Origin of the sequence: Streptomyces sp. NBC_00483 (assembly GCF_036013745.1) — a bacterium.
Taxonomy (GTDB): domain Bacteria; phylum Actinomycetota; class Actinomycetes; order Streptomycetales; family Streptomycetaceae; genus Streptomyces.
In genome coordinates, this window is sequence record NZ_CP107880.1 from 7,460,838 (window position 1) to 7,516,850 (window position 56,013).

General features: G+C 71.3%; 55 protein-coding genes and 2 pseudogenes (2 of these 57 running past the window's edge). 43 read left to right on the forward strand and 14 right to left on the reverse strand.

The window, feature by feature from the left end; all coding sequences use genetic code 11:
- Positions 1–6, forward strand: partial view of a DUF5955 family protein gene (locus tag OHA73_RS33385; RefSeq protein WP_327656891.1) — the 3' portion only. It extends 312 nt beyond the left edge of the window; 6 of the gene's 318 nt are visible here — the last part of the coding sequence; its start codon lies off the left edge, out of view; its stop codon occupies positions 4–6.
- Positions 7–23: 17 nt separating this feature from the next.
- Here the strand turns inward: OHA73_RS33385 and yczR are convergent, their stop codons facing one another.
- On the reverse strand, positions 24–1,502 hold the full coding sequence (gene yczR / locus OHA73_RS33390) for a MocR-like transcription factor YczR (RefSeq protein WP_327656892.1): 1,479 nt from the start codon (positions 1,500–1,502) through the stop codon (positions 24–26).
- 113 nt (positions 1,503–1,615) lie between these two features.
- On the opposite strand from yczR, the gene OHA73_RS33395 reads away from it, so the two are divergent.
- A complete protein-coding gene (locus OHA73_RS33395) occupies positions 1,616–2,119 on the forward strand; it encodes a universal stress protein (protein ID WP_327656893.1) in 504 nt (167 codons plus the stop codon).
- A gap of 25 nt (positions 2,120–2,144) precedes the next feature.
- Here the strand turns inward: OHA73_RS33395 and OHA73_RS33400 are convergent, their stop codons facing one another.
- On the reverse strand, positions 2,145–2,768 hold the full coding sequence (locus OHA73_RS33400; protein WP_266715307.1) for a response regulator: 624 nt from the start codon (positions 2,766–2,768) through the stop codon (positions 2,145–2,147).
- 78 nt (positions 2,769–2,846) lie between these two features.
- On the reverse strand, positions 2,847–4,040 hold the full coding sequence (locus tag OHA73_RS33405; protein ID WP_327656894.1) for a sensor histidine kinase: 1,194 nt from the start codon (positions 4,038–4,040) through the stop codon (positions 2,847–2,849).
- Between the two features lie 136 nt (positions 4,041–4,176).
- Here OHA73_RS33405 and OHA73_RS33410 point away from each other — a divergent pair, with 136 nt between their 5' ends.
- Positions 4,177–5,250, forward strand: coding sequence for an ABC transporter permease (locus tag OHA73_RS33410; protein ID WP_327656895.1), 1,074 nt, complete (start codon positions 4,177–4,179; stop codon positions 5,248–5,250).
- Positions 5,247–5,948, forward strand: a complete 702-nt coding sequence (locus tag OHA73_RS33415) for an ABC transporter ATP-binding protein (protein WP_327656896.1) — start codon at positions 5,247–5,249, stop codon at positions 5,946–5,948. Before OHA73_RS33410 ends, OHA73_RS33415 begins: the two co-directional genes overlap by 4 nt.
- A 31-nt stretch (positions 5,949–5,979) precedes the next feature.
- Here OHA73_RS33415 and OHA73_RS33420 read toward each other — a convergent pair whose 3' ends face one another.
- Complete coding sequence (locus OHA73_RS33420; protein WP_327656897.1) at positions 5,980–6,780, reverse strand: IclR family transcriptional regulator; 801 nt, start codon at positions 6,778–6,780, stop codon at positions 5,980–5,982.
- A gap of 215 nt (positions 6,781–6,995) precedes the next feature.
- Between OHA73_RS33420 and allB the strand changes: the two genes are divergently transcribed.
- Positions 6,996–8,348 (forward strand): allantoinase AllB, encoded by a 1,353-nt coding sequence (gene allB / locus OHA73_RS33425; RefSeq protein ID WP_327656898.1) that lies wholly within the window; start codon positions 6,996–6,998, stop codon positions 8,346–8,348.
- Positions 8,349–8,352: 4 nt separating this feature from the next.
- Positions 8,353–9,486 (forward strand): allantoicase, encoded by a 1,134-nt coding sequence (gene alc, locus OHA73_RS33430; protein ID WP_327656899.1) that lies wholly within the window; start codon positions 8,353–8,355, stop codon positions 9,484–9,486.
- Between the two features lie 68 nt (positions 9,487–9,554).
- Here alc and OHA73_RS33435 read toward each other — a convergent pair whose 3' ends face one another.
- A complete protein-coding gene (locus OHA73_RS33435; RefSeq protein ID WP_327656900.1) occupies positions 9,555–10,286 on the reverse strand; it encodes a 3-oxoacyl-ACP reductase family protein in 732 nt (243 codons plus the stop codon).
- Positions 10,287–10,419: 133 nt separating this feature from the next.
- Here OHA73_RS33435 and OHA73_RS33440 point away from each other — a divergent pair.
- Both OHA73_RS33440 and OHA73_RS33445 read left to right on the forward strand, forming a co-directional pair.
- Positions 10,420–10,887, forward strand: a pseudogene (locus OHA73_RS33440) (AIM24 family protein); the annotation flags it as partial.
- Positions 10,888–10,962: 75 nt separating this feature from the next.
- Positions 10,963–11,388, forward strand: a complete 426-nt coding sequence (locus tag OHA73_RS33445) for a ribonuclease (RefSeq protein WP_266715315.1) — start codon at positions 10,963–10,965, stop codon at positions 11,386–11,388.
- A gap of 88 nt (positions 11,389–11,476) precedes the next feature.
- On the opposite strand, the gene OHA73_RS33450 is transcribed toward OHA73_RS33445, so the two are convergent.
- Positions 11,477–11,695 carry a hypothetical protein gene (locus OHA73_RS33450; protein WP_267068690.1) on the reverse strand — a complete coding sequence of 73 codons (219 nt, stop codon included), beginning with the start codon at positions 11,693–11,695 and terminating at the stop codon, positions 11,477–11,479.
- 179 nt (positions 11,696–11,874) lie between these two features.
- Between OHA73_RS33450 and OHA73_RS33455 the strand changes: the two genes are divergently transcribed.
- From OHA73_RS33455 to OHA73_RS33490, 8 genes are all read left to right on the forward strand, one after another.
- The gene (locus OHA73_RS33455; protein WP_327656901.1) at positions 11,875–13,146 is read left to right on the forward strand and encodes a sensor histidine kinase; all 1,272 of its coding nucleotides are present in this window, start codon (positions 11,875–11,877) and stop codon (positions 13,144–13,146) included.
- Positions 13,147–13,337: 191 nt separating this feature from the next.
- A complete protein-coding gene (locus tag OHA73_RS33460; RefSeq protein WP_327658575.1) occupies positions 13,338–15,791 on the forward strand; it encodes a sensor histidine kinase in 2,454 nt (817 codons plus the stop codon).
- Positions 15,792–15,943: 152 nt separating this feature from the next.
- Entirely contained in the window at positions 15,944–16,396 is a 453-nt protein-coding gene (locus tag OHA73_RS33465) for a roadblock/LC7 domain-containing protein (protein WP_327656902.1), read from the forward strand.
- Positions 16,393–16,824: a DUF742 domain-containing protein gene (locus OHA73_RS33470; RefSeq protein WP_327656903.1), complete on the forward strand. Its 432-nt coding sequence runs from the start codon at positions 16,393–16,395 to the stop codon at positions 16,822–16,824. The genes OHA73_RS33465 and OHA73_RS33470 overlap by 4 nt, the downstream gene beginning before the upstream one ends.
- 94 nt (positions 16,825–16,918) lie before the next feature.
- Positions 16,919–17,476: a GTP-binding protein gene (locus OHA73_RS33475; RefSeq protein WP_327658576.1), complete on the forward strand. Its 558-nt coding sequence runs from the start codon at positions 16,919–16,921 to the stop codon at positions 17,474–17,476.
- A gap of 59 nt (positions 17,477–17,535) precedes the next feature.
- The gene (locus OHA73_RS33480) at positions 17,536–18,204 is read left to right on the forward strand and encodes a response regulator (RefSeq protein ID WP_266715318.1); all 669 of its coding nucleotides are present in this window, start codon (positions 17,536–17,538) and stop codon (positions 18,202–18,204) included.
- Positions 18,205–18,314: 110 nt separating this feature from the next.
- A complete protein-coding gene (locus tag OHA73_RS33485) occupies positions 18,315–19,550 on the forward strand; it encodes an ROK family transcriptional regulator (protein ID WP_266715319.1) in 1,236 nt (411 codons plus the stop codon).
- A 95-nt stretch (positions 19,551–19,645) separates the two neighbouring features.
- Positions 19,646–20,836, forward strand: a complete 1,191-nt coding sequence (locus tag OHA73_RS33490) for a cytochrome P450 family protein (protein WP_266715320.1) — start codon at positions 19,646–19,648, stop codon at positions 20,834–20,836.
- Positions 20,837–20,903: 67 nt separating this feature from the next.
- On the opposite strand, the gene OHA73_RS33495 is transcribed toward OHA73_RS33490, so the two are convergent.
- Positions 20,904–21,905 carry a Gfo/Idh/MocA family protein gene (locus OHA73_RS33495; RefSeq protein WP_266715321.1) on the reverse strand — a complete coding sequence of 334 codons (1,002 nt, stop codon included), beginning with the start codon at positions 21,903–21,905 and terminating at the stop codon, positions 20,904–20,906.
- 150 nt (positions 21,906–22,055) lie between these two features.
- Between OHA73_RS33495 and OHA73_RS33500 the strand changes: the two genes are divergently transcribed.
- The 9 genes from OHA73_RS33500 (at position 22,056) to OHA73_RS33540 (ending at position 31,151) form a co-directional block, all read left to right on the forward strand.
- The gene (locus OHA73_RS33500; protein WP_327656904.1) at positions 22,056–22,820 is read left to right on the forward strand and encodes a GntR family transcriptional regulator; all 765 of its coding nucleotides are present in this window, start codon (positions 22,056–22,058) and stop codon (positions 22,818–22,820) included.
- 128 nt (positions 22,821–22,948) lie between these two features.
- A complete protein-coding gene (locus tag OHA73_RS33505; protein ID WP_327656905.1) occupies positions 22,949–23,956 on the forward strand; it encodes a sugar ABC transporter substrate-binding protein in 1,008 nt (335 codons plus the stop codon).
- 137 nt (positions 23,957–24,093) lie between these two features.
- A complete protein-coding gene (locus OHA73_RS33510) occupies positions 24,094–25,098 on the forward strand; it encodes a sugar ABC transporter substrate-binding protein (RefSeq protein WP_266715324.1) in 1,005 nt (334 codons plus the stop codon).
- The gene (locus tag OHA73_RS33515) at positions 25,095–26,144 is read left to right on the forward strand and encodes an ABC transporter permease (RefSeq protein ID WP_266715325.1); all 1,050 of its coding nucleotides are present in this window, start codon (positions 25,095–25,097) and stop codon (positions 26,142–26,144) included. The genes OHA73_RS33510 and OHA73_RS33515 overlap by 4 nt, the downstream gene beginning before the upstream one ends.
- Positions 26,141–27,001 carry an ATP-binding cassette domain-containing protein gene (locus OHA73_RS33520; RefSeq protein ID WP_327656906.1) on the forward strand — a complete coding sequence of 287 codons (861 nt, stop codon included), beginning with the start codon at positions 26,141–26,143 and terminating at the stop codon, positions 26,999–27,001. Before OHA73_RS33515 ends, OHA73_RS33520 begins: the two co-directional genes overlap by 4 nt.
- Before the next feature lie 221 nt (positions 27,002–27,222).
- Complete coding sequence (locus OHA73_RS33525) at positions 27,223–28,386, forward strand: ROK family glucokinase (protein WP_327656907.1); 1,164 nt, start codon at positions 27,223–27,225, stop codon at positions 28,384–28,386.
- Between the two features lie 62 nt (positions 28,387–28,448).
- Positions 28,449–29,030 (forward strand): sugar kinase, encoded by a 582-nt coding sequence (locus OHA73_RS33530; protein WP_266715328.1) that lies wholly within the window; start codon positions 28,449–28,451, stop codon positions 29,028–29,030.
- A 145-nt stretch (positions 29,031–29,175) separates the two neighbouring features.
- On the forward strand, positions 29,176–30,471 hold the full coding sequence (gene pcaDC, locus OHA73_RS33535; protein WP_266715329.1) for a bifunctional 3-oxoadipate enol-lactonase/4-carboxymuconolactone decarboxylase PcaDC: 1,296 nt from the start codon (positions 29,176–29,178) through the stop codon (positions 30,469–30,471).
- A 44-nt stretch (positions 30,472–30,515) separates the two neighbouring features.
- Positions 30,516–31,151, forward strand: coding sequence for an MBL fold metallo-hydrolase (locus OHA73_RS33540; protein WP_327656908.1), 636 nt, complete (start codon positions 30,516–30,518; stop codon positions 31,149–31,151).
- Between the two features lie 66 nt (positions 31,152–31,217).
- Here OHA73_RS33540 and OHA73_RS33545 read toward each other — a convergent pair whose 3' ends face one another.
- A complete protein-coding gene (locus tag OHA73_RS33545; protein ID WP_327656909.1) occupies positions 31,218–31,793 on the reverse strand; it encodes a hydrolase in 576 nt (191 codons plus the stop codon).
- A gap of 132 nt (positions 31,794–31,925) precedes the next feature.
- Between OHA73_RS33545 and OHA73_RS33550 the strand changes: the two genes are divergently transcribed.
- Complete coding sequence (locus tag OHA73_RS33550; protein ID WP_266715332.1) at positions 31,926–32,705, forward strand: exodeoxyribonuclease III; 780 nt, start codon at positions 31,926–31,928, stop codon at positions 32,703–32,705.
- An 86-nt stretch (positions 32,706–32,791) separates the two neighbouring features.
- Positions 32,792–33,460, forward strand: coding sequence for a class I SAM-dependent methyltransferase (locus OHA73_RS33555; protein WP_327656910.1), 669 nt, complete (start codon positions 32,792–32,794; stop codon positions 33,458–33,460).
- 17 nt (positions 33,461–33,477) lie between these two features.
- Here the strand turns inward: OHA73_RS33555 and OHA73_RS33560 are convergent, their stop codons facing one another.
- Positions 33,478–35,301 (reverse strand): SGNH/GDSL hydrolase family protein, encoded by a 1,824-nt coding sequence (locus OHA73_RS33560; RefSeq protein WP_327656911.1) that lies wholly within the window; start codon positions 35,299–35,301, stop codon positions 33,478–33,480.
- A gap of 144 nt (positions 35,302–35,445) precedes the next feature.
- Here OHA73_RS33560 and OHA73_RS33565 point away from each other — a divergent pair, with 144 nt between their 5' ends.
- The 5 genes from OHA73_RS33565 to OHA73_RS33585 all read left to right on the forward strand — a co-directional run bounded on the left by OHA73_RS33565 (position 35,446) and on the right by OHA73_RS33585 (position 39,235).
- Positions 35,446–35,895 carry a DUF6278 family protein gene (locus OHA73_RS33565; protein ID WP_266715335.1) on the forward strand — a complete coding sequence of 150 codons (450 nt, stop codon included), beginning with the start codon at positions 35,446–35,448 and terminating at the stop codon, positions 35,893–35,895.
- A 142-nt stretch (positions 35,896–36,037) separates the two neighbouring features.
- Complete coding sequence (locus tag OHA73_RS33570; protein WP_266715336.1) at positions 36,038–36,781, forward strand: amino acid ABC transporter ATP-binding protein; 744 nt, start codon at positions 36,038–36,040, stop codon at positions 36,779–36,781.
- A gap of 20 nt (positions 36,782–36,801) precedes the next feature.
- Entirely contained in the window at positions 36,802–37,713 is a 912-nt protein-coding gene (locus tag OHA73_RS33575; protein ID WP_266715337.1) for a glutamate ABC transporter substrate-binding protein, read from the forward strand.
- A gap of 11 nt (positions 37,714–37,724) precedes the next feature.
- Entirely contained in the window at positions 37,725–38,369 is a 645-nt protein-coding gene (locus OHA73_RS33580; RefSeq protein ID WP_266715338.1) for an amino acid ABC transporter permease, read from the forward strand.
- Complete coding sequence (locus tag OHA73_RS33585; RefSeq protein WP_266715339.1) at positions 38,366–39,235, forward strand: amino acid ABC transporter permease; 870 nt, start codon at positions 38,366–38,368, stop codon at positions 39,233–39,235. Before OHA73_RS33580 ends, OHA73_RS33585 begins: the two co-directional genes overlap by 4 nt.
- A gap of 203 nt (positions 39,236–39,438) precedes the next feature.
- On the opposite strand, the gene OHA73_RS33590 is transcribed toward OHA73_RS33585, so the two are convergent.
- A complete protein-coding gene (locus tag OHA73_RS33590) occupies positions 39,439–40,206 on the reverse strand; it encodes a hypothetical protein (RefSeq protein ID WP_266715340.1) in 768 nt (255 codons plus the stop codon).
- Positions 40,207–40,309: 103 nt separating this feature from the next.
- Between OHA73_RS33590 and ggt the strand changes: the two genes are divergently transcribed.
- Positions 40,310–42,127, forward strand: coding sequence for a gamma-glutamyltransferase (gene ggt, locus OHA73_RS33595; protein WP_327656912.1), 1,818 nt, complete (start codon positions 40,310–40,312; stop codon positions 42,125–42,127).
- A gap of 223 nt (positions 42,128–42,350) precedes the next feature.
- Here the strand turns inward: ggt and map are convergent, their stop codons facing one another.
- Entirely contained in the window at positions 42,351–43,118 is a 768-nt protein-coding gene (map, locus tag OHA73_RS33600) for a type I methionyl aminopeptidase (RefSeq protein WP_266715342.1), read from the reverse strand.
- Between the two features lie 62 nt (positions 43,119–43,180).
- Between map and OHA73_RS33605 the strand changes: the two genes are divergently transcribed.
- The 7 genes from OHA73_RS33605 to OHA73_RS33635 all read left to right on the forward strand — a co-directional run bounded on the left by OHA73_RS33605 (position 43,181) and on the right by OHA73_RS33635 (position 51,132).
- Positions 43,181–43,432: a helix-turn-helix domain-containing protein gene (locus OHA73_RS33605; protein WP_327656913.1), complete on the forward strand. Its 252-nt coding sequence runs from the start codon at positions 43,181–43,183 to the stop codon at positions 43,430–43,432.
- Positions 43,433–43,570: 138 nt separating this feature from the next.
- A complete protein-coding gene (locus OHA73_RS33610) occupies positions 43,571–44,872 on the forward strand; it encodes a hypothetical protein (protein WP_327658577.1) in 1,302 nt (433 codons plus the stop codon).
- Positions 44,873–45,080: 208 nt separating this feature from the next.
- Positions 45,081–46,361 carry an aspartate aminotransferase family protein gene (locus tag OHA73_RS33615; RefSeq protein ID WP_327656914.1) on the forward strand — a complete coding sequence of 427 codons (1,281 nt, stop codon included), beginning with the start codon at positions 45,081–45,083 and terminating at the stop codon, positions 46,359–46,361.
- A gap of 91 nt (positions 46,362–46,452) precedes the next feature.
- Positions 46,453–47,997 carry a PucR family transcriptional regulator gene (locus tag OHA73_RS33620; protein WP_327656915.1) on the forward strand — a complete coding sequence of 515 codons (1,545 nt, stop codon included), beginning with the start codon at positions 46,453–46,455 and terminating at the stop codon, positions 47,995–47,997.
- A 110-nt stretch (positions 47,998–48,107) separates the two neighbouring features.
- Positions 48,108–48,950, forward strand: a complete 843-nt coding sequence (locus OHA73_RS33625; protein ID WP_266715346.1) for a nitrilase-related carbon-nitrogen hydrolase — start codon at positions 48,108–48,110, stop codon at positions 48,948–48,950.
- 25 nt (positions 48,951–48,975) lie between these two features.
- A complete protein-coding gene (gene hydA / locus OHA73_RS33630; protein WP_327656916.1) occupies positions 48,976–50,382 on the forward strand; it encodes a dihydropyrimidinase in 1,407 nt (468 codons plus the stop codon).
- A 66-nt stretch (positions 50,383–50,448) separates the two neighbouring features.
- Complete coding sequence (locus OHA73_RS33635) at positions 50,449–51,132, forward strand: alpha/beta fold hydrolase (protein ID WP_327656917.1); 684 nt, start codon at positions 50,449–50,451, stop codon at positions 51,130–51,132.
- Between the two features lie 60 nt (positions 51,133–51,192).
- Here OHA73_RS33635 and OHA73_RS33640 read toward each other — a convergent pair.
- Positions 51,193–51,897 (reverse strand): annotated as a pseudogene (locus OHA73_RS33640) (aldo/keto reductase); the annotation flags it as partial.
- 11 nt (positions 51,898–51,908) lie between these two features.
- On the opposite strand from OHA73_RS33640, the gene OHA73_RS33645 reads away from it, so the two are divergent.
- The gene (locus tag OHA73_RS33645; RefSeq protein ID WP_327656918.1) at positions 51,909–52,862 is read left to right on the forward strand and encodes an MFS transporter; all 954 of its coding nucleotides are present in this window, start codon (positions 51,909–51,911) and stop codon (positions 52,860–52,862) included.
- Between the two features lie 111 nt (positions 52,863–52,973).
- On the opposite strand, the gene OHA73_RS33650 is transcribed toward OHA73_RS33645, so the two are convergent.
- Together OHA73_RS33650 and OHA73_RS33655 are read right to left on the reverse strand one after the other, a co-directional pair.
- Positions 52,974–53,606, reverse strand: coding sequence for a response regulator transcription factor (locus OHA73_RS33650; protein ID WP_327658578.1), 633 nt, complete (start codon positions 53,604–53,606; stop codon positions 52,974–52,976).
- Positions 53,606–54,823 carry a sensor histidine kinase gene (locus tag OHA73_RS33655; protein ID WP_267068672.1) on the reverse strand — a complete coding sequence of 406 codons (1,218 nt, stop codon included), beginning with the start codon at positions 54,821–54,823 and terminating at the stop codon, positions 53,606–53,608. Before OHA73_RS33655 ends, OHA73_RS33650 begins: the two co-directional genes overlap by 1 nt.
- A 125-nt stretch (positions 54,824–54,948) precedes the next feature.
- Here OHA73_RS33655 and OHA73_RS33660 point away from each other — a divergent pair, with 125 nt between their 5' ends.
- Both OHA73_RS33660 and OHA73_RS33665 read left to right on the forward strand, forming a co-directional pair.
- A complete protein-coding gene (locus OHA73_RS33660) occupies positions 54,949–55,719 on the forward strand; it encodes an ABC transporter ATP-binding protein (RefSeq protein WP_327656919.1) in 771 nt (256 codons plus the stop codon).
- A gap of 5 nt (positions 55,720–55,724) precedes the next feature.
- Positions 55,725–56,013: the beginning of an ABC transporter permease gene (locus OHA73_RS33665; protein WP_327656920.1), read on the forward strand. The gene runs 2,132 nt beyond the window's last position; only the first 289 of its 2,421 coding nucleotides appear in the window; its start codon is at positions 55,725–55,727; its stop codon lies off the right edge, out of view.

Consider the following 56,013-nt stretch of genomic DNA (forward strand, 5'->3'; position numbering starts at 1 on the left):
GGCTGACGTCCGCGCCGGAGCGGCTACGCCACCCAGTGCGGCCGCCCCGGCTCGTCGCCCGCCCCGCCGAGCCCGCCGTCGAGCGCCGCCGCGATCCGCCGCACCGCCTCCTCGGCGACCTCGACCGGCTGGACGTACGGGACGCGCAGCCGGTGCTCGAACGTGCCGGGGTCCGCGCCGAACCGTGACCCGCCCTCGATCCGCACCCCGTGGCGCAGCGCGGCCCGCCCGAGCGCGGAGGCGATCGGCCGCCCCAGGTCCACCCAGAAGGAGAGCCCGCCGGGCGGCACCTGCCAGCGCCAGTCCGGGAATTCGCGGCCGAGCGCCTCGGCGAGCCGGTCGCGGCGCTCGCGCAGCACCGGGATCCGGCCGCGCAGAATACTGTCCTCCCGGTCGAGCAGCCGCCCCGCCACCAACTGGTCGAGGACCGAGCCCGACATGTCTGCGGTGACCCGCAGCGCCGTCAGCTCGGTGATCAGGCGGGTGCCCGCGCGCACCCAGCCGACCCGCAGCCCGCTCCAGTGCCCCTTGCTCAACGAGCCGACGGTGACGATCTGTTCGCCCCCGCCGGACGGGGCGAGGGAGGCGAACGGCGGCTCGCTCCGCCCGTCGAGCGCGATGTCCGCGATCGTCTCGTCGATGACCAGCCAGGTGCCGGTCGCCCGCGCCGCGGCGATGATCTGCCTCCGCTGCTCGCTCGGCATGAGCCGGCCCGTCGGGTTCTGGAAGTCGGGGATCAGATAGGCGAGCCGGGGCGCCGACTGCCGCAGCGTCGCGCCGATCAGCTCCACGTCCCAGCCGTCCTCGGTGACCGGCACCGGCGCGGTGCGCAGCCCCAACTGCCGGATCACCGAAAGGGCGTTGGCGTACGAGGGGTTCTCCACCACGATCCGGTCGCCGGGCCTGCCGAGCAGCGTGAGCGTGAGCGACACGGCCTGCTGGGCGCCCGTCGTGACCAGGATCTGCTCGGGCAGCGTGGGCAGACCGCGCCGCGTGTACCGTTCGGCGATCTGCGCGCGCAGCTCCGTCAGACCGTACGGGTGGTAGCCGTTGGTCACCGCGTGCCGGGCGACGTCCGGGGCCGCGGCGGCGTACGCGGCCGACAGCTCGTCCTCCAGGAACCCGGGCGCGGCGACCGCCAGATCGATCACGTCGTCCCCCGCCGCGGGGGTGGCCACGACGGTCGGCCGCGCGCCGTCCGGCAGCTCGGTCCACGTCCCGGCGCCGCGCCTGCTGCGCGCGTACCCGCTCTCGCGGAGCAGGTCGTACGCGGCCGTGACGGTGGCCCTGCTGACCCCGAGCGAAGCCGCGAACTCGCGCTCCGCGGGCAGCCGCGTGTGCAGCGCGATCCGCCCGTCGAGCAGCAGCGTCCGCACGCCCTGCGCGAGCGCGCGGTAGCCGGGGCGCTCCCCGGCCACACCGGTCACGAGCGCGCCGAGCCGCCTGCCGCCGAGCCCGCGCCCACCGCCGTCCACGCTGCGGACCACCGCCTTGTCACCCATGCCACAACTCCGTGATTGGCCCTGCTGTCCAGGCCAATCAGCGTACAGAGTGGGGCTAGATCGGTGCGGAGTGGCCTGGAGGCGGCCGCGGTGCGCGTACGAGGAGGAGTGTCATGGACGGCGAGCGTGTCGGTGGTCGCGTGGTGGTCGGGATCAGCGGTTCCCCGGCGAGCCTGGCCGCGTTGCGCTCCGCGGTCGCCGAGGCCCGGCGGTCCGACCGGCCCCTCGTGGCGGTGCTCGCGTGGGAGCCGCCGGAGGGCGAGGCCATGTACCGGCGGTGGCCGGACGCCGCGTGGGCCCGGCACTGGTACGAGGAGGCCCGTGCCCGGCTGGCGGCGGCCTTCGAGGAGGCGCTCGGCGGACTGCCGCCCGACCTCGACGTGACGCTCCGCGCGGTGCGCTCCCGCCCGGGCCCTGCCCTGGTCGAACTCGCGGCGCGCCCCGACGACCTGCTGGTCGTCGGCGTCCGTCCACGGAGCCTGCGCCGCGCCGCCCACCGCCACGTACGACGGCACGCGGTGTGCCCGGTGCTCACGGTGCCGGTGCGGCCGCTCCAGCGCGCGGAACTGCGGGCGCTGCGACGGGTGCGGGCGGCGGACTTCGAGGCGATCCGCTAGCGGGTTTCGGTTTCGGTGTGCGGTGTCAGCGCCGCCGCAGCAGCCCGTCCCGCGTCGCGCGTGCCACCGCCGACGTACGCGAGTCGACGCCCAACTTCGCGTAGATGTGCACCAGGTGGGACTTGACCGTGGCCTGGCTCAGGAACAGCTCGCGGGCGATCTCGGCGTTGGAGAGGCCGTCCCGCACGTGCCGCAACACCTCCAGCTCGCGCCGGCTCAGCGCCTCCGCAGGAGCCCGCATCCGGTCCATGAGCCGGTCCGCGACGGCGGGCGCGAGTGCGGAGCGCCCGGAGGCCGCCGTGCGCACTGCCGCCGCGAGCTCTTCCGGCGGGGCGTCCTTCAGCAGGTAGCCGGAAGCCCCCGCCTCCACCGCGGCGAGGATGTCCGCCTCGGTGTCGTACGTGGTGAGGACGAGGACGCGCGGCCCGCCGTCCAGGGCCGCGATCCGTGCGGTGGCCTCGGCGCCGTGCATCGTCCCCGCGCCGAACTGCAGGTCCATGAGGACGACGTCCACGTCACCTGCCAGCTCCACGGCCCGCTCGGCCGTCGCGGCCTCGGCGACGATCGCGAAGTCCGGCTCCGCGTCGAGCACGGCCCGCAGCCCGGCGCGTACGACGGGGTGGTCGTCGGCGAGCAGCAGCCGGATCACGCGGCACCTCCGGTCGGCAGCGGCAGCAGCATCGGAATGGTCACGCCACACCCCCGGCGGGCATCGGCATCGGAATGGTCACGCCACACCCCCGGCGGGCAGCGGCAGCGGCAGCGGCAGCGTCACCGCGACCGCCGTGCCGCGGCCCGGCTCCGACTCGACGGTGAACGTGCCGCCGAGCTCGCTCACCCGCGAGCGCATCGCGACGAGCCCGAACCCGCCCTCGCCGCCGCCCGGCGCCCGCTCGGGGTCGAAGCCCGCGCCGTCGTCCACCACGTCCAGGGCCACCGAGGTCTCCATGAAGCTGAGGGTGATCTCCGCGCGGTTCGCCCGCGCGTGCCGCACCGTGTTGGCGAGCGCCGACTGGGCGATGCGCAACAGCGCCACCTCGTACGGCGTGGGGAGTTCGAGCGGGGTGCCGCTCACCGAGAAGCGGGCGGTGAGGCCAGGCGCCGTGGCGCACAGCCGGTCCAGCGCCCCGGCCAGGGAGCCGACGTCGAGGTCGGGCGGGGCCAGGGCGCGCACAAAGCGGCGGGCCTCCGCGAGATTGTCCTGTGCCGTGGCCCTGGCCTGCTCGACGTGCCCGGCGGCGGGGGAGTCGGCGGGCAGTTCGCGCCCGGCCGCGACCAGCAGCAACTGGATCGAGGACAAGCCCTGCGCGAGCGTGTCGTGGATCTCCCGGGCCAGCCGCTCGCGTTCGGCGAGGGTGCCGCCCGCGCGCTCCGCCGCCGCGAGTTCGGCGCGGGTCGCGACCAGCTCCTCGATCAGCTGCTGCCTGCGCTCGCTCTCCCGGTACAGCGCCTGGTAGCCGAGCACGGTCGCCACGGCGACGGCCGCGCCGAGCAGCGGCCCTATGAACGCCCCCGGATTCACCGCCCCGTCATGACCGACGTACGAGCAGATGGCCGCGCCCGCAGCGATGCCCACCGCGGGAACGCCCCAGCGCGCGGGCAGCAGATGCAACAGCAGGAAGTACAGCGGGAACGCCAGCCACAGGGCGTCGGGCGAGAGCACGAGCAGCAGCGCCCACACGGCGCCAAGGACGGCCAGCCACCACGCGGCGCCCGCACGCGTTGACCGTACGACGGGCAACGCGGCGCCCACCCCGTAGACGAGGCCCATCGCCCCGGCCACCGTCACCACCGCCGCGACCGGCTCGTCGGAGCGACCAGTCAGGGCCCGTACGACGACGAGCGCGAGCAGGCCCGCCGTCAGCAGATGCAGACAGAGGCGCAGCGCGCGCAGGGCGGGGGTGAGCGAACGTGGATCCATACTGCTCACCAGCGTACGAAGCCGGGACACCGAACCGGTCAACCGAAAGTTTGAAAGGCGCGTCCCCCTTTCGATTCGGGTGAAGCGTGCTGTGGCGCGATGCCCGGGCGGGCCCCGGAGCCGCAGTCTTGACCGCATGTTCGTCGCATGGAGAGATCTACGGTTCGCCAGGGGAAGGTTCGCCCTGATGGGAACCGTGATCGTACTGATCACGCTGCTTGTGGGACTGCTGTCGGGACTGACGGCGGGGCTCGCGCGGGACAACACGTCGGCGCTCACCGGGCTGCCCGCCGACCACCTCGCCTTCGCCCGGCCGGCCGACGGCCAGTCGGTGTCGTTCACGGCGTCCACGGTCCGCCCCGAGCAGTGGCGCGACCTCGCGGCGCGGCCGGGCGTCGAGAGCGCGGAGCCGATCGGCATCGGCACGGTGAACGCAGAGGCGGGCCGCCAGACCGCGGCCGTCTCCGCGTTCGGTGTGCGCCAGGGCTCGGGCCTCGCACCCGACGCGACGGAGCCCGGCACGGCGGTCCTGTCCACCAAGGCGGCGAAGGAACTGGGGGCGGCCACGGGCGACAAGCTCACCCTCGGCGGCACGCGTCTCACGGTCGCGGCGGTCTCCGGCGACGCCTCGTACAGCCACACACCGGTCGTCTGGACGCACCTCGACGACTGGCAGCACATCGCGCCCACGGGCGGGGACGGCGAACGCGCGACGGTGATCGCCCTGCGCACCGGGTCGGGAGCCGACCTACAGGCGGCCGACAAGATCGCCGGCACGGACACGACCACCATCGACGGCGCGCTGTCCGCCATAGGGTCCTACCAGGCCGAGAACGGCTCGCTTCAGCTGATGCGCGGCTTCCTCTTCGTCATCTCGGCGCTCGTCGTCGGCGCGTTCTTCACGGTGTGGACGATCCAGCGCAGCGCCGACATCGCGGTCCTGAAGGCCCTCGGCTCCTCGACCCGCTACCTCCTGCGGGACGCGCTGGGCCAGGCGGTCCTGATGCTGGTTGCGGGTACTGCGATCGGCACCGGCCTCGCCACCCTCATCGGCGCCTTCGTCCCCGACACCGTGCCCTTCGTCCTCGATCCGCTGACCGCGCTCGGCCCGGCCGCCGTCATGACGGTCCTCGGCCTCGCGGGCGCCGCCCTCTCCATCCGGCGGATCACCGCCGTCGACCCCCTCACCGCACTCGGGAGCGCCCGATGACCCTGCTGCTCGACGACATCACCCTGACCTACGCCGACGGGGACGGCCGCCTCACGGCCCTCGACCGGGTCGGCCTCCGGGTCCCGGCCGGCGGCCTCACGGCGGTGGTGGGCCCCTCCGGCTCCGGCAAGTCCAGCCTCCTGGCGGTGGCGGCGACGCTCGTCACCCCCGACAGCGGCCGCGTGACCGTCGACGGGACCGAGGCCACGGGCCTGACCCGCTCCGACGCCGCGGAGCTGCGCCGCCGCGCGATCGGCATCGTCTTCCAGCAGCCGAACCTGCTGCCGTCGCTGACCGCGCTTGAACAACTCCAGGTGATGGCCCACCTGGAGGGCCGCAAACCGCGCGAAGTACGGGACAGGGCAAGCGAGTTGCTCGAAGCGGTCGGCCTCTCCGCCCAGTCCCACCGCCGCCCCCACCAACTCTCGGGCGGCCAACGCCAACGCGTGAACATCGCGAGGGCCCTGATCAACGAGCCACGGGTACTGCTCGTGGACGAGCCGACGAGCGCGTTGGACCACGAACGCGGCGCGGCAATCCTGGACCTGCTGCGCACCCTGACGCGAGAACGGGAAACGGCAACCGTGCTCGTGACACACGACCGCGACCACCTGACGGTGGCGGACGAGGTCCACGAGATGCGCGACGGCGCACTCGTCACTTCAGGGGCCGGTAAATCAAGCCCCGCCGGCGTTTGAGGCGCGGGGTCCGGGGCAGAGCCCCGAGTCGTCAACCACTGTGGCCAGAGCTGGCCAAGGCCACCGACAACTCCTGCGCCACCTGCTGAAGGACCGGCACGATCTTCTCCGTCGCCGCCTCCGTCACCCGCCCCGCAGGCCCCGAAATCGAGATCGCCGCAGCGGTGGGCGAGTCCGGCACGGACACCGCGAGGCACCGCACCCCGATCTCCTGCTCGTTGTCATCGACGGCATACCCGGCCTGCCGCACGTCCTCGAGCGCGTCGAGGAAACCCTCAGGCGTGGTGAGCGTCTTCTCCGTGGCCGCCGGCATCCCGGTCCGCCCAAGAAGCGCCCGCACCTCATCCGCGGGCGTGTACGCGAGCAGCGCCTTTCCCACGCCAGTGGAGTGCGGCAGCACCCGCCGCCCGACCTCGGTGAACATCCGCATGGAGTGCTTGGACGGCACCTGGGCGACGTACACGACCTCGTCGCCGTCGAGGAGCGCCATGTTCGCGGTCTCGCCGGTCTCCTCGACGAGGCGCGCCAGGTACGGGCGCGCCCACGTGCCGAGCAGCCGGGACGCGGACTCGCCGAGCCGGATGAGCCGCGGGCCGAGCGCGTAACGCCGGTTGGGCTGCTGGCGTACGTAGCCGCAGGCGACCAGCGTGCGCATCAGCCGGTGGATCGTCGGCAGCGGCAGTCCGCTGCTGGCGGAGAGCTCGCTCAGGCCGACCTCACCACCGGCGTCGGCCATCCGCTCGAGCAGATCGAAGGCGCGCTCGAGGGACTGGACGCCGCCGGTGGGTGCGGACTTGGCGGCATCAGTGGTGCTGGCGTCGGGCGTCGGCACAGCGCGTTCCTTTCGGGGGGTGGGCAGATTTGCAGCCTACCGGCGGGTCCCCGGCCAGTGATCCCTTGACCTGGAAGTTCGTGGGTAGCTACGTTCTGCGTGTCGGAATATTAATTCCACTTTGTGGAAACGTCCAGGGTCCGGGTGGGTCTTGACGGTTCCCGAAGTCTGAGTGAGAGTCCTTCAACAGAACGTTGAAGCTTGAGGAGGCCCAGGTGTCGGACGCCGAAGTCCAGATCGAACTCGTGCTGCGCTCGACGCGCGTCGTCACTCCCGAAGGTACGCGCCCCGCCTCGGTCGCCGTCGCCCAGGGGAAGATCGTCGCGGTGCTCGCGCACGACGCCGAGGTCCCGGCCGGGGCCCGCCTCGAGGACTTCGGCGACGACGCGCTGCTGCCCGGCATCGTCGACACGCACGTGCACGTCAACGACCCGGGGCGTACGGAGTGGGAGGGCTTCTGGACCGCCACCCGCGCGGCCGCGGCCGGTGGCATCACGACCCTCGTCGACATGCCGCTCAACTCCCTGCCGCCGACCACGACCGTTGACAACCTTCGTACGAAGAAGGACGTCGCCGCCTCCAAGGCGCACATCGACGTCGGCTTCTGGGGCGGCGCGCTGCCGGACAACGTCAAGGACCTGCGCCCGCTGCACGACGCCGGTGTCTTCGGCTTCAAGTGCTTTCTTTCGCCCTCCGGTGTCGACGAGTTCCCGCACCTGGACGCCGACCGGCTCACCGCCTCCATGGCCGAGATCGCCGGCTTCGGCGGCCTGCTCATCGTGCACGCCGAGGACCCGCACGAGCTGGACGTGGCGCCCCACAACTCCGGCCCCAAGTACGGCGACTACCTCGCCACCCGCCCCCGGGTCTCCGAGGACGTCGCCATCAAGGGCCTCATCGACACCGCGAAGCGGATCGGCGCCAGGATCCACATCCTGCACCTCTCCTCCTCCGACGCGCTGCCGCTGATCGCCGCCGCGAAGGCCGAGGGCGTCGAGCTGACCGTCGAGACCTGCCCGCACTACCTCACGCTCACCGCGGAGGAAGTCCCGGACGGGGCAAGCGAGTTCAAGTGCTGCCCGCCGATCCGCGAGGCCGCCAACCAGGACCTGCTGTGGCAGGCGCTCGCCGACGGCACCATCGACTGCATCGTCACCGACCACTCGCCGTCCACGGCCGACCTGAAGACCGACGACTTCGCGACCGCCTGGGGCGGCATCTCCGGCCTCCAGCTGAGCCTCTCGGCGATCTGGACCGCCGCCCGTAGCCGTGGCTACTCCCTTGAGGACGTGGTCCGTTGGATGTCCGAGCGCACGTCGAAGCTCGTGGGCCTCGACGACCGCAAGGGCGCCATCGCCGTCGACCGCGACGCCGACTTCGCCGTCCTCGCGCCCGAGGACACCTTCAGCGTCGACCCGGCCGCCCTCCAGCACCGCAACCGCGTCACCGCGTACGCGGGCAAGACGCTGCACGGCGTCGTCAGGTCGACCTGGCTGCGCGGCGAACGCATCGTCGCCGACGGCGAGTTCACCGCCCCGCAGGGGCAGCTGCTCGAAAGGAACAAGTAACACCATGTCCGCGACTTCCGGGTCCTCCGCGATACCCCACTTCACCGGCGACGCCAGCCCCTACGGCGGCGGCGACCCGTACGCCGACTACCGCACCGCGGACTTCCCGTTCACGCAGGACGCGAACCTCGCCGCGCGCCAGCTCGGCGCCGGCGTGATCGCCGCGAACGACGAGTTCTTCGCGCAGCGCGAGAACCTGCTCGTGCCCGAGCGCGCCGAGTTCGACCCGGAGCACTTCGGCCACAAGGGCAAGATCATGGACGGCTGGGAGACCCGCCGTCGCCGCGGCGCGTCGGCCGACCACCCGTGGCCGACGCAGGAGGACCACGACTGGGCCCTCGTCCGGCTCGGCGCGCCCGGCGTGATCACCGGCATCGTCGTCGACACTGCCCACTTCCGCGGCAACTACCCGCAGGCCGTCTCGGTCGAGGGCACGTTCGTCGAGGGCGCGCCCACGCCCGAGGAGCTGCTCGCCGACGACGTGAAGTGGACAACGCTCGTACCCCGTACGGCCGTTGGCGGCCACGCGGCGAACGGCTTCGTCGTCGACTCCCCGCAGCGCTTCACGCACCTGCGCGTCAACCAGCACCCCGACGGCGGCATCGCCCGCCTGCGGGTCCACGGAGAGGTCCTCCCGGACCCGAAGTGGCTCGCCACGCTCGGCACCTTCGACGTCGTCGCCCTGGAGAACGGCGGCCGCGCCGAGGACGCCTCGAACCTCTTCTACTCGCCGGCCTCGAACACCATCCAGCCGGGCCGCTCCCGCAAGATGGACGACGGCTGGGAGACCCGGCGTCGCCGCGACACCGGCAACGACTGGATCCGCTACCAGCTCGTCGCCCAGTCGCAGATCCGCGCCATCGAGATCGACACGGCGTACCTGAAGGGCAACAGCGCCGGCTGGGCGTCCGTCTCCGTCAAGGACGGCGAGGGTGGCGACTGGGTCGAGGTCCTGCCCCGCACCCGCCTCCAGCCCGACACGAACCACCGGTTCGTGCTCGACACCCCGGCGGTCGGCACGCACGCCCGCGTCGACATCTACCCGGACGGTGGCATCTCGCGGCTGCGCCTGTTCGGCTCCCTGACGGACCAGGGAGAGTCCCAACTGGCGGCCCGCCACGCGGAGTTGGGCGCGTAACCGCTACTCTGCTCGACTTGCGGGGCACACCGGCCTGACAGCACCGGTGTGCCCCGCATTTTTTCGCCTCAGGCGGCGTGCCCGCCATCCACCGCGAACTCGGCGCCCGTCACGTACGAGGCCCCGTCGCCCGCCAGATACGCGACCGTCGACGCCACCTCGTCCGCGGTGCCGTAGCGACCGAGCGCCGTCGCCGCGGCCTGGCCCTGCGCGTACGGCCCGTCGGCCGGGTTCATGTCGGTGTCCGTCGGGCCCGGGTGCACGATGTTCGCCGTGATGCCGCGCCCGCCCAACTCACGGGCGAGCGCCTTCGTCAGCCCGATCAGGGCCGCCTTGCTCGTGGCGTAGAGCGTGCCGCCCGGCCCCGGTACGTGCTGCGCCATGCAGGAGCCGACGGTGACGATCCGGCCGCCCTCCGGCAGCCGGGCCGCCGCGGCCTGCGAGGTGAGGAAGACGCCGCGCACGTTCACGTCGAGCGCCCGGTCGACGTCCGCGAGGGAGAAGCCGTCCAGCGGGCCGAGCGCGCCCACGCCGACGTTGTTCACCAGCACGTCGATCCGGCCGAGCCCCGTCACCGTGTGCTCGACCGCCTCCGCCGCCTCACCCGCGTCCGCCGAGTCGGCCCGCACCGCGAGCCCCCGCCGCCCCAACGCCTCGATCCGCCGCACCACTTCGTCGGCGGCCTCCTTGCCCTGTACGTAGGTGAGCGCCACGTCGAAGCCGTCGCGGGCGAGCCGCAGCGCCGTCGCCGCGCCGATTCCGCGCGAGCCGCCGGTCACCAGAGCCACCTTGCTGTTCATGTCGCCTCCTATAGGGAGCGGATGTTGTGTCTTCAAGTACAGCGACCTACGGAGGCGAGTACTGGCGGCAAATGGACGTCGATGTCGGGACACACTGGTACCAACGGAACCTTTTCCTCCGGTTCCCTCGGTGGGCCCTGGTGGCGGTGCGGCGGGCATGCTGCGCCAGGCCATGGGTACCGCCATGCAGGTCGGCCGGCGCGCCCTCGCGGGTGAATCGCTCGCGTTCCAGTACTTCACGTCGCAGGGCGGCGAGGGCACGGTCGGCTTCGCCGGAGTGCTGCCGGGGGAGATGCGCGCGCTCGAACTCGACGGTACGCGCGCGTGGTTCGCCGAGAAGGACGCCTTCGTGGCCGCCGAGTCGAGCGTCGACTTCGGCATCGCCTGGCAGGGCGGCAGGACAGGCCGCGGCGGCGAGGGTCTGAGCCTCGCGACCCTTGAGGGCAACGGCCGGGTGATCCTCCAGTCCATGACCATCGAGGGCCTGGCCAACGCCCTGAAGAAGGCCCAGGGCGGCGACAAGGAGGGCGTGACGGGAGGCCTGTTCTCGACACGCCAGGGTTGGCGACCCAAGGTCAGGGACCTGGCCCCCGGCATGTGACGCATGTGAACTGACGGAAAACAGACGTGAGTTGGTGTTGACATGCCCACCTCTACGCGCGTCACACTGTGGGGCATGAAGACTCCCCCACGCTTCATCAGTGCCATCGCCGTTGCCGCCGCCCTCCTCCTGGGCGGCGTGGGCGGCTCCACCGCGATCGCCGCACCGGCCGCGCAGGCCCCGGCCGTCGCCTCCCACACCGTCTCGGCCGCCGATGTCGGCGACATCTGCTACTCCGCGCTGCCCGCCGAGGCGCACGACACCCTGGACCTCATCGAGCAGGGCGGACCGTACCCGTACGAGCAGGACGGGACGGTCTTCTCGAACCGGGAGGGCATCCTCCCCGGCCAGTCGTCCGGCTACTACCACGAGTACACGGTGATCACGCCGGGCTCGGACGACCGCGGTGCCCGCCGCATCGTCACCGGGGACTCCGACAAGGAGGACTACTACACGGCGGACCACTACGCGTCCTTCGACCTGGTCGACCACGCCTGCTGAGCCCTCCTCGGCTCCGTACCTGCTGAGCCCTCCCCGGCTCAGCACCTGCCGAGTCCTCCCCGGCTCCGCAGGACGCAGGGCGCAGGAGTCAGCTCTTGCGCTGGGCCTCGACGGCCGCGAACACGGCGAACGCGAACACGATCAGCGCGATGCTGCCGTACACCTCGTGGCCGTCGAGGAACCCGATCCGCTCGATCAGGCCCCAGCCCAGCCAGCCGGTGAACTCGTGCAGGATGCCGACCGCGCCCTGGAGCAGGGCGAAGCCGCCGATGACCTCGATGATCTGCAGCCACTCCTTTTTGTTCATGCACAGGACTCTCGCCCCGCGGACCCCCCACCCACATCGGCCGCGGGGCGAGCCCCGCAGGACTCCGGTAGCGGAGCGCGGGCGCCGGCCGCGACCAAAGTCGACGGGGGTACGACTTTGGTCGCGGAAGCGGCGCTCGGGGCGGTGCGGGGCGCCCGGGGTGCGTAGATTTGTCGACCATGGAAGCAGTGCGGCAGACCGGGACCCCGCAGGCGGCGGACACGCCCGCCGAGCGATGGCGCCGACGGCTGCTGCCCTCGGCCGTCGCCGACGAGCTCGACCTGGACCCCGAGGGTCAGCCGGGCCGCAGGCGGCGCACCGCCCGTGACTGGATCGTCGACTTCAGCTGCTTCGGGATCGCGGTCTTCCTCGGCCTGATCTTCGCCGAGCAGGTCTGGGACGACCCGAACACCCCGCCCGCCGTCGCCGTGCTCGACCAGGTGCTCGGCGCCGCCGCCTGCGCCGGGATCTGGCTGCGCAGACGCTGGCCGCTGGGTCTCGCCCTGGCGATGATCCCGGTCGGCTTCCTGTCCAACACCGCGGGCGGCGCGTCCATGATCGCGGTGTTCACGCTCGCCGTGCACCGCCCGTTCCGCTTCGTCGGCTGGGTGGCGGGCGCCTCCATCGCGCTCATCCCGCTGTTCTTCTGGTTGCGGCCCGACCCCGACTCCTCGTACCTGCTGTCGGTCTCGTTCACCGTCATCATCACGATCACGGTCGTCGGCTGGGGCATGTTCGTCCGCTCCCGGCGCCAGCTCCTGATGTCCCTGCGGGACCGGGCGCGGCGCGCCGAGACCGAGGCTCAGCTCCGCGCCGAGCAGGCGCAGCGGCTCGCCCGCGAGGACATCGCGCGCGAGATGCACGACGTGCTCGCCCACCGCCTCACCCTGCTGAGCGTGCACGCGGGCGCCCTGGAGTTCCGGCCCGACGCACCCCAGGGCGAGATCGCCCGGGCCGCGGGCGTGATCCGGGAGAGCGCGCACGAGGCGCTGCAGGACCTGCGCGAGATTATCGGAGTGCTGCGCGCGGCGGACCACGGCGACGAGTCGGGGCGGCCGCAGCCCACCCTCGCCGCGCTCGGCACCCTGGTCGACGAGTCCCGCGAGGCCGGCATGAAGGTCGACCTCGACAACCGGGTCCCCGAAGCGGGGGCCGTGCCCGCCTCCACCGGACGCACCGCCTACCGCATCGCCCAGGAGGGCCTGACCAACGCCCGTAAGCACGCCCCTGGCGCCGAGGTCGCGGTCACGGTCGAGGGCGCCGCGGGGGACGGCCTCACGGTCACCGTGCGCAACCCACCACCGCCCGGCAAGGTGCCGCACGTCCCCGGCTCGGGCCAGGGCCTGATCGGCCTCACCGAACGCGCCACGCTCGCGGGCGGCCGCCTCGCCCACGGGGCCGAACCTGACGGCGGTTTCGCGGTGCGCGCGTGGCTTCCGTGGCCGGAATGACGTCGGGGCGGCCCGGATGGAGATCCAATACCGCTGGTAACGAAATTGGGGGTGTCGGAGCCCTGTACCCAAGGAATCACGCGGCGTAGGCTCCGGGCCTCATCGGGGCGGCGCCACAGGGGTGCCGGGGTGTGCCGAGGGTTCGGGAGTGACGACGTATGTCACCACAGGGGGATCGCCCGTTGGCTGCTGTGCGCGGTGAAAGACCGCACGGCGGAGGGCATCGCAGGAGAAGACAGGGGCGGGCGCGCGGCATCCGCAGGGAGATCGTCGCCCTGGTGCTGCTTCCGCTCGTCGGCATGGTCGCGCTGTGGGGCACCTCGACGGCGGTGACCGGCAGCGAGGCGGTGAAGGTGCTCGACGCCTCCGACGTGCTCGACGACTTCATCCCGGTGGTGGTCGACGCCCTGAGCACTGTGCAGAGCGAGCGCGCCGCCGCCCTCGACTACCTCGCGGACCGACAGGACGCGCGAGCGCACGACACACTGCGACGCAAGGCCGACGCCACCGACGCCAAGATCGCCGACCTGGGACGGCTCGCGGAGGACGCGGAGTTGCGCGGCAAGATCCACGGCTGGGACGTGGCGGGCCAGGCGCAGCAGGTCGCGAAGCTGAAGCCGCTGCGCAGCGCCGTCGAGGCGGGCACCATCAGCGGTCGCGAGGCGTACCGGCGGTACAACGCACAGGCGGACGGCTGGTACCGGCTCTATCTGCAGGGCTCCAAGGCGATCTCCCAAGGCGGCGGAATCAGCGGCCAGTTGGCCGGACTCGCCGTGATCACGCAGAGCCGCGAGGCGGTGCTCAGGGAGGGCGCGCTGCTCGGCTGGGCCGTCGAAGGCAGCCGGGTCACGGCGGCCGACCAGCGCGAGGTGGCGGGCCTGGTGGCGCAACGCGCGTTGAGCGTACGGACGTCGGGCGGTCTGCTGGAGGACGCGGACCGGGAGCGGCTCAAGGCCTTCTGGAGCGGTCCGCCGACGGCGTCGCTGCGGTCCGCCGAGCGGAAGGTGTTGGCCGCGACGCCGGGGACCGGCGCCGCGCAGGACCCGGAACTCGCCGCCGCCGCACGGAGTGTGGCTGCCGCGTCGCCCCGCCTCGACAAGAAGATCACCGATCTCAACTTCAAGTCCGTCGACGACCTCGTGGCCCGCGCCAAGCCCGTCTCCGTCCGCACCCTGGTGATCGCCGGAGTCACCGGCGTCGTCGGGCTCATCGCAGTGATCGCCTCCCTGGTCATCTCCGTGCGGGTCGCCCGCCGCATCATCCGTCAGCTCGGCCAACTCCGTTCACAGGCGCGGGAGTCGGCGGATGTCCGGCTGCCCGATGTGGTACGGCGCCTCGGCAAGGGGCAGCAGGTCGACGTCGACGCCGAGTCGCCGCGGCGCGACCATCCACGCAGCGAGATCGGCCACGTCGGCGAGGCGCTGCAGACCCTGGAGCGGGCCGCGATGCGGGGTGCCGTCGTACAGGCGGACCTGCGGCGCGGCATCTCCGAGGTGTTCGTGAACCTGGCGCGGCGTCACCAAGCGCTTCTGCACCGCCAGTTGACGCTCCTCGACATCATGGAACGCCGCACCGACAACGACGACGAGCTGGCCGACCTGTTCCGCCTCGACCACATGACCACCCGCATGCGGCGGCACGCCGACGGCCTGGTCATCCTCTCCGGCGCGGGCGCGCCGAGGCACGGCGGCCGGCCGGTGCCGCTGCTCTCGGTGATCCGCGGGGCGATCGGCGAGGTGGAGGACTTCGAGCGGATCGACGTGCCCCGGCTGCCCGAGCTCTGGGTGCGGGGCCCGGCCGTGGCCGACCTGACGCACCTCATCGCCGAACTCCTGGAGAACGCCACGATCTTCTCGCCGCCCGGCTCCACCGTGCAGCTGGCCTGTGAGGGGGCGGCGAGGGGGCTCACCCTGGAGATCCACGACCGGGGACTCGGCGTCCCGTCCGACGAACGCGAGCGGATCAACCAACGCCTCGCCGCCGCCGATGAGATCGACCCGGCGCGCACCGACCGCCTCGGCCTCCTCGTCGTCTCCCGGCTCGCCCACCGCCAGGGCGTCACGGTGTCCCTGCGGGCCTCGCCGTACGGCGGGACCACCGCGGTCGTCCTCGTTCCGAGGTCCGTCCTCACCGCGCCAGAGGAAGGAGCGGGCGAGACCCGCGAGGGCCTCGACAACGTGTTCGCGGTGCCGGCCAGGGAGCCGGCCCCGGCGGGGAGGCTCGCCCCGCCACCACCCGCCGTGCCGCCCACGGCGGTCGGAATCCCCGCCCCGCCCACGGCGCCGCCCACGGTCCACGACCCCGCGGCGGCCGGCACCGGCGCCGTGCGGCCCGCGCCCCAGGGCGTACCGCTGGGCAGCGCGGGCATCCCGCACCAGCCGGGGCGCCGCAACACCCCGTCCGCGCGGCCGGAGCGCGGTCACGCGCGGGGCGCCGCGCCCGCGCCCCTGATCAGCCCGGACGAGACCGTCGACGGTCTGCCGCGCCGGGTCCGCCAGGCCAGCCTGGCCCCGCAACTGCGGCGCCGCGCCGCCGAGTCGGCCACGGCCTCGGAGCGGCCCGCCGAACGAGACGCCGACGAGGTCCGCGAGCGCATGCAGTCGATGCAGTCGGGCTGGCAGCGGGCCCGCGACACCGACGACTGACACCAGAACGACGACCGACACCGGCACGACGACCGACACCGGCACTCCGACGCGGCAGCGTCGCTCAGCACGAGGTGCGTCCCCACACCGCCCACAAGGCGCGTCACCGCACCACATCACACCAAGCACCACCGAACAAGGGGAGCTCAACCGTGTCCGCACCGTCACCCTCACCCCGCTCGGCCACTCCGGACGCCACCGTCCGCGGCGGCGAACTCGACTGGCTTCTCGACGATCTCGTCGCGCGCGTCGGCAGCGTCCGCAAGGCGCTCGTGCTGTCCCGCGACGGACTCGCCAAGGGCGCATCGCAGGACCTCGACCGCGAGGACAGCGAGCATCTCGCCGCCGTCTCCTCCGGCTTCCACAGCCTGGCCCGCGGCGTCGGGGAGCAGTTCGCCGCGGGCGGGGTCCGCCAGACCATCGTCGAACTGGACGAGGCCTTCCTGCTCGTCGCGGCCGCCGGCGAGGGCAGCTGCCTCGCCGTGCTCACCACTGGTGACGCGGACATCGGCCGGGTGACGTACGAGATGACCCTCCTGGTCAAGCGCGTCGGCGCGCATCTCGTGACCCAGCCGAGGGCCGAGGCGACCGATCCCTCGTCATGAGCGGCGGCGGGGAACCAGGGGCCGGGTTCGAGGCCGATGCGAGCTCCCTCGTCCGCGCCTACACGCTCACCCGCGGGCGCACCGCGCGTACGGCGCACCGCAAGAAGCTGGACCTGGCCGCCATGGTGACCGTGGTCGACCCGCGCATCGAAGGGGTCGGCGGGCTCGGCGAGCGCGAGGTCGACGACCTGGCCGACGAGTTCGGCCTCGGCCCCGAGCACCACAGGATCGTCGCGCTGTGCCGGCGCCACGCCCAGTCCGTCGCGGAGCTCTCCGGGGTCCTCGACCTGCCCGCGGGAGTCGTCCGGGTCCTCCTCGGAGACCTGGTCGACGACGGCATCGCCCGCATCACCCGTCCCGTCCGCCCGGCCGAACTGCCGGACGAACAACTCCTCAGAGAGGTGATCAATGGCCTCCGTTCGCTCTGACGCGACGAGCGGCGCGGCCCGGGGCGGCGCCCCGCGCGATGCCGAGTGGGCGGGCTCCCCGCAAGGTGCGCACGCGCCGCTGCCGCCCGTCTCGATGAAGATCCTGGTGGCCGGCGGCTTCGGCGTCGGCAAGACGACGTTCGTCGGTGCGGTCAGCGAGATCAGACCGCTGCGTACCGAAGAACTGCTCTCCGACGCGGGCGCCGACGTGGACGACACGACGGGCGTGGACGCCAAGGTGAGCACCACCGTGGCGATGGACTTCGGGCGGATCTCCATCAGCGAGCAGGTGGTGATCTACCTCTTCGGTACGCCGGGCCAGGAACGCTTCTGGTTCCTGTGGGACGACCTGGCCGAGGGCGCGCTCGGCGCCGTCGTGCTCGCCGACACCCGGCGGCTCTCCGACTGCTTCGCCGCGATCGACTACTTCGAACGCGCGGGACTGCCCTTCCTCATCGCCGTCAACTGCTTCGATGGCAGCCGCCACTACCCGATCTCGACGGTCCGCACCGCGCTCGACCTCGACGAGGACGTACCCGTGGTGCTGTGCGACGCGCGCGGCCGGGAGTCGGCGCGGGACGCCCTCGTGGCGTTGGCCGAGCACGCGATGAACGTGGGGGCGGTGAACCGGGCGGAGTACGAACACGGGTGATCACCAGAACATGAGGGATCGTTTGAACGCGAGTGATCGTCCCTCGCTACGGTGGCCCCATGACCTCGATCCGCCTGCTCATCGTCGACGACGACCCCCTCGTGCGCGCGGGGCTCACCTTCATGTTCGGTGCCGCCGAGGACATCGAGATCGTCGGCGAGGCCGCCGACGGCAGCGAGGTGGACGCGCAGGTGGCCCGGCTGCACCCGGACGTCGTCCTCATGGACCTGCGCATGCCGACTCTGGACGGCCTGTCCGCCACGGAGGCGCTGCGGGCCCGCGAGGGTGCCCCCGAGGTGATCGTCCTGACCACGTTCCACGCGGACGAGCAGGTGCTGCGGGCGCTGCGCGCGGGAGCTGCGGGGTTCGTCCTCAAGGACACCGCGCCGGGCGAGATCGTCGAGTCGGTGCGCCGGGTGGCGGCCGGCACCCCGGTCCTCTCGCCGACCGTGACCCGGCAGCTCATCTCCAAGGTCTCGGGCGACGACCCCGCCCTGGACCGGCGGGCACGCGCGCGTACGCGCATGGCTGAACTGGCCGAGCGTGAGCGGGAGGTGGCCGTCGAGGTGGGCCGCGGCCGGTCCAACGCGGAGATCGCCGCGACGCTCTACATGAGCGTCCCCACGGTCAAGGCCCACGTCTCCCGCATCATGGCCCGGCTCGACCTCAACAACCGCGTACAGATCGCGCTGCTCGCCCACGACGCGGGGCTGCTGGACGACGCCTGACCCGGTGCGGGCTTCGGGCTCGGCCTTCGGCACGGCCTGAGGAGTGTCGGTCCCGCAGGGTAAATTCACATCGTTCAACGATGCGAGCGGTTGAAGTTGAAGGGGTGGGGATGACGGCACCACGCCGGCGGACGGTGCGTGATCTGCGGCGCGGCAACCGCGCCGTCGTCCTGAGCAAGCTGTACTTCGACGGGCCGCTCAGCAGGCAGGAGTTGGGGCCGCTCACGGCGCTCAGTTCGGGCTCCATCAGCAATGTGGTGGCGGAACTCGTCGCCGACGGTCTCCTGGAGGAGGCGGGCTCGGTCGACTCCGACGGCGGCCGCCCCCGCACCCTGCTGCGTGTCGCCCCGGGCAGCGGCCACCTCGTGGGCGTGGACGTCGGGGAGACCCGCGTGCGCGTGGAGCTGTTCGACCTCGCGCTCGGTGAACTCGCGCGCGTGGACGAGCCGTTGCCGGAGGCGGCGCGCGACGGCAGCTGGGACGCCAAGGACGTCGTACGCCTCATCACCGTCGCCCTGACACGGGTGCTGGCCGACGCGGAGGTGGCCCCCGAATCCCTCCTCGGTGTCGGCATCGGGGTGCCCGGCATCGTCGACGCCTCGGGCGGGGGCGGCGCGGTGGTGCACGGCCAGACCATCGGCTGGGACGCGGTCCCCCTGGAGGCCATGCTCCGCGCCCCCGACGGCCTGCCGCCCGAACTCCCCCCGCAGCTCCCGCTGTTCCTCGACAACGGCGCCAAGACCCTCGGCCGCGCCGAGATGTGGTTCGGCGCGGGCCGCGGCGCCCGCAACGCCGTGATCGCGCTCATCGGCTCCGGCGTCGGCGCCTGCGTCATCGCCGACGGACTGCCCTACCAGGGCGCATCGAGCAGCGCGGGGGAGTGGGGCCACACCGTGCTGCAGGTCGGCGGCAGGGCCTGCCGGTGCGGGGCGCGCGGCTGCCTGGAGGCGTACGTCGGGGCGGAGGCGCTGCTCGCGCGGTGGCGGGAGGCGGGCGGCAGCTGGACCTCGGCGGACGAGGAGGGCGCGCTGGCCGAACTCCTCGAAGACCCCTCCACGGCAGGCCTGTTGGACGAGACGGCGGAGTTCCTCGGCGCGGGCATCGCCGACCTGGTCAACCTGTTCAACCCGGAGCGGATCGTCGTGGGCGGCTGGGCGGGCCTCATGCTCGGCCCCCGCCTGCTCGCCCCCGTACGCCGCGCGGCCGCGTCCTACGCCCTGCACCACCCCTTCGCCCAAACCACGGTGGAACTGGGCCGCTTGGGCCCCGACGCGGTGACGGTGGGCGCGGCGACGCTGCCCCTGGCCAGATTCCTGGAGACGGGCGGCCAGCCCTCCGGCGATTGAGCATTTCCAGCCCTCTCGGGGGACGGGAACGTACGGGGAGTGCCGAGAGTTGAGCACGATGAAGGCCAGATCCGGGCAACGGGAGGCGGCACGACATGACCGACAGCGGTGAGATCGTCGATCTGGGGGAACTGGCCGGGGGCGCGCCCCAATTCCACGCCGACCCCTACCCGGTCTACGAGCGCCTGCGCACCCAAGGCCCCGTCCACCACGTCCGCACGCCGGGCCCAGGCCCGACCGAGGACCTCTACCTGATCGTCGGCCACGAGGCCGCCCGCGCCGCATTCACCGACCCCCGCCTGGTCAAGTCCCCACCGTGGGGACTCGAGGACGACATGATGGGTCTGCACCTGCTCTTCGCGGACCCGCCGGAGCACGGCCGCCTGCGCTCCCTGGTCACGCGGGAGTTCACCCCGCGCCGGGTCGCGGCACTCGCCCCGCGCATCCAGAAGCTCACGGACGAGCTGCTCGACGACATGGTGCCGCGCGGCAGCGCCGACCTGATCGGCTCCCTCGCCTTCCCGCTGCCCTTCGCGGTGATCTGCGAGCTGCTCGGCGTCCCCGACATCGACCGCGACCGGTTCCGCCGTATGTCGACGCAGGTCGTGGCGCCGACCAGCGAGGAGGAGGCCTACGCGGCACACGTCGAAATGGTCGGGTTCCTGGACGAGTTGATCGCGGCCAAACGCGACGCGACCCCCGCGGACGACCTGCTGAGCGCGCTGATCCGGACCACGGCGGAGGACGGCGACCGCCTCTCGCCCAGCGAACTGCGCGCCATGGCCTTCCTCCTGCTCATCGCCGGCCACGAAACGACGGTCAACCTGATCGGCAACGGCGTCCGTGCCCTGCTCCAGCACCCGGAGCAACTCGCGGCCCTGCGCGCCGACATGACACTCCTGGACGGCGCCGTGGAGGAGATGCTGCGCTACGACGGCCCGGTCGAGACGGCCACGCACCGCTTCGCGGCGGAGCCCGTGGACATCGACGGCACGGTGATCCCGGCGGGCGCGCCGGTGCTCATCGGCATCGCCACGGCGAGCCGCGACCCGCACCGCTTCGCGGAACCCGACCGCTTCGACATCCGCCGCGACGCCCGCGGCCATGTCGCCTTCGGCCACGGCATCCACTTCTGCCTGGGCGCTCCGCTCGCCCGCCTGGAAGGTCGTATCGCCGTCCGTAGCCTCCTGGAACGGTGTCCCGACCTGACGCTCGCCGAGCAGCCGGACGCGTGGCTGCCCGGCATGCTCATCCGGGGGACGCGGAGCCTGCCGGTGAGTTGGTGAACGCCTCGGGGCTCCGCCCCGGACCCCGCGGGCTCTCGTTCGAAAGGCGGGGCTTGATTGGGCTTGATCAGCCCGCGATCTCCTCCATCCGCACCACCCGCCGCTCCGCCCGCGACACCTCGCACGCCTCCGCCACGCGGAGTGCCCGCAGGGCCTCGCGGCCGTCGCACGGGTTGGGGCGTTCGCCGCGGACGACGTCGACGAAGGCCTTCAGTTCGGCCTCGTACGCGGGGGCGAAGCGTTCCAGGAAGCCGGGCCACGGCTTCGTGGCGGCGGGCGGGCCCTCCGGTTCCGTGGAGGCGACCGGGGTCCGGTCGTCGAGGCCGACGACGAGGGTGTCCCGTTCCCCGGAGAGCTCCATGCGCACGTCGTAGCCGGCGCCGTTGCACCGCGTCGAGGTGGCGGTGGCCAGGGTGCCGTCGTCGAGGGTCAGGAGCGCCGCCGCGGTGTCCACGTCCCCCGCCTCCCGGAACATCGCGGGCCCGGCGTCGGACCCGGTCGCGTACACCTCGACGACCTCGCGCCCTGTCACCCACCGCAGCATGTCGAAGTCGTGGATCAGGCAGTCCCGGTAGAGCCCGCCGGAGAGCGGGAGGTACGCGGCCGGTGGCGGCGCCGGGTCGGAGGTCAGCGCCCGTACCGTGTGCACCCGGCCGAGTCTCCCCTCCTGAACGGCGGTCCGCGCCGCCGTGTATCCGGCGTCGAAGCGGCGCTGGAAGCCGAGTTGAAGCACCGTGCCCGCCGCCTCGACCTCCGCGAGTGCGGCCAGCGTGCCGGGCAGGTCGAGCGCGATCGGTTTCTCGCAGAAGACCGGGAGCCCGGCCCGCGCCGCCCGCCCGATCAGCTCGGCGTGTGCCGAGGTAGCCGCGGTGATCACGAGCGCGTCCACGCCCCACGTGAAGATCTCGTCGACGCTCGGCGCGGCCGTCGCCCCTATCCGGTCGGCGAGCGCGACCGCCCGCGCGGGCTCCGCGTCGGTCATGACCAGCGAGCCGACCTCCCGGTACCGCTCCAGTACGCCCGCGTGAAAGGTGCCGATGCGGCCCGTTCCGATGAGTCCGATGCGCATGGCACCCAACGGTGACGCTCCCCCGGGTGGGTGTCAATCGTTTGTCCTGACAAACACCCGTCCGCAGTCAGGGGCCTCGCCGGAAGCACTTGTCCTGACAACCGAACCTTCGGACTTCCCGTCAAGAACTCCCACCGATAGCCTCGCCCCGTGGCCAAACCCCTAGCCGACCCGACCGTCGACCTCGGTCTCAGCGTCGACCGCAGCAGCCCGGTGCCGCTGTACTTCCAGCTGTCCCAGCAGCTGGAGGCGGCGATCGAGCGCGGCGCCCTGACCCCCGGCAGCCTGCTCGGCAACGAGATCGAGCTGGCGGGGCGCCTCGGCCTGTCCCGGCCCACCGTCCGCCAGGCCATCCAGTCCCTCGTCGACAAGGGGCTGCTCGTGCGCCGCCGCGGCGTCGGCACCCAGGTCGTGCACAGCCAGGTCAAGCGCCCCCTCGAACTGTCCAGCCTGTACGACGACCTGGAGGCGGCGGGCCAGCGCCCCGAGACCCGGGTCATCGCCAACACCCTCGTGCCCGCCCCTGCCGAGGCCGCCGCGGCGCTCGGCGTCTCGGAGGGCGAGGAGGTGCACCGCGTCGAGCGGCTGCGGCTCGCGCACGGCGAACCGGTCGCGTACCTCTGCAACCACCTGCCCACAGGGCTGCTCGCGCTCGACGACGAGCGGCTCGTGGCGACCGGCCTCTACCGCCTGATGCGGGCCGCCGGCATCACCCTGCACAGCGCCCGCCAGTCCGTCGGCGCCCGCGCCGCCACCGCCGTCGAGGCCGAGCGGCTCGGCGAGCAGGAGGGCGCTCCGCTGCTGACCATGCAGCGCACGACGTACGACGACACGGGCCGCGCGGTCGAGTTCGGCTCGCACACGTACCGGGCCTCGCGCTACTCCTTCGAGTTCCAACTCCTCGTACGTTCCTGAGAGTTGCGCGCCCTGTGGGCGGAGCGCAGGCCGTCAGAATGTTCTGACAAATTCATTGACGCTGCGGTGGGACCCCGCTACAAACACCTCCAGCCGCACCGGGCGGCCGGAGGAGAGGTGGTTCCACCATGCTCACGACCCGCAAAGCCCGCACGGCCGCAGGCAGCGTCGTTGTCGTAGCCGTGCTCGCGCTCACCGCAGGATGCAGTGGCTCGGGCGGCAAGGACTCGGAGGACAAGGCCGACGGCAAAGGCGGCGGCAAGGCCGTCAGCACGCCCCGTATGAAGATCGCGATGGTCACGCACTCCGGCGAGGGCGACACCTTCTGGGACATCGTCCGCAAGGGCGCCCAGCAGGCCGCCGACAAGGACAACGTCCAGTTCCTCTACTCCAACGACAAGGAGGCCAAGGGGCAGGCCGAGCTGGTGCAGGCCGCGATCGACAAGAAGGTCGACGGGATCGTCGTGACGCTGGCCAAGCCGGAGGCGATGGAGTCCGTGCTCGCGAAGGCGAAGACCGCGGGCATCCCGGTCGTCTCGATCAACTCGGGGTCGCAGTTCTCGGAGAAGTACGGCGCGCTCAGCCACATCGGCCAGGAGGAGGGCGTGGCCGGCGAGGCGGTCGGCACCGAGCTGACGAAGCAGGGCAAGAAGAACGTCCTGTGCGTCATCCACGAACAGGGCAACGTCTCCCTGGAGCAGCGCTGCGACGGCGTCCGCAAGACCTTCAAGGGCGACGTGGAGAACCTCAACGTGGAGGGCACGAACGCCCCCTCCGCCCAGTCGTCCATCGAGGCGAAGCTCCAGGCGGACAAGAACATCGACGCGGTCGTCGCGCTCGGCGCCCCCATCGCGGCGCTCGCCGTGAAGGCCAAGGACGACGCGGGCAGCAAGGCGGAGATCTCCACGTTCGACCTGAACGCCGAGGTCGTGCGCCGGCTGAAGGCGAAGGAGGTCACCTTCGCCGTCGACCAGCAGCCCTATCTGCAGGGCTATCTGGCGGTGGACGAACTGTGGCTCTACAAGAGCAACGCGAACGTGCTCGGCGGCGGCGAGCCGGTCTTCACAGGCCCCGCGATCGTCACCGAGAAGGACGTGCCGCGCCTCGAGAAGTACACCGCGCGCGGTACCCGGTGAATGGATGCATGATCCCCGTGACCCATACTTGTGCGTTTGGGACCGTAATGGGGTCCTCATGGACCGGCGTACGGTCCGCCGGGGTCGGCCCGCCGATCCCGGTCGATGACGCAGCAGACCAAGAAGGGCACGGCCTCGTGGCACGGTTTCGGACCTGGGTGAGCATCGCGGTTGCGGGGGCCCTCGGCCTCTCGCTCGCAGGGTGCAGCAGCACCGGCGGCAAGCGGGCGGAGGACGCCAGGAAGTCCCAGGCCGCACAGGGCAGGGCGGCGGTGGACACGCCCCGCTGGACGTTCGCGATGATCACCCATTCGGGCGATGGCGACACCTTCTGGGACATCGTCCAGAACGGCGCCAAGCAGGCGGCCACCAAGGACAACATCAACTTCCTCTACTCGCACAACGAGGAGGCGAACCAGCAGGCGCAGCTCGTCGACGCGGCCGTCGACAAGAAGGTCGACGGAATCATCGTCACGCTCGCCAAGCCGGACGCGATGAAGTCCGCCCTGGCCCGCGCCGAGAAGGCCGGCATCCCCGTCATCACGGTGAACTCGGGCTCCGAGATCTACAAGAAGTACGGCGCGATCACGCACATCGGCCAGGACGAGACCATCGCGGGCGAGGCCGTCGGCAAGGAGCTCAACAAGCGCGGCAAGAAGAAGGCGCTGTGCGTCCTGCACGAGCAGGGCAACGTCGGCCACGAGCAGCGCTGCGAGGGTGCCAAGAAGGCCTTCGACGGCAAGATGACGAACCTGTACGTCGAGGGCACCAACATGCCCGACGTGCAGTCCTCCATCGAGGCCAAGCTGCAGTCCGACACGTCGATCGACTCGGTCGTCACGCTGGGCGCCCCGTTCGCCGCCACCGCGGTGAAGGCCAAGGAGGACGCGAGCAGCAAGGCCGAGGTCGACACTTTCGACCTGAACGACAAGGTCGCCCAGGGCCTCAAGGACGGCGACCTCGGCTTCGCCGTCGACCAGCAGCCCTACCTCCAGGGCTACGAGGCCGTGGACCTGCTGTGGCTCTACCGGTACAACGCCAATGTGCTCGGCGGCGGCCTGCCGGTCCTGACCGGCCCCGAGATCGTCACCAAGGACCAGGCAGCCAAGCTTCAGGAGTTCACGAAGCGGGGGACGCGATGAGTACGACGACTCCAGCGAGCACGGAAAAGGTCGACGAGCGGCTGGTCAAGGCCTCGCCGTGGAAGAAGCTCCTCGGCCGGCCCGAACTGGGCTCGGTCATCGGCGCCGTCGCCGTCTTCATCTTCTTCATGATCTTCGCGGACAGCTTCCTGCGGGCGACCAGCCTCGCGACGGTCCTGTACGCGTCCTCGACCCTCGGCATCATGGCCGTGCCCGTGGCGCTGCTGATGATCGGCGGCGAGTTCGACCTGTCGGCGGGCGTCATGGTCACGTCCTCGGCGCTGATCTCGTCGATGTTCAGCTACCAGATGACGGCGAACACCTGGGTGGGCGTCGGCGTCTCGCTCCTCGTGACGCTCGCCATCGGCGTCTTCAACGGCGTCATGCTGACCCGCACCAAACTCCCCAGTTTCATCATCACGCTCGGCACGTTCCTGATGCTGACGGGCATGAACCTGGGCTTCACGAAGCTGATCAGCGGCACCGTCTCGACGAAGTCGATCGCGGACATGCAGGGCTTCGATTCGGCCAAGTCCGTCTTCGCCTCCACGTTCAGCATCGGCGGCGTCGACTTCAAGATCACGATCATCTGGTGGCTCGCTCTCGTCCTGGTGGCCACCTGGATCCTGCTCCGCACCCGCATCGGAAACTGGATCTTCGCGGTCGGCGGTGACCTCGACTCGGCCCGCGCGGTGGGTGTCCCGGTCAACAAGACGAAGATCGGCCTCTACATGGGCGTCGCGTTCGGCGCCTGGATCTCCGGCCAGCACCTGCTCTTCTCCTACGACGTCGTGCAGTCCGGCGAGGGCGTCGGCAACGAGCTGATCTACATCGTCGCGGCCGTCATCGGCGGCTGTCTGATCACCGGCGGCTACGGCTCGGCGGTCGGCGCGGCGATCGGCGCGCTGATCTTCGGCATGACCAGCAAGGGCATCGTGTTCGCCGAGTGGAACTCGGACTGGTTCAAGTTCTTCCTCGGGGCGATGCTGCTCCTCGCGACCCTGCTCAACGCGTGGGTCCGCAAGCGCGCGGAGGCGAGCAAATGACGACCGATGAGCAGATGACGACCAAGGACACGGCGCCCGCGCCGCTCGTCGAACTGGACGGCGTCAGCAAGTTCTACGGCAACATCCGCGCCCTCGACGACGTCTCGCTCGTCGTCAACGCGGGCGAGATCTCCTGTGTCCTCGGCGACAACGGCGCAGGCAAGTCGACCCTCATCAAGATCATCGCGGGTCTGCATCAGCACGACGGCGGCCGGTTCGCGATCGATGGCGAGGAGACCCGCCTCAGCAACCCGCGCGACGCCCTGAACCGGGGCATCGCCACGGTCTACCAGGACCTCGCCGTGGTCCCGCTGATGCCGGTGTGGCGCAACTTCTTCCTCGGCTCCGAACCCACGAAGGGGAAGGGCCCCTTCAAGCGCCTGGACGTCGAGCTCATGCGGCGGACGACGCACGAGGAACTGGCCCGGATGGGCATCGACCTGCGCGACGTCGACCAGCCGATCGGCACGCTGTCCGGCGGTGAGCGCCAGTGCGTCGCCATCGCCCGCGCCGTCTACTTCGGCGCGAAGGTCCTCGTCCTCGACGAGCCGACGGCGGCGCTCGGCGTCAAGCAGTCCGGTGTGGTGCTGAAGTACGTGGCGGCGGCACGTGACGCGGGCCTCGGCGTGGTTCTGATCACGCACAACCCGCACCACGCGTACCTCGTGGGTGACCGGTTCGTGCTGCTCAAGCGGGGTGGGATGTTCGGCAGCCACTCGCGCGACGAGATCACGCTGGACGAGCTGACGCGGCAGATGGCGGGCGGCAGCGAGCTGGACGACCTTCAGCATGAGCTGGAGCGGGCGCCGGTGCCGACGCATTTGGGCGGGCATACGGCTGACGGGGCCGAGAAGTAGGGGCCTCCGTTACGCGCGTGCGTGTGTGCGTTTCCGGGTTCCCCGGGCGGCTGCGCGTCGCGTCGTTGGTTGCGTTCGCGCAGTTCCCCGCACCCCTTCAGGGGCGCGGGGAACTGCGCGCGTCAACGCCGGGTGGCTGGAGGGTGGACGTTCCGGCCCACCCCGACGCGGCGTAAAACCCGGTATGCGGCGGAGCCGTTGCGTGAGGCAGAATCGCCGCAATGAGCACCTACCGCGACCTCGCACACCGTGGCAGCGCACGGGCCACCGTTCTCAGGACGGTCGGCACCCGCGAGCGCCGCTCGCACACGACGGCCCCGCGCGTACCCACCGTCGGCATCGACATCGGCGGCACGAAGGTGATGGCCGGCGTGGTCGACGCGGACGGCACCATCCTGGAGACGCTCCGCACGGAGACCCCGGACAAGTCCAAGAGCCCCAAGGTCGTCGAGGACACGATCACGGAGCTGGTGCTCGACCTCTCCGACCGGCACGACGTGCACGCCGTCGGCATCGGCGCGGCCGGCTGGGTGGACGCGGACCGCAACCGCGTCCTGTTCGCCCCCCACCTGTCGTGGCGCAACGAACCCCTCCGCGACCGGCTCGCAGGTCGCCTCGCGGTCCCCGTACTCGTCGACAACGACGCCAACACCGCCGCCTGGGCGGAGTGGCGCTTCGGCGCCGGGCGCGGCGAGGACCACCTGGTCATGATCACGCTCGGGACGGGGATCGGCGGCGCGATCCTGGAGGACGGGCAGGTCAAGCGCGGCAAGTTCGGTGTCGCCGGCGAGTTCGGCCATATGCAGGTCGTCCCCGGCGGGCACCGCTGCCCGTGCGGCAACCGCGGCTGCTGGGAGCAGTACAGCTCCGGCAACGCCCTGGTCCGCGAGGCCCGCGAGCTCGCCGCGGCCGACTCCCCGGTCGCGTACAACATCATCGAGCGGGTCCAGGGGCACATCCCCGACATCACCGGGCCGCTCATCACGCAGCTGGCCCGCGAGGGCGACGCCATGTGCGTCGAGCTGCTGCAGGACATCGGCCAGTGGCTGGGCGTCGGTATAGCGAACCTGGCGGCGGCTCTCGATCCGTCGTGCTTCGTCATCGGTGGCGGTGTGTCGGCTGCCGACGACCTGCTGATCGTTCCTGCCCGGGACGCCTTCAAGCGGCAGCTCACCGGTCGTGGCTACCGGCCCGAGGCCCGTATCGCCCGTGCCCAGCTCGGCCCCGAGGCCGGCATGGTCGGCGCCGCGGACCTGGCCCGGCTCGTCGCCCGCCGCTTCCGCCGCGCCAAGCGCCGCCGCGTGGAGCGCCACGAGCGGTACGAGCGGTACGCCCGCACCCGCAGCACGACCGGCTCGCCCGTGGACGGAGCGGAGCAGGGCTAGCCGCCGTGCCAGCGCCTCAGACGCCGCGGACGACGCCCGAGACAGTGACAGGAAAACCAGCCATGACCGTGCCCCGCCAGCCCCCGTCCGCGGACGAAGAGCCGCGACCGGCCGAGGACCGCGGCCATGTGATCCGACGCCGCGTCCTCACGCTCCTGACCATCGTGCTGCTCATCGGCATCCCCGCCGGCTACCTGGTGATCTCCGCGGGCCAGAGCAGGGACAGCGGCAAGGACAAGGAAGCGAAGTACTCGATCACCGGGCTCACCGTCGGCTGGCCGTCCAAGGTGCAGCGCCGCCTCTACCAGATCCCGGTCCCGCCGCACTCGCGCAACGTCGCCTACTACGAGACGAACAACTACAAGGTGAGCCGCCTGTACGCGCAGTTCCTCACCAGCAACAAGGGCCTCGACGAGTTCCTGGAGAACGTCGACGCCGGCTACACGGTCGGTGACCTGGCGACCGACGACATCGCGATCAGCGAGCGCGACCAGAAGATCGCGGGCTGGGACTTCACGGGCCCGGGCCCCTGGTACGGCCTCACCCACTCCCAGGAGGACCCGTCGCCGACCCAGACCATCGTGGTGAACCGCTCCAACCCCGACCACCCCATGGTGTACGTGGTCTCGATGACGCACCCCTGAGCGCACCCCCGACCGGCGCCCGGGGCGTCCGCCCTTCACGGCGCCCCCACGCCTGGTTCACACCCCGAACCCGGAGTGAACACGTCACGTCCATTGTGGGGACCCGCCACTAGATCGCTCAGGTGCACTGGCTAGCGTGGCCCGTGTGAGTGACACGAAGACCCCGCGCCTGCAGTACCGATTCGACGGCCGTGACGACGACTCCGCCCCGGTGCTCATCCTCGGCCCGTCGCTCGGCACGACGTGGCACATGTGGGACCGCCAGGTGCCCGAGCTGGCCCAGCACTGGCGGGTGTTCCGCTTCGACCTGCCCGGCCACGGCGGTTCCCCCGCGCACCCGGCGGGCTCCGTCGAGGCGCTCGCGGAGCGGCTGCTCGCCACGCTCGACGAGCTGGGCATCCAGCGCTTCGGCTACGCGGGCTGCTCGCTGGGCGGCGCGATCGGCGCGGAGCTCGCGCTGCGCCACCCGGAGCGCGTCGCGTCGCTCGCCCTGATCGCGGCCTCGCCGCGGTTCGGCACCGCCGACGAGTTCCGCCAGCGCGGCGTCATCGTGCGCAGCAACGGCCTCGACCCCATCGCCCGTACGGCCCCCGAGCGCTGGTTCACGCACGGCTTCGCCTCCGCGCAGCCCGCGATCACGGACTGGGCGGTGCAGATGGTCCGCACGACGGACCCGGGCTGCTACATCGCCTCGTGCGAGGCACTCGCCGCCTTCGACGTCCGCGAGGACCTTGCCGACATCGGCGTGCCGGCGCTCGTCCTCGTCGGCTCGGAGGACCAGGTCACGGGGCCCGCCGAGGCCCGCACGCTGGTCGCCGGCATACCGGACGCCCGCCTCGCGGTCGTGCCCGGCGCCTCCCACCTGGCCCCGGTCGAACAGCCGGCCGCCGTCACCGACCTCCTCGTACGGCACTTCACCTCGGCCTGGCCCGCCGTCCACGAGACCGGGCAGACCGCCATCCAGGCCGCCCCGGTCAAGCCGGTCCTCGCGCCGCCGCCCCCGTCGGCCCCGCCGCGCGCGGAGATCGCGGCCGCGCAGCAGCCGGAGGCCGCGACCCGGCCCGACCCGCACGACGCGGGCCTCAAGACGCGCCGCGAGGTCCTCGGCGACGCCCACGTGGACCGGGCGCTGTCCACGGCCGACGACTTCTCCGGTGACTTCCAGGAGTTCCTCACCCGCTATGCGTGGGGCGAGATCTGGTCCCGTCCGGGGCTCGACCGCCGCACGCGCTCCTCGGTGACCCTGGCGACCCTGGTCGCGGGCGGCCACCTCGACGAGCTGGTGTTCCACACGCGCGCGGCCCTGCGCAACGGCCTCACGGCCGCGGAGATCAAGGAAATCCTGCTGCAGACCGCCGTCTACTGCGGCGTCCCGGCCGCGAACGCGGCCTTCAAGGTGGCGCAGCAGGTGATCCGCGAGGAGACCACGCCCCAGGAGTGACCCGGGGCGTGAAACAGGGCGCGGGCGGGCGCAGGATGGGACGTATGAAGCTGACGAAGAAGACCCACGCCTGCGTCCGGCTCCAGAAGGACGGGCAGACGCTCGTCATCGACCCGGGCGGATTCTCCGAGGAGGACGCGGCCGTCGGCGCCGACGCGATCCTCGTGACGCACGAGCACCCCGACCACTTCGACGAGGACCGGCTGCGCGCCGGGATGGAGGCCAACCCCGGCGCGCACATCTGGACCCTGAAGTCGGTCGCGGAGCAGCTCTCGGCGGCGTTCCCCGGCCGCGTCCACACGGTGGGCCACGGCGACACGTTCACGGCCGCCGGGTTCGACGTCCAGGCGCACGGCGAGCTGCACGCCGTGATCCACCCGGACATCCCGCGCATCACGAACGTCGGCTATCTCGTCGACGGCGGCACGGTCTTCCACCCCGGCGACGCCCTCACCGTCCCCGACCACCCGGTCGAGACGCTGATGCTGCCCGTCATGGCGCCCTGGAACAAGATCGCCGAAGTGATCGACTACGTACGGGAGGTCAAGCCGTGCCGCGCGTACGACATCCACGACGCGCTGCTCACGGACCTCGCCAGGCCGATCTACGACAGCCAGATCGGCGGGCTCGGCGGCACGGAGCACCTGCGCCTCACCCCTGGGGGCTCGGCGCAGGTCTGAGGTGTCTGCGAGCTACTTCTTAAGAAGGGTGTCCGCGGGCCACTTCTTAAGGAGGGTGTCTGCGGGCTACTTCTTAAGAAGCTCGACGACCTCGTCCGTGGAGCCGATCTCCGCGATGCGCGGGAAGATCTTGCCGAAGCTGTGCTCGTGGGACGCGGCGTCCGTGTCGGTCGTCGCGTCGTCGACCAGCACCAGGTTGTAGCTCAGCTCCCACGCGGAGCGGGCGGACGACTCGACGCCGATGGACGTCGAGATGCCGCAGAGCACGATCTGCGTGACGCCGCGGCGGCGCAGCTGGAGGTCCAGCTCGGTGCCGGTGAAGGCGCCCCAGTGCCGCTTGGTGATGACGATGTCGTCGCCGAGCGGGCCGAGCTCGTCGGGGAACTCGGAGAACGCGGGCGGCGGCGCCTGCGTCATGGCGCCCGCGGCGGCGCGGCCCGTGGGGAGGTCGCCGCCGTCCTGCGACCAGGCGACCTTCACGCGCACGACCGGCAGGCCCTTGGCGCGGAAGGCCTCGGCGAGCTTGGCCCCGTTCTTGAGGACGTCGGCGGAGGGGTGCACGGTCGGCAGGCCGAGGATGCCGTTCTGGAGGTCGATGAGGACGAGGGCGGGGCGCTCGTCGAGAGGCGTGTTGATCGTCATGTTCGGCAGGCTAACTGTCTAACAGAAAAACTTGCAAGATTGCCTGTCTATCGCGAGTGTGGTGTGCGGGTGTGATGTCACGCCGCGGCACGGGATCGGCCGCTGTCAGACCTGCCGGGTAGGTTGTGGAACATGCGCATTGCTACCTGGAACGTGAACTCGATCACCGCGCGGCTCCCGCGCCTCCTTGCCTGGCTGGAGAGCAGTGGCACGGACGTGCTGTGCATCCAGGAGACCAAGTGCTCGGCGGAGCAGTTCCCCGCGGACGAGCTGCGGGAGCTGGGCTACGAGTCGGCGGTGAACGCGAACGGCAGGTGGAACGGGGTGGCGCTGCTCTCCCGCGTGGGCCTGGAGGACGTGGTCAAGGGCCTGCCCGGCGACCCCGGTTATGACGGGGCCGAGGAGCCCCGCGCCGTCTCCGCGACCTGCGGCCCGGTCCGCGTCTGGTCGGTCTACGTGCCGAACGGGCGGGAAGTGGACCACGCGCACTACGCGTACAAGCTCCAGTGGTTCGAGGCCCTGAAGGCGGCGGTCGCGGGCGACGCGGCGGGCTCGCGCCCCTTCGCGGTGATGGGCGACTACAACGTGGCGCCGACGGACGACGATGTCTGGGACATCTCCCTCTTCGACGGTGCGACGCATGTGACCCCCGCCGAGCGGGCGGCGCTCACGGCGCTGCGCGAGACGGGCCTGAGCGACGTCGTGCCGCGCCCCCTCAAGTACGACCACCCCTTCACGTACTGGGACTACCGCGCCCTCGGCTTCCCGAAGAACAAGGGCATGCGCATCGACCTGGTCTACGGGAACGAGCCGTTCGCCAAGGCCGTCTCCGACGCCTACGTGGACCGCGAGGAGCGCAAGGGCAAGGGCGCGTCGGACCATGCGCCGGTCGTGGTGGACCTCGACGTCTGAGATCGTCTGAGATCGGCCGAGATCGGCCGGGTCCGGCCCCGTTCTCAGTGCCCCGTTGTCAGTGGCGGGCGCTAGCGTCTGCGCCCGTGACGGATCTGACGACGTACCTGAACTCGACCCAACTGGCCTACGACACCGCAGCCGGCGCCTACGCCGAGATCGTTCCCCCGCTCTTCCCGCAGGACCTGTACGCGCACGCGGTGTTCGGCGTCTTCGCCGAGCGCGTCAAGCAGGCGGACGCCGGGCCCGTGGCCGACCTCGGCTGCGGGCCCGGACATGTGACGGCCCATCTGAACTCCCTCGGGCTCTCCGCGTTCGGCATCGACCTCTCGCCGAAGACGGTCGCGGAGGCCCGCCGTGCCCACCCCGGACTGCGGTTCGAGGAGGGCACGATGACCGGCCTCGACCTGGCCGACGGCTCGCTGGGCGGCGTCGTCGCCTGGTACTCGACGGTGCACACGCCGCCGGAGCTGCTGCCGACGGTGTTCGCCGAGTTCCACCGCGTCCTCGCCCCCGGCGGCTACCTGCTGCTCGGCTTCAAGGTGGGCGACCTGCTGCGCCACCTGGACCACGCCTACGGCCACGATCTCTCGCTGGACGTCTACTGGCTGGACCCGGAGCAGGTCGCCGGGCTCGTGGAGCAATCGGGCCTCCCGGTGGAGGCCCAACTGATCCGCGAGCCCGAGGACTACGAGCGGGCGACCCAGGCCAAGCAGGGAATCCTGATCGCCCGAAAGCCGGCCGCTACGGCCTAATCGCTACCGCCTGATCGCTACGGCCTGAGCACGTTCAGGTCGATCGAGTCGGCCAGCGCCTTCAGACCCGGGTCACCCGGATGCAGATGGTCCCCGCTGTCGTACGCGGGGAGCATCCGCGCCGGGTGGGCCGGGTCCCGCACGACGGCATCGAAGTCGAGGAAGCCGTCGAAGCCCGAACCGGCGCTGCGGACAAAGGAGTTGATGGCCTCCCGCTGCACGTCGGCGGCCGGCGTGCACAGGGTCTCGCCCTCGCACGGCGTGATGGTCGCCCCGATCACCTTGAGGCCCCGCGCGTGCGCCCGCGCCACGATCTCCCGCAGGCCCGCCTCGACTTGCTCGGCGCTCGCGCCCCAGCGCACGTCGTTCACGCCCTGGAAGACGACGACCGTCCTGGCCGAGGTCTGCGCGAACACATCGCGGTCGAGCCGGTGCAGCGCGCTGACACCGCCCGTATCCGTGGAGAGTCCGTCGCCGGGATAGCGGTCGGCGATGACCCGGTTCGCGGAGATGCCCTCGTTGAGGACGCCGTAGTGCGGCACCTTCGACTGGGCGAGGAGTCGCGTGGCGAGCACGTTGGGCCAGCGGTGGTTCGCGTCCAGTGTCGACTTCACGCCATCCGTGATGGAGTCGCCGAGCAGCACGACGGAGCCGGGGCCACCGCCCACGTCGACCCCGGTGAGCAGCGGCCAGTACGAGATCGTCGAGCTGTACGAGGAGCCGTCCGCCTCCGTGGCGTGATCGCCCATCGTGCTGACGTAGCTGCGCTGGATGGCCTGGCTGTGCACGGGTGCCGCGGTGACGGGCTCCGGCAGATGGAAGCTCACGAGCAGGTTGGCGTTCTCCGGCACGTCGAAGTCCACCGGATCACTGAACGCCTGCCCGCCCGCTGGGAGTTGAGTGCCGGAGGTACCCTGGAACGTCAGCGGCACCGGCTTCCCGAGCGCCGCGGCCCCCGCTCCCTGCACCGCCACCGACGCGCTCCCGACGCGTACCGGGGTCGCGGCGAAGGTGTTCTCCAGGCGGATGCGGACCTTCGGCCCGCCGGTGCTCGTGTGTACGACGAGCCGGATGGTGCGGTCCGCCCACGGCCCCACCGCGGTGTACCCGGCGGGCGAGGCCGACCAGCTGCCCGTCCACCCGGACGTCGCCGCACGCACGGACAGGTCGAAGACGTGCAGCGCCCCGCCGCTCGCCTTCGGCGCCCTCGGCAGGTCGACGGAGGTGATCCGGTGGCCCTTGCGCACCGGGACGGTCACCGCGTACAGCCGTGTCTTCTCCGGGACTTGGCCGTACGTAGTGTTCCGGTGCGGCAGTGCCACCGACTTCGTGGCGAGCGGCCCGGAGCGCCAGTCCGGCGCGGTGAGCCGGTACGTCGAGCGGGAGCCGTCCGCGTACCGGACGACGCCGGTCCCGGACGCGTCGCCTCCGGTCCCGGCGACCAGGAAGGCGAGCGCGTCCCCGCGCCCGTTCACCCGCACGGACTGCCCGTTCGCCCGTACGTTGTCGGGTCCGGACCCCGCGGTCCGCGGCCAGGTGAGCCGGGCCCGGTCGATCTCCATGCTGCGGCCGGGCGTCCAGTCGGCCGCGGTGAGGTCCTGCGCGGACAGGGAGCTGCCCGCGCCGTCGAAGTCCGCTTCGCCGGGCTCCGTGTCGTCGCTGACGGCGCGGTTGTCGAAGAGCCGCTCCAGGGGGAGCGGCCCGGGTCTGGCGGGTGCCGCGTGGGCCGCGGTGACAGGGGTGACCCCCGCACATACGGCCAGTATGAACGCGGCTCCCCAAATGTGTCGGCGCAAGACCGACTCCCTCCGCTTGTGTGTCCGCCGTGGTGGTTGCGCCATGAAGCTAAGGACGAGGTGATGGCCCGTCAATGTGCCGCGAGGTAAACGGGGGAGAAAGGCCGGTGTCCGGTTCCTGAACTCCGCGCGGCGCCACCTCCGCGCGCCTGTGGTGCGGGCTGGTGCTCGGATGCCAATCTGGGCGATATGAAGATCCCTTTCGCGGCTAATTGGCGCAAGAAGCACGGTCCGGCGCACGGCGTCGCCGTGTTCCCGACCGGCGACGAAGGTGGCGAGGGCGAGAGCGGACTTGTCGAACTCCTCTCCGAGTGCGAGCTGTTGCGTTCCCAGGCCGATGACGCGGGGGTCGAACTGGACGAGTCGGTGCGGTCGTTGGAGGCCCTCGATCAACTCGTGCCGCGCTGGCGGGAGGACGAGGACACGCTGCACTGGCTGGGTAACGACGCGGGCCTCTATCTGGGTTCGGTCATGGTGCGGCACGTCTCGGGCGCCACTTGGGTGATCTGGGACAACGGGCAGCCGGTGGTGCGGCTCGAGTCGGGCCGCGAGATCGACGTCGTGGAGGCCGGGCACGAGTGGGCGGCGAGCGGGGCGCCCGAGCTCTCCCAGTTCTACGCGGAGGCCGCCGAGTCGTAGACCGTGCCCGGAGCGCCGCGTAGTTGAGCGTCAAAGCCGCAAATACGGTTAATGACCATAAGTGCGTGTCGTCTGTTAAGTCCCATGTAAGCGTGGATAGTTTGCGCGGACCGACACAGCTGAAAGTGGGCAGGGACTGCCGATGGCCGTCGATCCGTTGATCGAGCTGCGAGACGTGAACAAGTACTACGGGGAGCTGCATGTCCTCCAGGACATCGACCTCACCGTCGGCAAGGGGGAGGTGGTGGTGGTCATCGGCCCTTCGGGGTCGGGCAAGTCGACGCTCTGCCGGACGATCAACCGTCTGGAGACCATCGAGTCCGGAGAGATCCGACTCGACGGACAGCCGCTCCCCGAGGAGGGGAAGGCGCTCGCACAACTGCGGGCCGAAGTGGGCATGGTCTTCCAGTCGTTCAACCTCTTCGCGCACAAGACGGTCCTCCAGAACGTCTCGCTGGCCCAGCTGAAGGTCAGGAAGCGCAAGAAGGACGAGGCCGACAAGCGCTCCCGCGAACTCCTCGACCGGGTCGGACTCGCCGCCCACGCCGACAAGTTCCCCGCGCAGATGTCCGGCGGACAGCAGCAGCGCGTGGCCATCGCCCGCGCACTCGCCATGGACCCCAAGGCCCTTCTCTTCGACGAGCCGACCTCGGCACTCGACCCGGAGATGATCAACGAGGTGCTCGAGGTCATGCAGCAACTCGCGCACGAGGGCATGACGATGGTCGTCGTCACCCACGAGATGGGCTTCGCGCGCACCGCCGCCGACCGCGTCGTCTTCATGGCGGACGGGAAGATCGTGGAGGACCGCAACCCCGAGGAGTTCTTCACCCATCCGGAGAGCGAGCGCGCCCGTGACTTCCTCTCCAAGATCCTGAAGCACTGACCGGGGGAGCGCACCAGCACATGATCGCCAAGTCGCTACGGCTGCTCGCCGCCATGGCGGCGGTGGCCCTCGCCGCCACCGCCTGCGGCAAGGAGGGCGCCCCGCCGGTCAAGGGACCGTCGGCCGCGGAGCTCCCCAAGTACCAGATCGCGCAAGGGTTCTCGCTGCCCGACTCCCCGACGTGGAAGAAGGCGGAGAAGCGCGGCCACTTCATCGTCGGGGCCAAGGAGGACCAGCCCTACCTCGGTGAGAAGAACCCCGCGAACGGCACGTACACGGGCTTCGACATCGAGATCGCCAAGATGGTCTCGGCCTCCCTCGGCCTCGACCCGAAGAAGATCCGCTTCAAGACCATCGCGTCGGCGAACCGCGAGACGGCCCTGCAGAACGGGCAGATCGACTACTACGTCGGCACGTACACCATCAACGATCTCCGCAAGAAGATCGTCGGCTTCGCGGGCCCGTACTACATGGCGGGACAGTCGCTGCTCGTGCGCACCGACGAGAAGGACATCAAGGGTCCGGGCGACCTCGCGGGCAAGAGGGTCTGCTCGGCAGCCGGTTCCACGCCGTATCAGCGCATCAAGGCCGACTACCCGAAGGCCGAGCTCGTCGCGTACGACACGTACTCGATCTGCGTCGACAATCTGCTGACCTACCAGGTCGACGCGGTCACCACCGACGACGCGATCCTGCTCGGCTACGCGGCCAAGGTGCCGGAGGAGATGAAGCTCGTCGGCAAGCCGTTCTCCGAGGAGCCGTACGGCATCGGGGTCCCGAAGAAGGACAACGCGCTGCGGTTCGCCATCGACGACGCCATCGAGGCCCGCCAGAAGAACGGCGACTGGAAGAAGGCGTACGAGGCGACGCTCGGCCTGTCCGGTGAGCCGGCCCCGAAACCGCCCGCCATCGACCGCTACCCGGCGAACTGAGGAGGCGTCCCATGAATGTCCTGACCGACAACTTTTCGCTGTACTGGAAGGGCTTCCTCGGCACCGTCGAACTCACCGTCTTCGCGTCGGTCCTGGCCCTGGTGCTCGGATTCCTCATGGCCTCGTTCCGGGTCGCGCCCGTCGGATCCTTCCGGGCCTTCGGCACCGCGTGGGTCACTGTGCTGCGCAACACCCCGCTGACGCTGCTGTTCTTCGCGGTGCTGCTCGGCCTGCCGCGCTTCGGTCTGGTCCTGCCCTTCACCGTCTTCGCGATCCTCGCGCTCGGCTGCTACACCTCGGCGTTCATCTGCGAGGCGGTGCGCTCCGGCATCAACACGGTGCCCAAGGGGCAGGGCGAAGCGGCCCGCAGCCTCGGCATGACGTTCGGCCAGACCCTGACCCATGTGATCCTGCCGCAGGCCTTCCGGTCCGTGATCCCGCCGATCGGCTCCACGCTCATCGCGCTCGCCAAGAACTCCGCGATCGCGGGCGCCTTCAGCGTCGTCGAGCTGCTCGGCACCTACAAAACGCTCAGCGAGCTCGGCTACAACATCATCTGGACCTTCGTCTGGATCGCGATCGGATACCTGATCATCACGCTCGCCATCAGCGCCCTGTTCAACTTCCTCGAGAAGCGCTGGGGGTTCGCCCGATGAAGGCCCTGCGGCACGACGCCACCGCCCTCTACGACATCCCGGGCCCGAAGACCGAACGCCGGCACAAGATGTACGGCGCCGTCTCGACGCTCATCGTGCTCGCCCTGGTCGGCTGGATCCTGTACCTGCTCTTCGACACCGACCAGTTCACGTACACGAAGTGGATGCCCTTCGAGTACACGGGCATCCAGGAGCTGCTCCTGCGCGGGCTCGGCAACACGCTCAAGGCATTCGCCATGGCGGCCGTCCTCTCGCTCGTGCTCGGCACGCTCCTGGCCGTGGGACGGCTCTCCGACCACAAACCGGTGCGCTGGATCGCGACGCTGTTCGTCGAGTTCTTCCGCGCCATGCCGGTCCTGGTGATGATCTTCTTCATCTACGTGGCCCTGAAGATGGAGCCGCTGGCCGCGCTCGTCGCCGGCCTGACGCTCTACAACGGCTCCGTGCTCGCCGAGGTGTTCCGTTCGGGCATCAACGCGGTGGAGCGCGGGCAGCGCGAGGCGGCGTACGCGCTGGGCATGCGCAAGACGCAGGTCATGACGCATGTGCTCGTCCCTCAGGCGGTGCGGGCCATGCTGCCCGCCATCATCAGCCAGTTGGTGGTGGCCCTGAAGGACACGTCGCTCGGGTATCTCATCACCTATGAGGAGTTCCTCCACGCCGGAAAACTGATCGCTTCCAACCTCGACTACGATTTGCCCTTCATCCCTGTGGTGATGGTGATCTCACCTATCTACATCGGGATGTGCATGGTGTTGTCCTGGTTCGCCCAGTGGGTGGCCAAGCGCCAGCGGCGCAACCCCAAGACGGAGGCGGCCGATGTCGCCCCGGCCGAGCCAGGGACGCTGCTGCCAGGTACGCAGTAGCCGAAACGAAAGCATCGGCCCGTCCCCGCCCAGCGGCAGCCGGAGATCACTGCTTCACGGAGTTCGTGTGTCCGTGTGGGAGAAGGTCAGCTGCAGCGTGCCGGTCGGGACGTGCCTGCTTGCCGAGGATGAGCGGGCCCTTGTCGCATTCGTACGCGACGGGGGTGCCGCTCTCCTTGGTTTCGGGCGCCCTTCGGCGCGGCCTATTTGGCGCGGTGCGCGGCGCGGCCGCCATTGGCTGGCGCGGCGGGCAGCGGGGCCTCGGCCGCCTTGGTGACGTCGTCGACCAGCTCGACGACGTCGGGCCCGTACGCCCCGGAGTTCACGACCTTCAGCAGCAGGACGAAGGAGTTGTTGCCGTGCTTGCGGGCGAGTCGCTCGTGGTGGCGGGCGAGATAGCGCGTGGCGGCCTGGTTGGTGATCGGCAGCTGCCCGCAGAACAGGAACACCGGCCTCGCCTCGGGTGTGGCGGGACCGGCGGTCAGACGGGCCAGGAGTACGTATTCGGTTCTGCTCGGCTCCAGGCGGTAGCGCTCGGAGCCGATCTGGAAGGCGCCGCGGTCCGGACCCGGCTCGGGGTCGGTGTTGACCCGGACGCCGGGCAGCAGGCTGACCATGTGCGCGGCCATGCGTCTGTTGGACGCCGGACCCCCGACACAGAATTCCGTACGCTCCCCGAAGCCCTGCTGCGCGGTGTCGTGGGCGACGACCTGGGCGTGCGCGTTGCAGTCCTTGATGAGCGCGGAGAGTTCGAGAAGGGCGAAGACGTCGTGGCGCTTCACCGTCAGCTCGGGGCCGCCCGCGTCGCGGTTCACGACGAGCAGCGACTCGGAGTTGTCGGGCAGCCCGAAGAAGGCCTGCTTGCGGCGGAGCTTGCGCCGCCACAGGTAGGTACGGGCGAGCCAGCCCAGCGAGGCGCTGATGCCCGCCGCGATCAGGCCGAGGACGATGTTGCGCACGTCTTCAGTCATGGGGGCGCACTCTAGCGGGATGTTCGACCGGGGTTCGAGGGGGTCCTGACGGCGCGGTCCGATCAAGTTACGCTGCGCTGACGCCTGTTGACCGGAGGTACTGATGAGACGTTCAGTTGTGCGGAATCTGTCGGTCTTCGCCGCGCTGGGCAGCATGGTGGCGGTTGGTGCCGCGGCTCCGCCTTCGTCCGGTTCGAGTACGTCCGGTTCGCGTACGCCTGTGAAGGAACCGGTGGCCGTCGGCTCCGGCGGCGCGGTGGCGAGCGTCGACAAGGACGCCTCCGCGGCCGGCATCGAGGTACTCAAGCGCGGGGGCAACGCGGTGGACGCCGCCGTCGCCACCGCGGCCGCCCTCGGCGTGACCGAGCCGTACTCGTCCGGGGTCGGTGGCGGCGGCTACTTCGTCTATTACGACGCCAAGTCCCGCAAGGTCCACACGATCGACGGCCGCGAGACGGCGCCGCTGACGGCCGGCTCCGACCTCTTCCTGGAGAACGGCAAGCCGCTCGCCTTCAACGACGCGGTCACCAGCGGGCTGAGCGTCGGTACGCCGGGGACGCCGGCCACGTGGCAGTCGGCGCTCGACGCGTGGGGGAGCAGGGGCCTCGGCTCGGTGCTGAAGCCGGCCACGAAGCTGGCGAGCGACGGCTTCACGGTCGACGACACGTTCCGCTCGCAGACCGCGTCCAACGAGGCCCGGTTCCGCAACTTCCCCGACACGGCGAAGCTGTTCCTGCCGGGCGGGAAGCTCCCGGCGGTCGGCTCGACGTTCAAGAACCCCGATCTGGCGCGCACGTACGAGCAGTTGGGCCGGGACGGGGCCGGGGCGCTGTACCGCGGCGGCATCGGCAAGGACGTCGTGAAGACGGTCAACAAGCCGCCGGTGGACCCGGGTTCGGACTACGTGGCGCGTCCCGGGAAGCTGTCGGCGAAGGATCTCACCGCCTACGGCGCCAAGTTCCAGGCGCCGACCCGGACTTCGTACCGCGGGCTCGGCGTCTACTCCATGGCGCCGTCCTCGTCCGGTGGCACGAGTGTCGGTGAAGCGCTCAACATCCTTGAGAACACCGACCTGTCGAAGGCGTCGGACGTCCAGTACCTGCACCGCTTCATCGGGGCGAGCCGTGTGGCCTTCGCCGACCGGGGGCGCTGGGTGGGCGACCCGGCGTTCGAGGACGTGCCGACGAAGGGGCTGCTTTCGCAGAAGTTCGCGGACTCGCGCGAGTGCCTCATCAAGGACGACGCGGTGCTCAAGAGCCCGCTCGCTCCGGGTGACCCGAGGCACCCCGGAAAGTGCGGCGAGGCCGGGGACAAGGCGGCGCCGACGACGTACGAGGGTGAGAACACCACGCACCTCACGGCGGCGGACAAGTGGGGCAACGTCGTCTCCTACACGCTCACCATCGAGTCGACCGGCGGCAGCGGCATCACCGTGCCGGGGCGCGGCTTCCTGCTCAACAACGAGCTGACGGACTTCTCCTTCGCGCCCGCGAGCGCCGACGTCCACGACCCGAACCTGCCGGGTCCCGGCAAGCGTCCGCGCTCGTCGATCGCGCCGACGATCGTGCTCGACAAGACGGGCAAGCCGGTGGTCGCGGTCGGGTCGCCGGGCGGGGCCACCATCATCACCACGGTGCTGCAGACGTTGACGGGGTTCCTCGACCGGGACCTGCCGCTGGTCGACGCGATTGCGGCGCCGCGGGCGAGTCAGCGGAACGCGGCGCAGACGGAGCTTGAGCCGGGGCTGTACGACAGCGGGGTGCGGGGTGAGCTCGAGGCCATCGGGCACTCCTTCAAGGAGAACCCGGAGATCGGGGCGGCGACCGGTGTGCAGCGGTTGCCCGGCGGTAAGTGGCTCGCCGCGGCGGAGAAGGTACGCAGGGGTGGCGGTTCGGCGATGGTGGTGACACCCACGAAGTAGCGCACGGGCGGCCCCCGTGGCCTGGCGGTCACCCGCCCTCACGCCACGGGGCGCCGCCCCGGACCCCGCGCCTCAAACGCCGGCGGGGCTGAATTTTGCTCACCCGCCGCCGCGCTCGGCCGTCAGCCGCCTTGGGCAGTCTGCCGCCTGGGGCGGCAGGGTGGGCAAGGCGGCGCCCCGGTGCCGCGCACCCCTTGCGGTGGCTCCAGCCCCGGGGCCCGGTTCAGCGAGCCGTGAGGATGCGGGGGCCCGCCTCCGTGATCGCCACGGAGTGTTCCGCGTGGGCGGCGCGGGAGCCGTCGTTCGTGCGGAGGGTCCAGCCGTCGGACGCCTCGTGGTAGCCGTCCCCACCACCCCCGATGACCATGGGCTCGATGGCCAGCGCCATGCCGTGCCGCAGCACCATGCCGCGCCCGGCCCGCCCCTCGTTCGGCACCCCGGGATCCTCGTGCATCCGCCGACCGATCCCGTGCCCGCCGAAGTCCTCCGGAATCCCGTATCCGGCCTCCCGGCACACGGTCCCGATCGCGTGCGCGATGTCCCCGATCCGGTTCCCGACGACCGCCGCCGCGATCCCGGCCGCGAGCGCCCGCTCGGCCGTCTCCACGAGTCGTACGTCCTCGGGCCGTGCCCTGCCCACCGTGAAGCTGATCGCGGAGTCGCCCGCCCACCCGTCCAGCTCCGCCCCGAAGTCGGCCGAGACCAGGTCCCCGTCCCGCAACCGGTACTTGGTCGGGATCCCGTGCACGATCGCGTCGTTCACGGACACGCAGAGCACGGCGGGAAACGGTGTGGGCGCGAAGCTCGGCCGGTAGCCGAGGAAGGGTGAGCCCGCGCCCGCCTTGCGCAGCACGTCGTGTGCCACCTCGTCGAGCTCCAGCAGGCTCACGCCCACGGCAGCGTGCTCGCGTACCGCGGCGAGGGCGTCGGCCACGACCCGGCCCGCCTCCCGCATCGCGTCGATCTGTGTATCCGTCTTGAGTTCCACCATGCCAATAACTATACCGGTATTTAAATCCGGTACAAAAATGGGGTCTCGGGTAGAGTGGGGGCATGGTCCGAACCCCCTTGACCCCCGAAGAGCGCGAACGTGGCGAGCACCTCGGCCGGCTGCTGCGCGAGGCGCGGCTCGGGCGCAGCATGACGGAGGTGGCCGCGGGCGCGGGCATCTCCGTCGAGACGCTGCGCAAGATCGAGACGGGTCGAGCGCCGACCCCGGCCTTCTTCACCGTCGCCGTGCTCGCCCGTGAGCTGGGCCTTTCCATGGACGAGCTGATGACGCGCTGCGCCTTGGCGCCGGCCTGACGGACGCCCTGGCGCCCGCTTGACCGGTGCCGGTGTCCGTGTCGAAAAGTGCGCGTAGCACCCCCGTAACACGGGAGGTGTTTGCTTCCGGAGCGTAAGGCTCCAGGAGTGCGACGATCGGCGGGGCGCGTGGCGGAAGTGGGACAACTCCCGGACCGGGTACGGGACTTCGCGACATATCTGCAGGGCCTCAACGCCCGGCTCGACCAACGCGCCGGCTGGTGCGGCGTCTTCTGGCAGCGGGATCCCGAGGGCATGCGGGCCTGTCTCGACGGCAGCGAGGTGCCGCCGTGGGACGTGGTGGAGGCGCTCCTGAAGGACCTCGCGTCGGCGACGGGTACCGAGCACGCCGAGCGTGAGGCGGCCCGGGCCCGCGCCCTGCATCGAGCGTCCGTGCGCGCCCACGACGCGGGGCCCGGCGCACGCGCGCTGCTCGCCGACCGGATGGACGTGATGGTGCGCGAGCGGCGGTACGCGGAGCGGCGCCTCCGCGAACTCGGCGCCCGCCTCGAATCCGCCGTCGACGAGGAGGCGGCCGACGCCGTCCGTTTCGACCTGGCCTGGGTGCGCGACGACCACGAGCGGGCGACGGCACGGATCGCCGAACTCGGGGCGAGGCTCGCGGAGTTGGGGCCAACCCCTGCGGGTGCGGCTGCGGGTGCGACTGCGGGGCCGGAAGGGTCCGTACCCGGTGCTCGCCCGGCCCCGTCGGCGCCCCGCCCGGCGCCCGCCAAGGAGCGCAAGCGCCGACCCCGGGGCAGCGCGCGCTTCGCCGGGATGCCGGTGGACGAACCGGAGCCGGGGGCCGTCCCGGCACCCGTTCCCGCCGCCGCCACTCCCAAGGGCGCCCGGTTCGCCGGCGCCGCGGCCGAGCAGGAGGCGGCGGCCCCCGCCCCGCCGCCGGCCGACGCCACCGCCCACGTCGACGTGTCCGCGACGGTCACCCTCCTCGCCCGCCACCGCGCCGAGGGCCGCAGCGGCGAGGCGCACATGGTCCTCGTGGACGCCGCCTCCGGGCCCGCCGCCCATTTCCCGCTGCTCGCCGCGGAGTTGACGCGGTCCGGGCTCGGCGCCGACTGGGCCACCCTGCTGTGGGAGGCCGCGTCGTTGCCGCTGGACCGTCTTGTCGCCGCCGCCGACGCGCTGGTCGCGGCCGGCCGCACCGGCGACGGTCGGCAGCTGCTGCGTCAGGGCATGGGCAGCCCGCCCGCCGAGTTCGGCGCCGCGGTGCACCGGCTCGACGAGGAGGGCCGGCACCACGAGGTCCGCACCCTCCTCGACGCGTACGTCCGCGGCCGCACCCCCGAAGAGGCCGCCCACACCGCGCGCGGCGCCCCCGACCGGCTCGTACCCCTGCTCCTGGACGCGGCGCGGCGGGTCTCCGAGGAGCGGTACTGGGACGTGGTGCACGCGCTGCGCGTCGCGGGCCTCGCACACTGAACCGTCACCCGCACGGGTGCCGGGGCCGCCCCGATCCAGCGGGTTGCCGACGATGCCCTTGGCAAGCCCTCCGTTGAGGCTTACGTTCGTCCCTCTACCGCCGTTCTACGTGCGTAGAGGCTTAGGCGCAGACGTATCTGCGTAGAGGCATACGCGCAGACGTACCTGCGCAGAGAAGTAGAGACGTAAGGAAGAAGGAGTGCTGCCGATGACCACCCCCTCCCGAGCCTCTCTGCACGACCGCCACCGCGAAGTCCTGCCGGACTGGCTGGCCCTGTACTACGACGAGCCGATCGAGCTCACGCACGGCGAGGGCCGGCACGTCTGGGACGCCGAGGGCAACAAGTACCTGGACTTCTTCGGCGGCATCCTCACGACGATGACGGCGCACGCGCTGCCCGAGGTCACGAAGGCGGTGAGCGAACAGGCCTCCCGGATCGTCCACTCCTCGACGCTCTATCTGAACCGGCCGATGGTCGAACTCGCCGAGCGCGTCGCCCAGTTGTCCGGAATCCCGGATGCCCGCGTCTTCTTCACCACGTCCGGCACCGAGGCCAACGACACGGCGCTGATGCTCGCCACCGCGTACCGCCGCTCGAACCAGATCCTGGCGATGCGCAACAGCTACCACGGCCGCTCGTTCTCCACGGTCGGCATCACCGGCAACAAGGGCTGGTCGCCGACGAGCCTGTCCCCGCTCCAGACGCTGTACGTGCACGGGGGCGTACGTGGCCGTGGCCCCTACGCCCACCTGGCCGACGCCGAGTTCATCGACGCCTGCGTAGCCGACCTGCGGGACATGCTCGGCCAGACCCGTGGCAACGTGGCGGCGCTCATCGCCGAACCCATCCAGGGCGTCGGCGGCTTCACCTCCCCGCCCGACGGCCTGTACGCCGCCTTCCGCGACGTCCTGCGCGAGCACGGCATCCTGTGGATCTCGGACGAGGTGCAGACCGGCTGGGGCCGCACCGGCGAGCACTTCTGGGGCTGGCAGGCGCACGCGGAGTCGGGGCCGCCGGACATCCTGACCTTCGCCAAGGGCATCGGCAACGGCATGTCGATCGGCGGCGTCGTCGCCCGTGGTGACGTCATGAACTGCCTTGACGCCAACTCCATTTCGACGTTCGGCGGCTCCCCGATCACCATGGCGGCGGGCCTCGCCAACCTCTCGTACCTGCTCGAACACGACCTCCAGGGCAACGCCCGGCGGGTCGGTGGACTCCTCATCGAGCGACTGCGGGCGATCGCCGCGAGCGCGCCCGGCGTCCGGGAGGTGCGGGGGCGTGGCCTGATGATCGGCATCGAGCTGGAGAGCCCCGGCCCCGGCCCCGACGCGGCGCAGGTCATCGAGTCCTGCCGGGCGCAGGGGCTTCTGATCGGCAAGGGCGGGGGCCACGATTCGAGCGTGCTGCGGATTGCTCCGCCGATGACCTTGACGGTGGCGGAGGCGGAGGAGGGGGCGGGGATTTTGGAACGGGCGCTCCATTGAAGCCCCGCCGGCGATTGAGGCGCGGGGTCCGGGGCGGAGCCCCGCGACCGCTCGCCGGGTAACCGTGCAACACGAGGGAGACCCTCAGCACATGTCCGCCCACACCCTCTCCGTCCGCCAAATACTCGCCCTGGACCGCATCGCCGCCGGCCAACCGGAGGTGGTCGCCGCGGCCGAGCACCTCGACCGCCCCGTCCGCTGGGTGCACGTGGCCGAGGCCGCGGACGTGGGTGTGATGCTGAGCGGCGGCGAGATGATCCTCACCACGGGCGTCCTGCTCGCGGACGACGAGCGGCTACAGGCCGAGTACATCGACTCCCTGCACCGCGCGGAGGCCGCCGCGCTCGTCCTGGGTCTCGGCCGCGCCTTCCCGTCCTCCCCGGAGGGAATGCGGCGCGCCGCCGAACGGCACGGGCTGCCCATGGTGGTGCTGCACCGTCCGTTCCCCTTCGCCGAGTTGACGGAGGAGGTGCAATCCCGGCTCGTACGAAGGAAGTTCGCCGCCGTCAGCCTCTCCGAGGGCATCCGTACCTCGCTCACCGGCCTCATCACGGCGGGCGCCCCGCTGCAGGGACTGCTCGACGAGATCGCCGCGCACAGCGGTTGCCCGGTCGTCCTCACCAACCTCGCCCACCGCGTCCTCGCCACGGCGGGCGAACACCCGTCCGTAGACGACGTGTTGCGCGACTGGGACCGCATCGCCCGGCAGCCCGGCGGGGTCGACGGGGAGGGCTGGATCCGCGCGGACCTCGGCGGACGCGGCGAACGCTGGGGCTCCGTCGTGCTGTGCGGGCACCGCGGTGACGGCGCGTCCGGGCGGCTGCTCGCGGACCGTGCGGCGGAGGCCCTGGTGCTGCACCACCTGCTGTCGGGCTCCGGGCCGAGCTGGGAGGAGCAGTCGGCCCGCTGTCTCCTCGCGGACCTGCTCGCGGGCGGCGCGCCGGCCCGCGGCCTGCTGCCCCGCGCACGCGCGGCGGGCCTCCCGGTGAACCGCCGCACGTTCCTTCCCCTCGTCGTACGCGACACTTCACCGGCCCAACTCGACCGTCTGCTGCGCCTGTTGGGGCTGTCGGGCCTCGTGGCGGAACTCGCCGAGCACTCCACCGCCGTCCTCCTCAGCCTCGCCCGCGACCAGGCGCCGGAGGCCCTCGCCGCACACTTCGCCGACCGTCTGCGCGCGGAGACCGGTGACGCGCGGGCCCTCGTCGCGGCCGGCCCCGCCAGTACCGCCTGGGAGGACGTGCCGGAGGCGCTGCGCGAGGCCCTGCACGTGGCCGACGCCGTCACCGGCGCGCCGCCCGGCCTCCCTCCGGTGGTCCGTATCGGCGACGTACGACTGCGCGGTCTCGTACGGCAGTTGCGCGACGACCCTCGCGTACAGGCCTTCTCGGAACGGGAGTTGGACGCCATCCTGGCCTCCGAGGACGCCGCGGAACTCCTCCCGGTCCTGCGCGGCTACCTCACCACCGGCCGCAACAAGTCCCGCACCGCCCAGCTCACCCACATGAGCCGCCCCGCCCTCTACCGCCGCCTCCAGTCCATCCAGACACTGCTCGGCATCGACCTCGACGACTTCGAGCAGGCCGCGTCCGTCCATCTGGCCCTGCTCGCGCACGACGCGCAGTCGGGACCGTGACACCGTGCAACGCCCGCGGCCCCGCGCGTGACACGCTGCGACTCGGCGGTGCCGCTCCCCGCTCCCTATCGTCGACACCACACAGTGCAACCCCCTCTCAGGGAGGTCCGATGAGCCCCGTGATCCGCGCCGCCATCTTCCAGACCGCATGGACCGGCGACAAAGAGTCCATGATCAAGGTGCACGAGCAGGCGGTCCGCGACGCCGCCGCCCAGGGCGCCCAAGTCCTCTGCTTCCAGGAGCTGTTCTACGGCCCGTACTTCTGCCAGGTGCAGGACGCGAAGTTCTACGAGTACGCGGAGTCGGTGCCGGACGGACCGGTCGTCCAGCGCTTCCAGGCCCTGGCCCGCGAACACGGCATCGTCCTCGTCCTCCCCGTCTACGAGGAGGAGCAGCCGGGCGTCCTCTACAACACGGCCGCCGTGATCGACGCCGACGGCAGCTATCTCGGCAAGTACCGCAAGACGCACATCCCGCAGGTCAAGGGCTTCTGGGAGAAGTTCTACTTCCGCCCGGGCAACAGCGGCTGGCCGGTCTTCGACACGGCGGTGGGCAAGATCGGTGTGTACATCTGCTACGACCGGCACTTCCCGGAGGGCTGGCGCGCGCTCGGCCTGGAGGGCGCCCAGATCGTCTTCAACCCCTCGGCCACCTCGCGCGGCCTGTCCCGCTACCTCTGGCAGCTGGAGCAGCCGGCGGCCGCGGTCGCCAACGAGTACTTCGTCGGTGCGATCAACCGTGTGGGCGTCGAGGAGTACGGCGACAACGACTTCTACGGCACGTCGTACTTCGTCGACCCCGAGGGCCGGTTCGTGGGCGAGGTCGCCGACGACAAGGCGCCCGAACTCGTCGTCCGCGAGCTCGACATGGCGAAGCTGCGCGAGGTCCGCGACCGCTGGCAGTTCTACCGCGACCGCAACCCGCAAGCGTACGAGCCCCTGACCCGCCCGTAACCGCAGCAGCCCTCAGGAGGAGCACATGAGCGCCGTCCGTACGGTCATCCGCGGCGGTCTCGTCGTCACAGCCGCCGACGAGATGCACGCCGACGTCCTCATCGAGGACGGCCGCGTCGCGGCCCTCGCGGCCACCGGCAGCAGCGCCGCCGCGTCCTGGACGGACGCGCGCACGATCGACGCGTCGCAGAAGTACGTCATCCCCGGCGGCGTCGACGGGCACACCCACATGGAGATGCCGTTCGGCGGCACCTACGCCGCCGACACCTTCGAGACGGGTACGCGGGCCGCGGCCTGGGGCGGCACGACCACGATCGTCGACTTCGCGATCCAGTCGAAGGGCGGGTCGCTGCGCGAGGGCCTCGACGCCTGGCACGCCAAGGCGGACGGCCAGTGCGCCATCGACTACGGCTTCCACATGATCGTCTCCGATGTGCACGACGACACGCTGAAGGAGATGGATCTGCTGGTGGGGGAGGGGGTGACCTCCTTCAAACAGTTCATGGCGTACCCGGGCGTCTTCTACTCGGACGACGGGCAGATCCTGCGGGCGATGCAGCGGGCCGGTGAGAACGGCGGCCTGATCATGATGCACGCGGAGAACGGCATCGCGATCGACGTCCTGGTCGAGCAGGCGCTGGCCCGCGGCGAGACCGACCCGCGCTTCCACGGCGAGGTCCGCAGGTCCCTCCTGGAATCGGAGGCGACGCACCGCGCGATCAAGCTGGCGCAGGTGGCGGGCGCGCCGCTGTACGTGGTGCACGTGTCGGCGCAGGAGGCGCTCGCGGAGCTGGCGCGGGCCCGCGACGAGGGCCTCCCGGTCTTCGGCGAGACCTGCCCGCAGTATCTGTTCCTGTCGACGGACAACCTGGCGGAGCCGGAGTTCGAGGGCGCGAAGTACGTGTGCAGCACGCCCCTTCGCCCGAAGGAGCACCAGGCGGCACTCTGGCGCGGCCTGCGCACGAACGACCTCCAGGTCGTCTCCACCGACCACTGCCCCTTCTGTTTCAGCGGGCAGAAGGAGCTGGGCCGCGGCGACTTCTCGAAGATCCCGAACGGGATGCCGGGCGTGGAGAACCGTATGGACCTCCTCCACCAGGCCGTCGTCGACGGACACATCACGCGCCGCCGCTGGATCGAGATCGCCTGCGCAAGCCCGGCGAGGATGTTCGGCCTGTACGGCAAGAAGGGGACGATCGCGCCGGGCGCGGATGCGGACATCGTGATCTACGACCCGGTCGCCGAGCAGACGATCTCGGCGGAGACGCACCACATGAACGTCGACTACTCGGCGTACGAGGGGAAGAGGCTCACGGGGAGGGTCGAGACGGTGCTGTCCCGTGGTGAACTCGTGGTCACGGAGCGGGAGTTCACGGGGCGGGCGGGGCACGGGGTTTACATGCCGCGGGGGACGTGTCAGTACCTTGGATAGTGCCCTGACCTACTCCCTTCCGGATCATGCACGGCGTACGCGGGGGGCTTCGCTTACGATGACGCGGTGAAGTTCGTGATGGTGCCGGGTGGTTGGCAGGGCGGGTGGGCGTTCGACGCGGTGGCGGCCGAGTTGCGCCGCGCCGGTCACCTGGTCGAGGCGGTGACCCTGGCAGGGCTGGAGCCGGACGGCCCCGCCGACGTCGACCGGCCGCCGAATCTCGACAGCCACATCGACCAGGTGGCCGAGATCATCGAGGACGGCGGTGAAGGACCCCTCGCGCTGTGCGGACACAGCTACGGCGGGATGGTGATCGCCGGTGTCGCCGACCGGCTCGGCGACCGTCTCGATCAACTCGTCTTCATCGACGCCTACGTCCCGGAGGACGGCGATTCGTGCTGGTCGCTGACCAGCGACCAGTTCCGGCACCAGTTCATGGCCGGTGTCCGCGACGACGGTCGCTGGGTCGCGGCCCCCGGCGGGGCCGACCCTCGTGCGCGACCGCACCCGCTGGCGAGCTTCCTCCAGGCGCTCAGGCTGCGAAGCGGCCCCGGACGCGCGGTCGGCCGCACGTTCATCAGTGGTGGCACCTGGCCGGGCAGCCCGTTCACAGCGGTGACCGAACGGCTGCGCCACCACTCGGACTGGCGGGTGCACGAGATTCCTGTGGGCCACAACATCGCGCGTCGCGATCCGGGAGGTCTCGCCGCGGTCCTCGGAGCGCTCCCGCCGGCTGACGGGAGCGGGTGACGTGGCTACGCGGCCCCGACCGGGGCCGGTACTCGGCAGGTCACCGTCGATGACCACGGGTCATTCTCGGGCCGCCGCCGTGCTGCTCATGTCGGCGTAGCGGGCGCCCGCCACCTGTGCCGCCAGCGGTTCGAGCGAAGCGAGTTCGGCCGCGGACAGGGTGAGCGTCGCTGCCGCGGCGTTCTCCCGCAGCCGGGACGATCTGCGGGAGCCGGGTATGGGGAGGACGGTGAGGCCGTGGCGGCGGGACTGGTGGTGCAGCCATGCCAGCGCCGTCTGTGCGGGGGTCGCGGCGTGCTCCGCGGCGATCGCGCGGACAGCCCGGAGGAGCGTGTCATTGGTGCGTGCCTGCTCGCCGTTGAAGCGGGGCATCGTCAACCGGGCGTCGCCCGCGCCCAGTTCGCTGCTGTCGGGGAGTGCGCCGGTGAGCAGGCCGCGGCCGAGGGGGGAGTACGCGACGAACGCCACGCCGAGCTCCGCGGCCGTGGGTACCGCCGACGTCTCGACATCGCGGCTGAAGAGCGACCACTCGGACTGGAGCGCGGTGATCGGGTGGACGGCGTGGGCGGCACGCAGTTCGGGGCCGGTCACCTCGCTGAGCCCGAGGTGGCGGACCTTGCCTTCCTGGACGAGTTCCGCCATCGCGCCGACGGTCTCCTCCAGCGGGACCGAGGGGTCGCGGCGGTGCGCGTAGTACAGGTCGATGGTGTCGATGCCGAGGCGCTTGAGGCTCGCGTCGGCGCATCGGCGGACATAGGCGCGGTCACCGACTCCTGGTGGCCGCTCGCGCGCTCCAGGGTGTGGGCGGTGCGCTGCTGACGCCGGCGACGCTGATGCTCGTCTTCACGACGTTCGCCCCGGGCCCGGAGCGTAACCGGGCCACGTCCGTGTGGGGCGCCGTCGGCAGCGCGGGCCTGGCGGCGGGCTCGCTGCTCGGCGGTGTGCTGACCAGCGCCTTCGGCTGGAGCTGGGTCTTCTTCGTCAACGTCCCGCTCGCGCTGATCGCGGCGTTCGCCGCCACCCGGATCCTGCCGGCCGACCGCCCGCTCGACACCGGCCGCAGCTTCGACGCCTTCGGTGCCGCGGTCGCCACCATCGGTTCGACGCTGCTGGTCTTCGGCCTGGTCAGCGGTCCGGCCAAGGGCTGGGGCTCGGTGGAGGGCGCCGGTGCTCTGGCGGTCGGCGCGCTGCTGCTGGCTGTCTTCACGCTGATCGAGAAGCGCTCCGCCGACCCCCTGGTGCCACTGAAGCTGTTCCGCCTGCGGGGCCTGAACATCCCCATGCTGGCGTTGATCGTCTTCCAGGCATCTCTGGGCGGCACGTACTACCTGTTCACCACCTACCTGCAGTCCGTGCTGAACTACAGCCCGTTCGAGGCCGGTATCGCCTTCCTGCCGCCGACCGTCATCTGCATGGCGGTGGCGTCCTCGGGGGCCGAACCGGCCCAGCAGGGGGTCGCCTCGGCGCTCGCCTCCACGTGCCGTCAGATCGGCGGCGCCCTCGGCCTCGCGGCCCTGGTCGCGGTGGCGAACGCGCACACCGGCCACAACCCCGACCCGCACGAGCTGCTCGGCGGGCTGCGGACGGCAGGGTGGGTCGCGGCTGTGGGGACGCTCGGCGGTGCGTTCATCGGACTCGGCCTGAAGAAGCAGCCCCGGCCGGCCGCCACGCCTGCCGCCACACCGGCGTCGAGGCCGGAAGTCACCGATGCTGCGACGCAGTCCGGCTGACGCCGCCTCGACGGAATGAGTGACCGGGCTCCCGCGCCCCACCGGTACGGGCGCCCGGAACAGGCGCGCCGCGGCGTCACCCGACGCTCGGCGGCGAAGATCCTGTGTGTGTCAGGCCCGCAGGTACGCCAGGACCGCGAGCACCCGTCGGTGCCCTTCCGTGGCCACCGGAAGGTCCAGCTTGGTGAAGATGTTGCCGATGTGCTTGTTCACGGCCGCCTCGCTGATGAACAGCTGCTTGGCCAGGTTCGCGTTGGTGCGGCCCTCCGCGATCAGCGAGAGCACCTCGCGCTCCCGGGCGCTGAGCCGCTCCAGCGGGTCCTGGCGCAGCTGGACCAGCTGGTGGATGACCTCGGGGTCCACCACCGTCCCGCCTGCGGCGACCCGCTCGATCGCGGCCGTGAAGTCCGCCACCGCGCTCACCCGCTCCTTGAGCAGATAGCCGACCCCGGCACCGCCGCCCGAGTCCAACAGGCGCAGGGCGTACGAGCGTTCCACGTACTGGCTGAGCACGAGCACGGGCAGCCCGGGAAACTCCTTGCGCAGTTCGACCGACGCCCGCAGCCCGTCGTCGCCGAGCGTCGGCGGCATCCGTACGTCGGTGACGATCAGGTCCGGACGGTCGGCGCGGACCGCGGCGAGCAGCGCGTCGGCGTCGCCGACCGCCGCCACCACCTCGTGCCCGACCCGTTCGAGCAGCCCGATCAGGCCTTCGCGCAACAGAACGGCGTCCTCGGCCACGATCAGGCGAAGCGACACGGAACCTCCACGTGCAACAGGGTGGGACCACCGGACGGACTCGACACCCGCATCCGGCCGTCAAGAACGGTGACCCGGTCCGCGAGCCCCGTCACACCGCTGCCCGTCGGGTCGAGGCCGCCCCGGCCGTCGTCCTTGATGTCGAGGATCAACAGATCGGAATGGTAGCGACCGTGCACCTCGGCGGTCGCGGCGCCGCTGTGTTTGGCGATGTTCGTCATGGCCTCGTTGATGAGGTAGTACATCGTCGTCTCGAGCTTCCTGGGCAGCCGCTCGGGCAGCTTCAGATCCACCGTCACCGGGATCGGGAACCGGCCCGCGTAGTCCTGGATCGCCGCGACGAGCCCGTGGTCGGCGAGCACCGGCGGGTTCAGTCCCCGGATCAGGGCCCGCAACTCCTTGTGCGCCGTGGACAGTTGACGCTCGGCCTGGGTGAGCAGCTCGTCCTGGGAGGAGCCCGGCTCGGCGTCCAGACGCATCAGGCCCAGCGTCATGCCCAGCGACACGAGGTGCTGCTGGGCTCCGTCGTGGAGGTCCCGCTCGATGCGGATCAGCTCGGCGTCGAAGGAGTCGAGCAGCCGCGACTGCGAGGCGCGCACCTCGCGCAGCTCCTCGCCCAGCTCCCGGTCGCGCGGGGCGAGGAAGGAACGGGCCATGGCGGCGCGCGCCCCCGCCCACGAAGTCACCGTGTACGGCGTGGAGAGCAGCACGAGCACGCCGAACACCGTCCACGGCCAGGTGTCGCCGTCGGTCGAGGCGATGGTCGTGGCCGGCAGTCCGAAGGAGAAGCCGAGCACCAACAGGTCGAGCCACCACAGGGCGACGGCCGACAGCAGCGTGAACATCAACTCCCGCCACGTCGCTGGCTCCTTGAGCCGGGTGGCGGCCCAGCCGCGCAGCCCCGGGACCTCCGGGGCGCGGTGCGGGTCGCCGACGTGGTCGAGGTCGACCAGGCGCAGCCTGCGGCGCTCCACCGTGGCGACCACGGTCGAGGCGAAGACCAGGCCGACCAGGGGCGCGACCCCGATCAGTACGACCAGGAGGATCAGGCCCGCGGCCAGGCCGAGGGTGAAGACGAGCACCGCCGCGGCCCCGACCAGGACACCACCGCTCAGATACGCCAGGGACCGCCAGGGCCAGCTGGAGGTCAGGAAGCTCAGCGGCCGCTGAGCCATGGCCTGCCAGGCCGTTGTGGGTTGCATACGGCCAACGTACCCAGCCGGTCTCTCGTGGATCTCCGGGAAGCCCGGGAGGTAGAGCTACCTCTACCTCAGGAGTAGAGAGCGGGTCAGTGCCCCGACCACCCCCCGTGCAATGGAATCAGGGCATGACGACGACAAGCCACACCACCCCCACGCAGGACGCGGTCGAGCTCCACGCCGTGCGCAAGGTCCACGGCACCGGCGGACGACAGGTCACCGCCCTGGACGGCGTCTCGCTCTCCTTCCGCCGCGGCACCTTCACCGCGATCATGGGGCCCTCCGGTTCCGGCAAGTCGACCCTGCTGCAGTGCGCGGCCGGTCTCGAGCAGCCCTCCGACGGACAGATCGTCCTGGCCGGTGTGGACATCGGCGCGCAGAACGAGATGCAGCGCACCGAACTGCGCCGCAAGCACGTCGGCTTCGTGTTCCAGGCCTTCAACCTGGTGGAGTCCCTGACGGCGGCGCAGAACGTGGAGCTGCCCTCCCGGTTCGCCGGCCGCAAGGTCAGCCGCGAGCAGGTCGCCACGGCGCTCGCCTCCGTGGGGCTCGCCGACCGCGCCGGGCACCGCCCCAGTGAGATGTCCGGCGGCCAGCAGCAGCGCGTCGCCCTCGCCCGTGCACTCATCACCCGGCCCGACGTCCTCTTCGCGGACGAGCCGACCGGCGCCCTGGACACCGTCACCTCCCGCGAGGTGCTGCGGATGATGCGGATGCTGGTCGACCGGGAGGGCCAGACCACCCTGATGGTCACCCACGACCCGGTCGCCGCGGCCCACGCCGACGTCGTCGTCTTCCTCAAGGACGGCCGGATCGCCGACCGCATCCCCCTCGACCAACGGGCCGGCGCCGACAACGCCGCCGCGATCGCCACGCACATGGCCCGGCTGGAGGCCTGACCGACATGCTGATCCTCGCGAACGTACGTGAACGCTGGTCGGGTTTCCTCGGTGCCTTCGTCGCCGTCCTGGTCGGCGTGGCCCTGATCACCACCACCCTGGTCATCCACGACTCGGCCCGCGCCAAGGTCCAGCCCCGCTACGAGGGCACCGCGGCCCTCGCCCTGCCGAAGCAGGCCGTCGACGCCGACGGCAGCCCCGAGGACCGGATGCCGTGGAGCAGGTCCGAGGCGGAGCCGCTCGTCTCCGGCCTTGCGAAGGTCCCCGGCGTCGCCCACGCCGTGGTCGACCGCT

Bases quoted from the DNA above. Each gene is read 5' to 3' on its own strand.
- OHA73_RS33520 (WP_327656906.1), top strand. From the start codon at position 26,141: ATGACGACCGATGAGCAGATGACGACCAAGGACACGGCGCCCGCGCCG.
- OHA73_RS33490 (WP_266715320.1), top strand. From the start codon at position 19,646: ATGACCGACAGCGGTGAGATCGTCGATCTGGGGGAACTGGCCGGGGGC.
- OHA73_RS33575 (WP_266715337.1), top strand. From the start codon at position 36,802: ATGATCGCCAAGTCGCTACGGCTGCTCGCCGCCATGGCGGCGGTGGCC.
- OHA73_RS33505 (WP_327656905.1), top strand. From the start codon at position 22,949: ATGCTCACGACCCGCAAAGCCCGCACGGCCGCAGGCAGCGTCGTTGTC.
- yczR (WP_327656892.1), bottom strand. From the start codon at position 1,502: ATGGGTGACAAGGCGGTGGTCCGCAGCGTGGACGGCGGTGGGCGCGGG.
- OHA73_RS33660 (WP_327656919.1), top strand. From the start codon at position 54,949: ATGACGACGACAAGCCACACCACCCCCACGCAGGACGCGGTCGAGCTC.
- OHA73_RS33655 (WP_267068672.1), bottom strand. From the start codon at position 54,823: ATGCAACCCACAACGGCCTGGCAGGCCATGGCTCAGCGGCCGCTGAGC.
- map (WP_266715342.1), bottom strand. From the start codon at position 43,118: ATGGTGGAACTCAAGACGGATACACAGATCGACGCGATGCGGGAGGCG.
- OHA73_RS33545 (WP_327656909.1), bottom strand. From the start codon at position 31,793: ATGACGATCAACACGCCTCTCGACGAGCGCCCCGCCCTCGTCCTCATC.
- OHA73_RS33415 (WP_327656896.1), top strand. From the start codon at position 5,247: ATGACCCTGCTGCTCGACGACATCACCCTGACCTACGCCGACGGGGAC.
- OHA73_RS33435 (WP_327656900.1), bottom strand. From the start codon at position 10,286: ATGAACAGCAAGGTGGCTCTGGTGACCGGCGGCTCGCGCGGAATCGGC.
- OHA73_RS33540 (WP_327656908.1), top strand. From the start codon at position 30,516: ATGAAGCTGACGAAGAAGACCCACGCCTGCGTCCGGCTCCAGAAGGAC.
- OHA73_RS33550 (WP_266715332.1), top strand. From the start codon at position 31,926: ATGCGCATTGCTACCTGGAACGTGAACTCGATCACCGCGCGGCTCCCG.
- OHA73_RS33515 (WP_266715325.1), top strand. From the start codon at position 25,095: ATGAGTACGACGACTCCAGCGAGCACGGAAAAGGTCGACGAGCGGCTG.
- OHA73_RS33455 (WP_327656901.1), top strand. From the start codon at position 11,875: ATGGAAGCAGTGCGGCAGACCGGGACCCCGCAGGCGGCGGACACGCCC.
- OHA73_RS33530 (WP_266715328.1), top strand. From the start codon at position 28,449: ATGACCGTGCCCCGCCAGCCCCCGTCCGCGGACGAAGAGCCGCGACCG.
- OHA73_RS33495 (WP_266715321.1), bottom strand. From the start codon at position 21,905: ATGCGCATCGGACTCATCGGAACGGGCCGCATCGGCACCTTTCACGCG.
- OHA73_RS33570 (WP_266715336.1), top strand. From the start codon at position 36,038: ATGGCCGTCGATCCGTTGATCGAGCTGCGAGACGTGAACAAGTACTAC.
- OHA73_RS33480 (WP_266715318.1), top strand. From the start codon at position 17,536: ATGACCTCGATCCGCCTGCTCATCGTCGACGACGACCCCCTCGTGCGC.
- OHA73_RS33620 (WP_327656915.1), top strand. From the start codon at position 46,453: ATGTCCGCCCACACCCTCTCCGTCCGCCAAATACTCGCCCTGGACCGC.
- OHA73_RS33580 (WP_266715338.1), top strand. From the start codon at position 37,725: ATGAATGTCCTGACCGACAACTTTTCGCTGTACTGGAAGGGCTTCCTC.
- OHA73_RS33395 (WP_327656893.1), top strand. From the start codon at position 1,616: ATGGACGGCGAGCGTGTCGGTGGTCGCGTGGTGGTCGGGATCAGCGGT.
- OHA73_RS33410 (WP_327656895.1), top strand. From the start codon at position 4,177: ATGTTCGTCGCATGGAGAGATCTACGGTTCGCCAGGGGAAGGTTCGCC.
- OHA73_RS33615 (WP_327656914.1), top strand. From the start codon at position 45,081: ATGACCACCCCCTCCCGAGCCTCTCTGCACGACCGCCACCGCGAAGTC.
- OHA73_RS33625 (WP_266715346.1), top strand. From the start codon at position 48,108: ATGAGCCCCGTGATCCGCGCCGCCATCTTCCAGACCGCATGGACCGGC.
- ggt (WP_327656912.1), top strand. From the start codon at position 40,310: ATGAGACGTTCAGTTGTGCGGAATCTGTCGGTCTTCGCCGCGCTGGGC.
- OHA73_RS33405 (WP_327656894.1), bottom strand. From the start codon at position 4,040: ATGGATCCACGTTCGCTCACCCCCGCCCTGCGCGCGCTGCGCCTCTGT.
- OHA73_RS33475 (WP_327658576.1), top strand. From the start codon at position 16,919: ATGAAGATCCTGGTGGCCGGCGGCTTCGGCGTCGGCAAGACGACGTTC.
- OHA73_RS33585 (WP_266715339.1), top strand. From the start codon at position 38,366: ATGAAGGCCCTGCGGCACGACGCCACCGCCCTCTACGACATCCCGGGC.
- OHA73_RS33565 (WP_266715335.1), top strand. From the start codon at position 35,446: ATGAAGATCCCTTTCGCGGCTAATTGGCGCAAGAAGCACGGTCCGGCG.
- OHA73_RS33605 (WP_327656913.1), top strand. From the start codon at position 43,181: ATGGTCCGAACCCCCTTGACCCCCGAAGAGCGCGAACGTGGCGAGCAC.
- OHA73_RS33470 (WP_327656903.1), top strand. From the start codon at position 16,393: ATGAGCGGCGGCGGGGAACCAGGGGCCGGGTTCGAGGCCGATGCGAGC.
- OHA73_RS33525 (WP_327656907.1), top strand. From the start codon at position 27,223: ATGAGCACCTACCGCGACCTCGCACACCGTGGCAGCGCACGGGCCACC.
- OHA73_RS33590 (WP_266715340.1), bottom strand. From the start codon at position 40,206: ATGACTGAAGACGTGCGCAACATCGTCCTCGGCCTGATCGCGGCGGGC.
- alc (WP_327656899.1), top strand. From the start codon at position 8,353: ATGTCCGCGACTTCCGGGTCCTCCGCGATACCCCACTTCACCGGCGAC.
- OHA73_RS33450 (WP_267068690.1), bottom strand. From the start codon at position 11,695: ATGAACAAAAAGGAGTGGCTGCAGATCATCGAGGTCATCGGCGGCTTC.
- OHA73_RS33485 (WP_266715319.1), top strand. From the start codon at position 18,315: ATGACGGCACCACGCCGGCGGACGGTGCGTGATCTGCGGCGCGGCAAC.
- hydA (WP_327656916.1), top strand. From the start codon at position 48,976: ATGAGCGCCGTCCGTACGGTCATCCGCGGCGGTCTCGTCGTCACAGCC.
- OHA73_RS33445 (WP_266715315.1), top strand. From the start codon at position 10,963: ATGAAGACTCCCCCACGCTTCATCAGTGCCATCGCCGTTGCCGCCGCC.
- OHA73_RS33560 (WP_327656911.1), bottom strand. From the start codon at position 35,301: ATGGCGCAACCACCACGGCGGACACACAAGCGGAGGGAGTCGGTCTTG.